A 57,671-nucleotide genomic window follows, 5' to 3' on the forward strand; every position below is an offset into this window, starting at 1 on the left:
ATTTCACAGCACCTATATTCACGACACCTACAAAAAATCGCGATCGCTGCTACTCCTTGACTCATTAATCGCATAAATGCCTGTAATCATTATGGAGCATAGCTTAGAGCTTTTCTTAGTGCCATTCAGCTCAGACCCAAAACATTTCGATCCGACAAGAACAAATTCAGATTGAATCCGGTGAGCGCTCAATTCTCCTGAATCTGGAAGTGATTCCATTCCATCCTGCGATCGCAAACGCTAACGCGCTCTATTTTCTGGTGATTTTTGAAGCGGTTTCGCCGACCCTCACTCCCCTTACTTCCACCACAGCTGAACGCCAGAGACCGGAAGACTTAGAGCGTGAAATTATCCAGCTACGTCAAGCACTAGCAGCCGCGACCCAAAGAGAACTTTCGGCTCAAGCGCATCTACAAGCGGTGATTCAGGGACAAAATCACCTCAACCAAAGCCTGCGAGTGGCGAACGAAGAAATCCTATCAAGCAACGAGGAGTTACAAAGCACCAATGAAGAACTCCAAACGGCTAAAGAAGAGATTCAAGCGACCAATGAAGAACTCTCCACAACTAACGACGAACTTCGCAGCCGCAATCTGCAACAAAACCGAGACAACAGCGACTTAAACAATTTTGTTGACAGCATCAGTGTGCCGATTCTCATGCTGACCAATGATTTGAGAATTCGCCGCTTTACACCCGCAGCACAGCGCCTCTTCAAATTCATTCCCACCGATGTCGGGCGACCTTTTAGCGACCTCCGTACCAATTTTGACGTTCCCAACTTAGAATCGATAATTTTGGAGGTGCTGGAAACGCTCAACACCAAAGAAGAGGAAGTGCAAACGCAAGCAGGCTATTGGTATGCTCTCCGCATTCGTCCTTATCGCACTACAGAAAACCAAATTGATGGGGTGACAATGGTTTTCCTTGATATTGATGCACTCAAAGGTCATGCCGCCCAGTTAGAGTTAGCTCGCAACTATGCAGAAGCGATCGTTGAAACGGTGCAAATCCCTCTAGTTGTGCTAAATACCGAGATGCGGGTGAATACCGCCAATCAATCTTTCTACGAAACATTTCAGGTTTCTCTTGCTGAAACCTCTCAATTATCTTTCTTTGAGTTAGGCAATAAACAGTGGAATCTCCCCCAACTGCGATCGCTTTTAGAAGAAATCCTGGTGAATGATGGTCAGCTTCATAATTTTGAGATCGAGCATGTGTTTGAGCGCATTGGACAAAAAACAATGCTGATCAATGCTTGCAAGCTGCGACAAGAAGACAACGCTGCGATGATTTTGCTGTCGATTGAAGACATTACCGAGCACCAGCAGCTTGAAGCTAAACGACAACTATTGATACAAGAGCAATCAGCTCGCCAGTTAGCGGAAACTGCCAACCGAGCCAAAGATGAATTCCTCTCGAACCTCTCCCATGAACTCCGTAATCCCTTAAACACGATGCTGGGCTGGTCAAAACTGCTCCGCACCCGCACCCTCAATGAAGAGAAAGTGACTCAGGCCTTAGAAGCGATCGAACGGAGTGCCAAGGCACAAAATCAACTGATTGAAGATATCCTGGATATCTCTCGGATTATGAACGGCAAGCTTCGGCTTAACATCCGTCCGCTCGACTTGCGCTTAAGTGTGCAAGCTGCAATTGACATTATTCAATTATCAGCAGAAGCAAAAAATATTCAAATCGTTTCATCGTTAAATTCTGTAACAATGGTCGGCGATGCTGATCGCTTACAGCAAGTTCTATGGAACTTGCTATCGAACGCCATTAAGTTCACCCCATTGAACGGACGGATTGAAATTACACTCGAATCTGTCCAAAGACAGGCTCAAATCCGAATCACCGATACAGGACAAGGTATTTCAGCGGATTTATTGCCGTACATTTTTGATCGATTTCGCCAAGGAGATTCCAGCACCACTAAAGCGAAAGCAGGTCTGGGGCTGGGGCTGTCCATCGTGCGGCATCTAGTTGAACTGCATGGTGGCACAATTGGGGCACAGAGTCCGGGTGAGGGACAAGGGGCGACGTTTACCGTCAAGTTGCCGTTGCGAGATCTGCCCCAATTGACATCGTCGAGCGATTTAGAACCGACTGCATTTGCAGCCTCTATGAATGATTTAAGTCAGGCTGTGCCCTCTTTGTCAGGCTTGCGTGTCTTAGCCGTCGATGATGAAATCGATACCTGTGAGCTATACAAGTCTGTGCTAGAAAATTATGGGGCACAAGTGCTGACCGTGGCATCCGCAAGACTTGCTCTATCCGCTCTCAATCAAGCTCCCAATCGGTACAACGTGCTGATTTGCGATATTGGAATGCCAGAAGAAGACGGCTACTGGCTGATCCAGCAAGTGCGATCGCTCAGTGCACAAGCCGGAGGGCAAATTCCAGCCGTCGCGTTGACTGCCTATGCGAGTGAGGCACAACGACAACTGGCGATCAAGGCTGGATTTCAAATGCACATTGCTAAACCCGTCGAGCCAGTTCAACTGGCATTGCTAGTTGCACACCTAGCAGGACGAGCTTAGAAAATTGCCAGCAAAGTTTGTTGTGTATACTTTACCCTAATTCTATTCTGGCTTTTTTCATAATTTTGCGTAATACCAATTCACGAAAATCTTGATACATATAGATTTCTCGTAGTAGACGCACGGCATTGCCCATTGGTGTCAACTTCAGCTAAAAATAGCTTTACTAGCGATATTTTGCCCTAGAGATCCCCCAACCCCCCTTTCCAAGCGGGGCTTATAATCCTCTTTTACCCCCTTTTTAAGGGGGTCGCCGCAGGCGGGGGGATCTTAACCGAACCGTATTGCCTCCTCACCCGCCAGAGAATAAATTCTCTAGCTAATAGCGAAAGTCTACTAAAGTAGACTAAAGATTTTTGGGGATATTTTAGTCATCTTCAGATGACTTTTGCTCTTAGCAAGGAACTTCAGTTCCTTGCTAAGAGCCGGGTATTTCCAAGTTTGTAGTTGGCTTTTACCTCACTAATTACAATAGATATGACGGAAGTTTTAGCAGTGCTCCACCAAGGGTTGAATTCAATAGAATACGCTGAGTTTGTTCAATCTTTGGCTTAGTAAAACTTAATAAAAACAAATTGAAATATCTAACAAATTCATGTAAAACGTGATATTAGGAGCCGGAAAATTTTCCCCTTTTTCACACAGTCTCCCTGGGGAAGTTAGTCATTTGGTGTGAGGTCATTTAAAAGATTTCCGGCGATTAGGGAGAAGGTATTTCACGAAACTTTTTGAAAACAGCTTAACTCTCAATTTCTCAGAATTGGGAACATTTATTGTCAGCAACTTATAAACAACATAGCCATGACCACAACTCTAGGAAGAAGCGAAAGCGGGAACCTGTGGGATCGGTTCTGTCAATGGATTACTAGCACCGATAATCGGCTTTATATCGGCTGGTTTGGGGTTTTAATGATTCCTACCCTGTTAACCGCTACCATCTGTTTCATCATTGCCTTTATTGCTGCTCCTCCCGTCGATATTGACGGGATTCGAGAGCCTGTTTCTGGTTCTTTGTTATACGGCAACAACATTATCACTGGTGCTGTTGTACCCACATCTAACGCCATTGGTTTGCATTTCTACCCAATTTGGGAAGCTGCTTCAATGGATGAATGGCTTTACAACGGCGGGCCTTATCAACTCATTGTTTTGCACTTTCTCATTGGTATCTTCTGCTGGCTGGGTCGTCAATGGGAGTTAAGCTACCGTCTGGGGATGCGTCCCTGGATTTGCGTTGCCTACTCGGCTCCTGTAGCTGCTGCAACTTCTGTTTTCTTGATTTATCCAATTGGTCAAGGTAGCTTTTCTGATGGGATGCCTCTGGGCATTAGCGGTACTTTTAACTTCATGTTCGTGTTTCAAGCCGAGCACAACATCCTTATGCACCCATTCCATCAACTGGGTGTAGCTGCGGTGTTCGGTGGTGCGCTGTTCTGTGCTATGCACGGTTCCTTGGTAACTTCCTCTCTAGTGAGGGAGACGACTGAAAGTGAATCTCAAAACTACGGGTACAAGTTTGGTCAAGAACAAGAAACCTATAGCATCGTAGCGGCTCATGGTTACTTTGGGCGGTTAATCTGGCAATATGCCAGCTTTAACAACTCGCGTTCCTTACACTTTTTCTTAGCTGCTTGGCCGGTAGTTGGTATCTGGCTCACGTCATTGGGTATCAGTACGATGGCGTTCAACCTCAACGGGTTCAACTTCAACAACTCAATACTTGACTCCGAAGGTCATGTAGTCAATACATGGGCAGATATCCTAAACCGCGCCAACCTGGGTATAGAAGTGATGCACGAGCGCAATGCTCACAACTTTCCGCTGGATTTGGCTGCGGGTGAGGCGATACCTGTAGCTTTGCAAGCACCAGCGATTCACGGTTAAGTCTCAAGTCTTAGCTAAATCAACTGATTTCTTCTTTCTTGTAGTTCAAACGTTGTAGGCTAATGCGCGTCTAAATTGCATAACTACTCTTTGTAGTTGTTAACTGTTGACAGTTAACGGTTAACAGTCAACCTTAATGTCGAGGTAATGTGCAATTTAAATGCATAACAGCTTATCACTTTTTAAGGAAACCTTTTTGAGAGGGACAGCTAGAAGTGAGTGGCTGATCAATTGACCAGATCGGCAACTGATCAGCCTGCTCTAGGGTCTGCCTTAGATAAGAGGTGTTGTTGAATGCAATGGCATTCCCAAAATACCCTTCGGCTCCAGAGTGTTCTTGAGAACCCACATTGCAAACGGTATAGCGTTCTTGCTGTCTAGCTTGATTAACGGGAGAGCCAACCACCCAATTCCACCGTGCAGGAAAAACCACGCGAGCGAGCGTTGTCACCCAGTCTCGATCGCCGTACAAATGATAAACGTGATTTGCATCATCAAATCCCGCTCTGCCCTCAAATGTGCCACCGATTGATACTACCGTTAAGCGAGCGTTAATCCATTCCCGCAGGTGAGCCGTTGTACCCAACGCAACTTGAGTTCCACCACTCGTACTGAGCAAAATTAAGTTAATCGGTTGATCAAAGGGAGCAATGGGATGCGCGGCATTCATGCGGTCTATAATTGTGCGAGCAATGCTTAAGTTATAAACCGGGCCGTAGCGATCGTCGGCTGAAATGGCAAACCGCCACAGATTACGCACTTGAATCAAAACATTTCCGAATAATCCGTCGCTTTCTTTAGCGGCTTGCCACAGCGGAGCTAAAAACTTTTGACTGCCGAGGTCTTGATTCACCACCGAGTAAGGAAACACATCTCGCACCGCGACACAGTTAGGATGCCGTGTAGCAAGCTGATCAATAAAATACCTTTCGCCCTGCGTAATCTCATCCGGTGAGAAATTTCCCACCCCTGGAAGAAAAACGATATAGCAATCAATCTTCGAGGTTGGAGCATTAATAGAAGCTTGACGCAAGACATCCGGTTTTTCTTGCTCGTTTTCCAATCCTAAACTCTCGGCAGTTTGATTCAGCCACCAGACGATGGTACTGACGGGCGCAAGCATTCCCCAAAGCACGAGAAATGCACCCATTAAGAGAATGAGTTTAACCGTTGTTCCACTCAATCGATGAATTGTGCGGCTGAACCACCTCTGCATCTTGGCATTTCTCCATCAGTTCTTTAGCTTGCAATTTCTTGAGTTTGATAAGAGCGATTTTGCTCAAAGTCAAGATGGCTTTGCAGTCACGCAAATAGCGCTGTGAACAATATTAGTTAGCCTATGAGGTTGACCAAAATTTAACGTCTAACATACATAGGTGGAGTATCTCATGGAAGAGTACAAAAGACTTTGATTAGTTCAACATAAGAGAATTTAAAGTCAATTGTAGAGTAGTAATTATGAAGCAAAATACTTCTAAGTAGCTAGGTGCAAATAAATTAAAGTTTGTAGTAAGGACTTTAGTCCTGATAATCCTTGTTTTGAGCGATGAATCTCACTTACGAACTAGGATTTTATTTTATGTCTAATTATACTTATCTTACAGTAGGCAACTAGTGATTTTTATTTGTAACTTAAAGCGGGTTTCATAAGAATAAACCACAATAGGATGGGCATTGCAATGCCCACTACAAGCAACTGAGAATGTATACAAACCATCACAAACTATAAGCACTCCATCGCTTTTGTTTTTAGCTCTGTACAAGAGTTATCTCTTGATTTTGCTAAGCTAAAAATGTTTTGTGTAAAGTTTTACTAATTGGCAAAGGTGCGTTAAGCTGCGTGAACGCACCCTAAGAGTTTAAAATTTACTAAAAAAAACACTATATTTTAGCTTTAGTCTAGATTTTTACCAATCAATTCAATAGTAAGATCTAAAACTTAAAATCCAAAATCAACATGGCAGACCTAACTCCTAATTCTAGTTTTAGTTTGACACTCCGCTTGCAGATTCCCAACCGTGTAGGGATGTTGGCGTCGGTAACGCAGGCGATCGCCACTACTGGTGGTAATCTTGGTCAAATTGATTTAATTGAGCAAACTCGTAACGAGTCTACCCGCGATCTTACTGTTGATGCTGCTAGTACCGAGCACGCTGAGACGATTGTGCAAGCAGTGAAAGCATTGCCAGATATTAAGTTACTAAGTGTCTACGATCGCACCTTTAATTTGCATCGCGGTGGCAAAATCAGCATTGCTAGTAGAATTCCCCTAAGAAGTGTTTCCGATTTAGCAATGGCTTACACACCGGGAGTCGGTCGGATTTGTACTGCGATCGCTCAAGACCCTGAAGAAGTTTACAACTTAACTATTAAGCAAAATACCGTAGCTATTGTTACCGATGGCAGCGCTGTTTTAGGATTGGGCAATCTTGGCCCTGCTGCGGCTTTACCAGTCATGGAAGGTAAAGCGATGTTATTCAAAGAATTTGCTGGGCTTGATGCTTTTCCCATTTGTCTCGCCACTCAAAATACAGATGAGATTGTCCAGACAGTCAAGAATCTCGCTCCAGTTTTTGGCGGTGTGAATTTAGAGGATATTGCTGCTCCTCGCTGCTTTGAAATTGAACAGAGATTGCGGCAAGAATTAGACATTCCCGTTTTTCACGATGACCAGCACGGTACGGCGATTGTCACCTTAGCAGCATTATTTAATGCTCTGAAATTGGTGCATAAGTCAATGGCAGAAATCCGCATTGTGATTAATGGTGCTGGGGCGGCTGGGGTGGCGATCGCTCGGTTACTCCGCAAGGCTGGAGCAGAAAAAATCTGGATGTGCGACTCTAAAGGGATTATCTCAACCAGTCGCACTGACCTAACAGAGGAAAAGCGCGAATTTGCGGTGAAAGCTCAGGGAACTCTGGCGGGTGCAATGCAAGGAGCAGATGTATTTATCGGCGTCAGTGTACCAGGCGTTTTGACATTAGAAATGGTGCAATCGATGGCGAAAGACCCAATTGTTTTTGCAATGGCAAATCCCATTCCCGAAATTCAGCCAGAATTAGTCAGCAAAATTGTAGCTGTCATGGCTACTGGTCGCAGCGATTACCCCAATCAAATCAATAACGTCCTAGCTTTTCCTGGGGTATTCCGTGGCGCTTTAGATTGTCGGGCACAGACGATTACCACCACAATGTATCTAGAAGCAGCAAGTGCGATCGCTTCCTTAGTCAAGCCTTCAGACTTGACTCGCGAACACATTATTCCTTCAGTCTTTGATGAGCGTGTCGTCACCGCTGTAGCTGCGGCTGTGCAACGCGCAGCACGTGAAGAAGGTATCGCTCGGAGTTGATACACCATTAGGGTTGTCTTTTGTCATTTGTCATTTGTCTTTTGTAAACCCAAATGACAAATGACTATTGACTACATCGGTGATACTCTAATTGAAACGTTCGACTTGGAAAGTAAATCCTGAGCTTCTCTAGATTTTGCGGGTCTTTATTTAGTGGGAACGGCTGCTGGAGTATGAGCCAGTGTCAGACAGCAAGGAATTAGACATGGCGATCGCAGCGTAAAATAACAGGTAAGATTTAAACTTAGTTGTTAATATTATGATAGAAAATACACAAACTTGGTATATTGTCAAGCGTCCTAATGGAAATTGCGAAATTCTCCCCAGCGACCAAATTGAGGACGATAATCCAGAGATTATAGAACAGTGGGGGCCTTTGGCTTCGCAAGAGGAAGCGATCGCCCGTCGCGTTGGATTAATTAGGGCTGGCAAGTGCCAACCCCAATAAATTCACAATGCTTAATTTGTAATATTTAATTGTTTACTGGCGTGGTGGTGTTCCTAACAGCAGTTTTTTTACGTAATATTTCCACTGCTTTAGCAAACTGAGGATCTGCTAATGTACCGATTTTGTCACGTTCATTAAGCCATAAGTCCTGTCGTTGGGCATCGGTTAAATCCACCTTGACATCTGGATCAACACCATGTTTGTTAATATCTTTACCACTAGGAGTGTGGTACTTAGCAATTGTTACCGCCAATCCTGAACCATCTTCCAGGGGACGTACTGATTGTACCAAGCCCTTACCAAAGGTTTGAGTTCCTACCACAGTGGCACGCTTATTATCTTGCAACGCTCCTGAGAGAATTTCGCTAGCACTGGCTGAACCTTTATCCACCAGCACCACCATTGGTCTATTCGTCAAAGCTCTGCCGTTGGCCTCTTCGCGCTCTTGTTCACCCTGACGGTCAATAGTAGAAACAATTGTACCTTTATCCAGCCACATTCGAGCAATTTCTACACTAGAGAATAGCAAACCACCTGGATTACCACGTAAATCTAGAATATATGCAGATACCTGTTTTGCTTCTAAATCTTTGATGGCGTCCTGCATTTCTTTGCCAGCATTAGCGCTAAACTGATTCAGGCGAATGTAGCCAATGTTGCCTGCTGGAGTTTGCTTTTGGGAGTAGCGTACCGGATGAATTTCAATCCGCGCCCGTTTAATGTCAAACTGTCTTGTTTGACCATTACGCTGAATCATCAAGCTAACTTGCGTTCCGGCTTCACCTCGAATCAGTGATACCGCTTGGTTAGTATCCATTCCCTTAGTACTTTTGCCATTGATGCTGAGGATGACATCCTTGGACAAAATCCCAGCTTTAAAAGCTGGCGTATCCTCAATTGGCGCAATTACAACCAACTGCTTTGTTTTTTCATCCTGAGAAATTGTGATACCAATCCCTGTCAGTTCTCCAGAGGTATCAACTTGCATATTCTTGAATTCTTGCGGATCCATAAACCGGGTATATGGGTCTTCTAGCTTTTTGAGCATTTCCCGGATGGACTTATAAGCTTCCTGCTGATTACTGTAGGACTTGCCCAAGTATTCTTTACGAACAGCCTGCCAATCTACCTGATTAAAAGTGCCGTCTACGTAATTTCGGTATATAATTTGCCATACATCATCCACCAACGCCTTAGGACTTTCTTTAAATAAAGCCTGACCTCGCGAGTGAATGCCAAGACTAGTAACAGCAATTGTGGAGAGTGTCACTGCCGTAGCACCCAAAACAAGCCTACTTTTTGTAATCACCATAATGACAGCTGTGTCAGAGGGAAAATTTATAGTCAGTATGCTCAATCTAACACAGGGTAAACTGTACAGACTAAGCATGTGTTCTTAATTTAAACAAATTGCTTGACAATCAGGCTACCTTAATAGTTGCCACTACAAAATTTATAGGGATTGGGCATGGGACTCTTGAAAAGAGACAAGGAGGAAGTGAAGAAGCTGGAGCAGCGAAAGACAAAGCAATTATTCTTTTTTCCTTATCCCCAATCACCAGTCCCCAGCCCCCAGTCCCCAATCCTTTTACGGTTCTACCCAGCGTTCATCTGCCTTAATTAGGTTGATTAATTCCTCTACACCTTTGTCTTCTGGGACTTTTTTAATTTCTTCTCTGCCACGATACAAAGAAATATAACCCGGTGTCTTACCCACGTAGCCGTAGTCAGCATCCGCCATTTCTCCTGGGCCGTTGACAATACAGCCCATAACCGCTATGTCTAACCCTGTCAAATGTTTAGTAGCTTCCCTGACTTTGTGTAGTACTTCTTCAAGGTTAAATAGAGTACGTCCACAAGAAGGACAGGCTACATACTCCACCATTGTCTTCCGCAATCCTAAAGCTTGCAGAATGCTGTAGCAAACGGGAATTTCTTTTTCCGGTGGTTCTGTGAGCGACACGCGAATTGTATCACCAATACCATCAGCAAGTAATGTGGCAATACCAGCTGTAGATTTAATTCGCCCATATTCACCATCACCTGCTTCGGTGACACCCAAATGCAGCGGATAATCCATCCCCAAGTCATCCATGCGTTTGGCTATTAGGCGGTAGGCGGCTACCATCACGGGTACTCGCGAGGCTTTCATAGAAATTACTAAGTTACGGAAGTCCAAAGATTCACAGATGCGAATGAATTCTATGGCAGATTCCACCATTCCCTCTGGCGTGTCACCGTAGGTAAATAGCATTCTTTCTGCGAGGGAACCGTGATTTACTCCAATTCGCATAGATTTACCTTGGTCACGTAAAGAAACTACCAGAGGTTCTAAGGTTTCACGGATTTTTTCGCCAATCTCGTCAAATTCGGCTTTAGTATACTCGGTTCTATTAATATTTGGTTTTTCAAACACATACAAACCCGGATTAATTCGCACTTTCTCTATGTGTTTGGCGACTTCCACAGCGATTTTCAGGCCATTGTGATGTACATCAGCCACAATTGGCACGTCTCGGTAAGTTTTAATTAATTTTTGTTTAATTTCTCCCAGCGCTTTTGCGTGAGCCATACTCGGCACTGTGACGCGGACAATTTCGCAGCCAATTTCGTGCAGACGACGAATACCAGCCACGGAACCATCAATATCAAGAGTGTCTTCATTGATCATCGACTGCACCACAACGGGGTAGCCACCTCCAATGGTGACATCTCCCACCTTTACAGGACGGGTTTTACGCCGCTTGATAGTTGTGTCAAAAGTGGATTGACTTGATGTGGTATTTGAAGTATTTACTGTGGGCAGAGTTTGCATAACCTGATTGAGTAAATTTGCTGTAGCTAAAATATCTGATTTGATAAATCTCTGTTTCCCAGATTGCCACAGGTAGGGCTTTTTTGGACGATTAATGTAGAAAAAAAAGGGAGAATGATACTAAATGAGAGACAACCAACAGATTGACAAGTTTTTCTGATCTCTCAAAGATATGTAACTTTAAAGTTGTTTTAACTGAGTGGCGTGGGTTGCGTTAGCTTACTTATGTTGGGAAACCCCCTTGGCGCAGCCTCTCGTAGAAAAGAGAAGCTTATCGTACTCTTACGGGGAAGCAAGCTACGCCTTAGTCTCGCAGAGAAGTTATGGCTTGACTACTGAGTTATAAATACTATTAGCAGTGCTGATAATTCTATGAGTTCGCCTTTCATACCTGTAATTCATTCAATTCCTAGCGGTGCAGCTTTGATTGCCACTGTACTTTACAAGTATCCAATTAACAAACCTCATAGCTGCAAGTTAATCAAGCGAGGGCTAAATGATACGTATTTGGTGGAAGCTGAGGAAAAAAAGTATATTCTGCGAGTTTATCGGCGTGGTTGGAGAAATAAGCAAGATATTGATTTTGAACTGGAATTACTAGCATTTCTGCATGAGCAAAAGCAGCCAGTTGCTTATCCTATTGCTAGAATTGACGGCGGTTTTACCACAGAAATCGCTGCACCGGAGGGTAAACGTTATGTGGCTATATTTTCCTATGCACCTGGACACGCAGTTAATGACAAGCTGGATACTAAACAAAGTTATATTTTGGGCAAGGTACTGGCAGAAATTCATCAAACACTAGATATTTTTAAAAGTAGTTTCAGTCGTCCCACATTAAATAACGAATACTTACTTGATTGGTCAATAGTATCAATTACACCTCTATACCAAAACCGAAAAAAGGAGATGGATTTACTTCAGCAACAAATCGACAGAATTAAAAACCAACTTACAGTAATAAACCTATCTTTTTCAGCACCAGAGTATGGAATTTGCATTGGTGATGTGCATTCAGGTAATACTCATTTTACAAATAACAACAAACCAACATTATTTGATTTTGATCAATGCGGTTATGGTTGGCGTGCTTTTGACATTGCAAAGTTTTTACACGTAGCACTAAGAATGAAGATAAATCTTACTATCAGAAACAGTTTTGTAGAAGGTTATCAAGCCATTCGTAAACTGAATCAGTCTGAACTGGCATCAATTCCTATATTTATTAAAGCTGCACATATTTGGGTAATGGGAATTAGTACAAATGCAGTTGGTGATGTTTTACCTTATGGATGGTTTAACGATGATTGGCTTGATGAACGGTTGGCGATGTTGGAAAGTTTAGATGATGCTAAATCTATATTAAAATAATACCAATCTACTATTATAAATATGTGCATATGCGAAGAGGATTAGAGGCGATCGCACTCATCACCAGCTAAATTAAACTTATCATTAAATTGTTTAACATTTATGCTAGAAAAAACATCGACATTCCAGAAAGCTATAGAAGCGGTGGAAGCATTAGATCCAGAAGCTCAGGTTATTCTTGTAGATATTATCCAAAAGTGTCTCAAACAACAGCGACGGGATGACTTATTAACAGAAATCGCCCAAGCAGAGCGTGATTATGTTCAGGGTAATGTCTGGCGAGGTTCAGTTGCAGATTTGATGGCGGAGTTGGACGAGTGAAAAATTTGGTTTGGAGTCCGACTTTTATTTAAATTTGTTACAAATCCTGAATCAGGAGAGGAAGAAATTTTGTTACTAACTTTAGATTTCCACGATGATGTTTACTAAATTCCCCATTATTTTTAATTAAGGCAAGCCTAATAATTAGAAAATTAAGTACAGATTTTATATGAACACCCAAATAACAACCCAACTATCCATTCCTCAACACTTTAACCCCGAAAAAGTGGGTGAAGTTTGGCGCGTACCTTACCAAGAACGAGCAGCGGAAGCTGAAGCATGGACGAAACAAAACGACATCCAACCGTCATCTTTTGACAAAACCCGCATTTGTTTACTTCTAATTGATGTGCAAAACACCTTCTGCATTCCTGGATTTGAATTATTTGTAGGAGGTAAATCTGGGACTGGGGCGGTAAATGATAATCGGCGATTATGTGAATTTATCTATCATAACTTGGGGAAAATTACAACTATTGTACCCACACTCGATACCCACACAGCAACGCAAATTTTCCATCCTATTTTTTGGGTTAACGCCGCTGGAGAACATCCCATTCCAGCAGCTACTAGTATTACTCCCATAGACATTGAAAAAGGTATATGGAAAGTTAATCCAGCAGTTGCTAATAGTATTACTAATGGAGATTATGAATTACTAGAAAAACATGCTTACCACTACGTTAAGCAACTAAGTAAAGATGGTAAATATCCTCTCATTGTTTGGCCTTATCATTCTATGTTGGGTGGTATTGGTCATGCTTTAGTTTCATCTGTGGAAGAAGCAATATTTTTCCACTGTATTGCTCGTCAAAGTCAGACGCAATTTGAAATCAAAGGAGAGAGTCCATTAACAGAAAACTATTCCATTTTACGTCCAGAGGTGTTGGAGGATTTTGAGCAACGTCCACTTGCTCAAAAGAACATAGGTCTGATTAAACAACTTTTAGAATTTGATGCCGTAATTATTGGCGGTCAAGCTAAAAGTCATTGCGTTGCTTGGACAATCGAGGATTTATTAACAGAAATTAAACAGATAGATGCTACCCTTGCTCAAAAAATCTATCTGTTAGAAGATTGCACTTCTCCTGTTGTCGTTCCCGGTGTTGTAGACTACACAGAACAGGCAGATGCGGCATTTAAAAGGTTTGCAGAGGCAGGAATGCACATAATAAAAGCTACCGAACCTATCTCATTATTTTTTTAACCCACAGGAATACAAAGATTTTCTTTGCGCTCCTTTGTGCTTACCCCTGCATTCCTACCCTACGGGAAGGCGAAACGCTTATGCGTTTTAAAACAAACCTCATTTCTTCAAATAACCCTTTGGATCTTCTGCTACCCAGCCCAGAGATGAGCTAGAACGTACTTCAAAATGGAGATGGGGCTGATTGGCAGTTGGTTTTCCAGTAGTTCCTACTGTTCCTACTAAATCTCCTTTTTTGACTTGCTGACCAACAGTAACTTTGATACTGTCAAGCTGGGCGTAGCGGCTTTGGAGTCCACCACTGTGATTAATGATGACCAATTTACCGTAAGTACCTTGGTCATTAGCAAAGGCTACAGTTCCAGGAGCGATCGCTTCTACAGAAGTACCCACTGTTGCTAACAAATCAATGCCGCTATGGAAGAAAACTTCACCTGTAGCAGGATTAATTTGCCAGCCATAAGGTAATACTACAGTTGTCACTTGTGCTAAGGGATAACCAGCTAGTGGGACACGGTTTTGCGTTCCTGTGTTAGTAGGCGAGGGAGACTTAGTTATAGAACCATTCGGCGACCAATTTATCCCTGGAACAAATACAATTCTGGGGTCTTTTTGGCAGCCATTCACCTCAAACAATGTATCAGCACGAACTTTGTACCTTGTTGCCACTTGTCGCCAAGTTTGACCACGAGGTACTTCAACAACAATGCCATTGTAGGGAGGAATCTGAAGTATGCTACCAACAGCAACAGCACCATTTTGCAAAGCTGGATTCATGCCGATAATAGTTGTAGGAACGAGATTATAGCGCTGAGCTATGCTCTCCAAAGTTTCGCCACGAGCAACTTTATGGCGTTGGAAGCGAGATAAGGCTGGAGTTGGGCAATCCCCTACAGCAGCGTCGGCGCTGTTCAAGCCTGGTAGTATGGATGCTAGCCCCAAAGCGCTGACTAAGCTACAGAGAAATAGTTGACGATAGGGTAAAGTCATGTATGTACGTCAAAAGGGCGTTAACTTTAGATTTTAGATGGGGAATTTAAGATCTGGGAGATTGGGGATTGAAGACTCTTGAGAGGGGGAAAAGGTTAAGAGTTAAAGGGTAAGGGATAAATTTCAGCCTTTCCCCTTTTCCCCTTCCCCCTTAACCACAAGGCATTGTCCTATCACCTCAAGCCTCTCCCCCAACCATAATTTGTGATCCCCAATGCTTCATCCAAAATCCTGTCAATTCTTATGTAAATTAACCTGTCCACTTGCCGTTTGCTTGACTACACTTAGAAATTAGCAACTGCATTGCTGTCCTTAAGCGTAATAGTTATGAATTTATCCTTAAAGCAACTAGCTATTTATCTATCTTTACTGACGATTGGCAGCGGTGCAGGTTTGTTTGGCAGCCGCTATCTGCTACCGCAAAATAACTTGTTTCGGCGGCTGAAAAATGTCACAATGGCTTCGCCTCCAGAGTATGTAGTTCCTAATCCAGTCAACGGCTCGATGGGAACTGCTGGAGGCGATAATGTAAATTTTATTGCTACGGCAGTGCAAAGAGTAGGGCCGGCAGTGGTGCGGATTAATGCCACCCGTAAAGTGGCAAATCCCATCTCTGACGCTTTAAAAAATCCCCTCTTGCGCCGATTCTTTGGAGAGGATGAGCAACCAATTCCCCAAGAACGAATTGAACGCGGTACAGGCTCAGGATTTATTTTGAGCGCAAATGGGGAATTACTGACCAACGCTCATGTGGTGGCAGACACAGATACAGTACAAGTCACCCTCAAAGATGGTCGCACTTTTGAGGGTAGAGTGGCAGGAGTCGATGCTGTAACAGATGTGGCAGTTGTGAAGATCAGAGCGAATGATTTGCCGACAGTGAGGCTAGGCAATTCGCAAAATTTGATACCAGGACAGTGGGCGATCGCAATTGGCAATCCCTTAGGTTTAGATAATACTGTTACCATTGGCATCATTAGCGCTACAGATCGCACTAGCGCTCAAGTTGGTGTTCCAGATAAGCGAGTTAGCTTTATCCAAACTGATGCTGCAATTAACCCTGGTAATTCTGGTGGGCCCTTATTAAACGCCCAAGGAGAAGTGATTGGCGTTAATACTGCTATCCGCGCTGATGCTCAAGGACTTGGTTTTGCTATCCCAATTGAAACCGCTGCCCGCATTGCTAGCGAACTTTTTACCAAAGGACGTGTAGAACATCCTTTTTTGGGTATTGAAATGGCAGACCTTTCTCCAACCAAAAAACAGCAAATTAATCAAGAAAATCAGCTCAACATTCAGCAGGATGCTGGAATTGCGATTAAAGGAGTTTTAGACGACTCTCCAGCCAAGCGAGGCGGACTGCTCCCAGGAGATATTATTCAAAAAGTTAACGGTAAAGCAGTCAAAACCTCAGCCCAAGTACAGAAGTTGGTCGAGTCTAGTTCAGTCGGAGATATCCTGGCGATCGAAGTCAACCGCAGTGGAAAAATTCAAACCTTCAAAGTGCAGTCAGGGGCTTATCCCAAAAAGTAATTAAGAGTTTATGCTTACAGTCAATAGTCCAATAAATCAAAGATTTTTGACTGTTAACTATTGATTGTTAGACAAATGCTCCAACTGCATCCTTTGTTCCATCTGGCGCAGGAAATACCCCGTCATCATCGCCGATGCTAGAAGCCCAGCTAGGTTCTCCCGATCTGTTGTAATTTGCACATTGAAATTTTCTGCGGGAAGCATTCCCACTAGCCCTTGGACATTTTGCGAAATAATTTGTTTAATTTCGGGGCTTACAGATTGAGCTACGCGGGCTAAAACATCAGGAGACTGATGCTGTAAATATTTGAGCAACTGATTGGGGTAGTCCTCAGAGTGGTCGTTCAGAAGTTGATTGGGGTGTTCCTCAGAGTTGTCATTCAGAAAGTCAGGATTAAACACCATTGGCAGTTTTTTTTAGCTTAGTTGCTAATTCTACTCTAAACCATAGTACAAGGGTAGCGCATTCACCACGGGTACTAAGTCTAGAAGAGGAGATGAGGAAGCAGGGGAAGCAGGGGGAGCAGGGGGAGCAGAGGAGAGATAGTTATTGACTTTTGACCGTTGACTCTTGACCTTCTCATCTTCCCCACTCTTTTTATTCTGCTTTTGCTTCTAGCTCTAGTTCTAGTTCTAGTTGCTGTTCTTTCTGGCTGGTGGAGAATATTTGCGGGAGTTGCTCGATTTGGAAATACTGATGAAATTTTGAGGTTACTTGAAGTGAGTAGGAGCGAGAATCGCTGTCTCGGCGTTTCCTCACAAAACCGAGTTCGACGAGTTCCGGGACGTGTTGATATACTCCTGAGCCGCGCAGGTTAATCAAGTCGCTTTGAAGTATGGGACTATTGAGGGCGATCGCTGCTAAAGTCCGCAATGCCCCTAAGCCCAATTCGACTGGGATCAGCGTTTGCACTAAGTCGTGAAAGTCAGACCGCAGTTGCAAACTGTAACCATTTGGGGTTTCTACTACTTCTAGGGCGCTATCTCGGCGGGCATAGTTGTCTATTAGTTCAATCATGCCTTCTTCAACTGTCGCGCGATCGCACGCGGCATACTCGGCGATTTCGCCGAGCGACAAGGGCTTACCCTTTAAATAGAGAATCGCTTCTATCTTCGTCGCTGTGGCAGTAATCATTTAGTCGTTAGTCATTTGCAATTGACACCTGACAAAAGACGAGTTTCAAGTGTGTGGGATTATATCCTATTTATCCAAAAATGTCAAATAAGTCAGAAACCTTTGCTTCTAAGGATAAATTCTGCGATCGCTAAATCTTGGGGAGTAGTCACTTTCAAATTTGTCTCCTCTCCCTGGACAATTTGGACTGCAATGCCACACCTTTCAAATAAAGCAGCATCGTCAGTTACTTCCCAACCCAAACGAACACCTTCGGCGTGGCACTGTTTTAATAATTTGACATCAAATCCTTGGGGAGTTTGTGCCGCCCAAAGTTGCCGTCGGTCTGGTGTACTCTGAATGATGCCATTGTCATCGACAACTTTAATCGTATCTTTGACCGGCACAGCAGCAATCAAACCGGGACATTGGCAAATGGCTTGAGCGCAAGAGTTGAATAAATCTGGCGTAACAAGACATCTAGCTCCATCGTGAATCAATACTTGTTTTGCATCTGCTGGTAGCGCCTGCAAGCCGTTATAAACTGATTCTTGGCGGGTGGAGCCTCCTTGAATCAGTTCCACTGGTTTAGTCAGCTTTAGGTCAGCGAGAATTACCTTGAAGTCTGGCCAGTCAGTTGGTTGAGAAATAATTCCTATCCAACTGATTTTACTTGCTGCAACTGCTGCTTTGAGAGTCCAAGCAATAATTGGCTGCGATCGCACTGTGAGCAGGAGTTTATTGCGGTTACTCCCCATTCTTTTTCCGATTCCAGCTGCGGGAATTAGTAAATACACAGAATTCCTCAATCTTTAAGCTATATATTTTCCCCTAAAATAAGGAGCGAGTAAGCATCAATAAATATTATGCGAGTAGTAGCTCTTGTCCCTGGCGGAATTGGCGACCAAATTCTCTTCTTTCCGACTTTAGATGACCTAAAGCGCTATTACCCCGACGCTCAGATAGATGTCGTTGTGGAACCCCGGTCAAAGGCTGCCTACCGGGTGAGCAAGTCAGTTAACGAGGTAGTAACCTTTGATTACAAAGACCGTAACAGTCTGGCAGATTGGAGCAACCTAGTGGGCGCGATTCGCGATCGCGAGTACGATGTTGCTATTGCTGTTGGACAAAGCTGGTTAGTTGGTCTTTTACTCTGGTTAACGGGAATTCCCACACGTATTGGCTATCAAGGCAAAGGATCGGTTTTTCTTACCAGCTCTGTACCGTTTAAAACATCTCAGTATACGGCGGCAACATACCATGATTTGCTGCAACCATTGGGTATCAAAACTCCTGTACCAGAGTTAACGGTAAGTGTACTGAAACCAGATATTGAATGGGCACAAAAAGAACAGAAACGTTTAGGGGTACAAGAAACAGGCTATATCTTGATTCATGTCGGTTCTAGCCAGTTATCTCAGGCTAAAGGTCTGGATAATGTTTATCCTGTTGAGAATTGGCAGCAGATTATTCAAGACTTACAACACAAGCAACCAGATCTGCCTGTGGTGGTAATTAAAGAACCTGATAACGAGCAGTTTGTGCGATCGCTTGTGCAGTACTCTCCAGATATTAAGGTGACTTCCCCAGATGATATCGGCAAGTTAACTGCCATAATTCCCGGAGCAAGTTTGATGTTATGTACTGATAGTGCGCCATTGCATCTGAGCGTAGCAACACAAACTTATACCATTGCCTTATTTGGTTCGACAGAGCCAGCGAAGGTATTGCCAAAAAGTGATAAATTCCTTGCCATTAAATCTCCTACGGGCAAAATAGCAGACATTGCACCCAATACAATTTTGGAGAAAATCTGGGGTGGCTAAACTAGCAGTTTTTCAAAAAGTTTCAAACAGCTTGTGACAGAGAAAAATTCATACCCCAAAAAAACCAGCGTAGTCAAGTAAGTGCATCAAAAAAGTAGGCATAGGGTTCGAGTACTAACTAGAGGATGCACTTTTAAGCTATTTTTAGCAATGTTTTGATAAGTTAGACTGTGGTATTCAAGGATAAATCCAAAAACCACTCGTACCCTTCTCTAAATCTCTGCTTACCATTGTTCTCAATGATGCTACCGTGAGCTACAATGACTCGTTCAAAGTCCCAAGCAAGTATCTTTGTTACGGATTGTTTTACCTTATCTTTTTCTCTTGTAGAAAATTTCTCTAACAATGATGGGCTAAGGGTTTTGTATCCTCCAATTACCCTAGCTGCTAATTGCGTAATCAGCGGAAAACTTTCATCAAAATGATAAGCTGTGTCTGTTAATACCAAGGTACGACTTTGTATATGAAAGAATACACATTCATTTAGTAAATCAGGCCCACTCAAACCAAAAGTTCTAAAACCATCAAAGAATAAATATTGAATTTCATTTAAAAAACTGTTTTTATTTTCTTTAATCACTTGATCAATGGGAAGTTCAGGTATTTTTGACTTCAGACCAGGTGCAGCCCAGAGCGTAGCCTTGGGGTAATAAGTTTTAAAGTTAGATGTGAATAGGTAATGATAGAGATTTGGAGCAATAATGTGGGTAACATCTCCAATTTGATTAAGTTGCTGGATAGTTGCCTCATCAATTTGGATGGGAGAGATAACGACTAGTTCACCATTTGTAAGGCGGATAACTGTCATTCTTGTGCCAACGCTAAGCCCAAAATACTTCAATGGTTGTTCAGCAACCCAAAGATTTTTATCAATTTCCCTGAGCATAATAAATTACAAATTATTGGTAAACCATACCTTTAATTATGTAAAATTATCGTGTCTGTTTTCATCTAGTTAACAGTTAACCCATTTTTGCTCTTACTCATTTTTATCAATAATTTTTAAAATATTTCAAATAAAGCATCATCTAATTCATAACCCAGCATTTGCGCCATAGATTTCAGCCGCGATAGACTGGGAATACCTTGCTGTTTGAGCCAATCACCTAAAATAAAGATTTTGTGCATCAAAAAGATTTCCAATGCTTCAGGATTGTATTGAATGCCTTCTTGGGAACTAAACTGGTGTGGTACAAGCATGGCGGCATAACGAGCGAATTCCCCAGCTTTCCAATCCAGTAAAAATGGCAACCAGGGATATTTGGCATCTAGGCGAACAAACCACAGCCGCACTTCTGGAATTTCTGAGAGTTCACGTGGATCGCCAGGTTCCAAATCGTATTTTATGTCAAAGCGTAGCTGCTGTTCATGGGATGCGGCTCCCTCTTGCAGCAGTTGGTCAATCACAGTTTGTGCAGGCGACAAATCTAGATTGTTAATGGAGTTATTATTGATTGCGATCGCAATTGTCATAGAGTCAGCAGCTACTTTCTTTATGCTTAATAGGATGATCGAGAATCCACAGTAGCAGCTTTCAGCGATTGATGCTACATTTTCTGCAACGCAAAATTAAGATAAATATTACTGAAAGTTCTGATTATACAAGTAAGTAGTTATGCTTTTGACCACGTATTTCAACTTACTAAGCACACGGTAAACGAAGTAATTTTTGAATCTGATCTTGCGTTCTAAAAGAAGTTTTACTAAATGATTAACACAAAATTTGCCAGCTTTAACAAGGGCAACGCCTGCATTCAGGTGGACATTAACAACAATTTTAAGCTAAAGTTGTAATGAGTTTGTTTTAGATTAGGGTGTAACAAGGCAACGCCAAGAAGCAAAAAGAATTATCGCCCCAACTTGTGACCTCCGCAGCATTATAAGCAGAAACGCAAGTACAGGTGAAAAGTTGGTGTTCAATATTCTTGCGTATATAAAATAAACATTCAAAATTGAAACACAAAAATTTTCCCAACAGTTAACAAACTGTAATATGCAAAAACAAGCAATTTCTACAAAACCAATTCGTTCCTTAGAAGATGCTCTTGAGCGGTGTCAAATACTAGGTATGCGCGTCAGCCGCCAGCGTCGTTTTATTCTAGAATTACTTTGGCAAGCAAATGAACATCTTTCTGCTAGAGAGATTTATGATCGCTTGAACCAACAAGGTAAAGAGATCGGTCACACCTCTGTATATCAAAATTTAGAAGCATTATCCAGTCAAGGCATCATTGAGTCTATTGAACGCTGCGACGGGCGTTTATACGGCAATATCAGTGACTCTCATAGTCATGTCCACTGCTTGGATACAAATCAAATTCTCGATGTGCATGTAGAACTGCCAGAAGATTTTATCCGCAAAATTGAAGAACAAACAGGAGTGCGGATTACTGATTACAGTATTAACTTTTACGGCTCTCGCAATGTACAAGAAAGTTAAGGACTGGGAACTGGGGAGAAAATAACTAAATTATTGTTGACTGTTGACTGTTGACTGTTGACTGTTGACTAATATCCATCACTATCATCAATGGGATTAGTGCTAAAAACCGTTTCATCGTCGGCATCATCATCATATAAATCTACTGGCAAAATCATTCCTTCTGAGCTTTCAATTATTCCGATATTAGGGGGCTTGTCCCATTTAAAATCTATTTTTGCCGTGGTTTTATAAATGTTTAAGAGGGACTGCTGCGATGACTGCGGCGGTAAACTACGCATATATTTTAGTTTTTGAAACTGCTCTTTGGAGAATAGAGCACCATTGGTGGTGGCAAATTCTTTGTCAGCTTCAGTGAGAATAGCATCAAATAAACAGGCATGGGTGAGATTGGCTGAATTAAGATTTACCCCCATGAGGTTTGCCTGTTGCAAATTTGCGCCTACGAGATTTGCTTGTTGGAGGTTTGCACCTGCAAGGTTTGCTCTTTCTAGGTTTGCACCCGCGAGATTTGCTTGTTTCAAGTTTGCTCCAGTCAAATTTGCCCCGATTAATTCCGCATTGGATAAGTTTGCCTGCTCAAGATTTACCTGAGTTAACATAACTTGCAACAAAGAGGCTCCCGATAGGTTGAGTCCAGCTAAAGACTTTGAGCGCATTCGGGTTGCGAAGGCATTCTTGTGTAAAACATCTGTCCTAGCAATCAACAGGCTCAACGCTTCTGGGTTGAATTCTGTCAAAATGGCTGGATTGCCGCAAGGCCAAAAGGGGACTTTTACTTCTCGGTAACAAGCACAAAGCAATAAAAATACATTTAGTCCCACCGCAGCATTTACCTGCTCGACATTAACAGGGTTTTGCAGTGCGTGAAAATAAGTCAAAGCTTTGTGCGCTATACCCTCATCTAACCAACGGCCTTGACAGTAGGCACGCCAGAAAAGCAAAAGACGTTGAAACAAAACTTCAAACAAAAATTGGTGGTTTTGACCTCGTCGCAACCCCTCTAAGGCGAGTTCTTCAACTTCCTCGCTGAGGATGCCGTAACCGAGTAAATTATAAAGGTGCTGAGCCACACTACTGGGAGAATCAAGAACGAAAGTGAACGTACCGTAAGCATCTTCTTGACGCTGAGTTAACATCTCTAACTCAGCAGCAAGAGCCTCAGCACAAAGATATTCTCCTAACTTGATATGTGAAAACTCAATTAAATAACTCTGCGCCTCCGCGCCTCTGCGTGAGGATTTGAAATCTTGAGTTTTAAAGTAAAACCTTGGTAAGGTATGAAATTTACCAGTTAAATTGATTTGATGGCGTTGCGAGTGTAGAATTTTAAGAGCGATCGCTCGCATCTGCTCTAGTAAATCTTGGGGATGACGACCAGCGAGTAAATTAGCGATCGCTTCTGGAGTCCTGTGGATATGATCTGACCCTGAGCGCAGTAGCATCGTCTTAATACCGCCAGTTAGTGGATAACCCAACAACCATCGACTCAAGCGATGGTTAATTTCCCATAGCAGCGCGGCGTTAGTTTTACCAGCTTGTAATAGTTCTTCATCTAATAGTCCATCACGGTGCAAAATGCCGAGCAAATGCAGCATCAGGGGTTGACGCAGAAGAGTAGATATTTCTGGGAACTTTGATGGACTAGCAAATAATCCTGCCTGTTTTAAAAAGGTAAAGAAGTTTTGAGCGATAGGCAAAGATTGTACTATTGCCCACTGCTGAAACCATTGTTTGAGTTCGTCTACCTCCAACGGCTGAATGGTAATTCGCTTCAATGGCAGTGACAGTCTAGGGAAGATTTCTTGCAATGTCGTTGACCGACTCGTCAACACAATCTTGTGTCGGCGCTGAGACTGTAAGTTTAGTAACTGCTCGATAAAAATCGCCTTTGCTCTTATGCCCTGACTAGAAGCAGGCAATTCATCCAGGCCATCCAGCAGCAACAGACACTTAGGACTGTCTTGCTCCAACCAAGTTGCAAGGTTTGTATCTAAATTAAAAGGAAAAGCAGAATTCAGAGTTTGAGCTAAATCACCGTATGTTACATCCCGCAGACTAATTAATACGGGCATCCATGTAGGATAAAGTTCCCGTGCCACCTGTGCCGCCCAAATTTGGCAAAAACTGGTTTTTCCATAATCAGGTTCCGACTCAATTACGGCAATAGTTTCTAAATCAGCTAGCTGTTGCTGTGCCCATGCCTTTAAATCGACTGGCTTAGTAATTTTTTTATCTTGCTCAGAATTATTTTCCTCCACTGGCAAACCTGTGGGCGGTACATAAATATCCTTAAGTGCAAAGGATTCTATGAGTAATGGATTACTAAGGCTTTGAAGCAAACTTGCTCGGTAATATTCCCGGTACAAGTCAATTTTTTCCCCCACTGTAGAGCCAGAAGATGCTCCTGGGATGATGGAGTTGGGAGAAGAAATTCCCAACTGGACAAATTTTTGCAGTTGTGCTAAAGAGGCGGCATTCTCGCTAACAACCACCAGTAAGTGACCAGCAAGTGAGTTGACTAAACGCTGGGTTATCAGTTTAGCTTCGGGTTCCTCCGCACCATTGGCGACCAACCAAGCAATAACAGCATTGTTCATTTGTTGCACCAGTAATGAGTCTGCAACTGAAGACAGTGCTTGTTCAGCTTGAGTATCAGTCAATTTACCTGGGCTAAGAGTTTTCAGCAATCCCAGCAATTGAGCATCTTGGAGGGGTTTTATAGGAAGAGGTGGAGAGTTAATGCTAAATCCTTGCCCCCTTGTCTTCCGTTCGCGTAGCGTCCCGTAGGGAAGTTCCGACGCTCGCCGGCGTCCGGCGAGCGGACTTCTCTCCTTATCCGACAATAAGGGGATTGCTCGGTTTAACCAGGGTTTTTGCAAACTTTTTTCCTGATCTAGAACTACTCGCAAAGCCTGGAGATAGGCAATTTGAAATGCTAACCATGTGCCTTCATTACGTTTTAAAGGTTTTTTTTGGCTGAGATTACGTAACAGGCTTTCTGTCAACTGGGCAATGACGCTGATATCTTCCCAAGCATCCAAGGGCAATTCTAAGACCTCTACCAGAGGACAAAGATCAAAAGGCATAAGACTTTTGACCTCCATATCCTGAACAATACGGTAGGCGATCCCTGCCAATTGTCCTGCTGAAAATCCTCTAATTTGACTAATTTCGATGTAGCGTTCTGCCAACCAATGCCGAATACTCAAGTTCATTTAATTACACGTGGAATGGCTGCCTATGGCAATTATGATCCATTTATTCAGGTTGCAAAAACAGGTAACAATGGGGAGGACTAAGTTTAGTATCAAAGCTGTTTTCTGACTAGCAAAAAACAGTTTTATTTGAGCAGACTATGAGCGATCGCCCTCTGAAATTATTGCTAATCGACCAAGACCCGATCTTCCGTCTAGGACTGCGGGCAGCTTTGGACACAATTCCTGACTTGCAAGTGATAGCCGAGGTAGAAACTGATACCTCTGCCTTGCAGATTCTAGCAGAAATCGCCAAACAAGACCCTAAGCAAGTAAATTTGGTAGTTTTAGAATTAGGTAATGGTCGTACCACCAGTCAGCAGCTAGGTTTGCAGTTCTGTCGGCAACTGAGAGCTTTATACCCCAACCTGCCAATTTTGCTTTTTAGTTCTGTTCAAGAACAAGGAATACTGTTGGCTGCGAAGGCTATTGGTGTGAATGGCTACTGTGCCAAAGGCATACCTTTTTCTGAGTTAGTTGTCGCTATGCGAGAAGTAGCATCTGGTGGTTCCTATTGGTTTGTAGATAGTGGAAGTGTAAATTCACAAAATTCAAAACTTAGAACTCAGAACTCATCTCTCCCCTTCGCTAAGATCCGAAATAATTTGCGTTTGTCAGGAATTGGTCACATTGATGCCACCCTAGCGGCAGTAACAGCACAATTACAAGTCCCTGGACTACCACTACTAGATAGAGCAATTCTGGCTGGACAACGACGAGAACTGCTGGCATCTCGTTGGTTGCTCAATAAGTTATTGTCATCACAACAAAAGCGACAAGAACAACAGGGGCAATTTATCCCAGATGCGTCGCCTTCGATTTCTCTAAGTAGTGCAATTGCTAGCTCAGAGCAAATACCATCTCTACTTAGCCCAAGAGCACTACAATCTGCTTTATTTTCATCTTGCGTTACCAAACTCCAGTTTCCTTTACAAAATGTTACAGTTGTGCCTTTGGAAATTGAGATTTTACGCGAAGATAAAAAACGAGAATTACTTTATCTGATTCTGCAAAAATTAGCTGAACAATTGGATGACTTGCGCGTTTCTCAAATTGAAATTAATCAATTATATGAGGTGAAAAGTACCTTATTAAGCGATTTATGGCAAGCCGCAATTACAGATTTTTTTGGAAAATTTTCGCGGGTGCGAGTAGGCAATGAGGATATAGAGATTGTAAAATACTTGTTGCAAAATACAGAGATTGTCCAAACGGATATTCTTAATAAAATCCCGTTAGTTGTTGAATTGTTTGCTTATCTACTATTTCAAACAGAACTACGCATTGATAATGCTTCTTATGCACCATTTAGCGCTGAAGCCAAATCCCAAGCCTTAATGATTTTAGAGAATTTGTTGATTCAGGTAGCGAATGGCGTATTGCAGCCACTACTGAATTCATTAGCAGATGTAGAAGCGATTAAGCAAAGTTTTTATTGTCGCCAATTGATATCAACACGGGAGATTGAACGTTTTAGAAATGAATTGTCATGGAAATATCGTTTAAACAGTTATATAAATGAGCCAAAAGCAATTTTTGAAAGCCGCTATGCTCTATTTGTCATTGCACCTCGTGGTATTGCCGAAACTTCAGTTTATGCTCCTCGAAATAAGGAGTTAGCACAACTTTCAGGTATTCCTTTAGTGGTGACACTGATTCTAGAATTTAGGGATGCGATCGCACCTCGTTTGCGATCGCTGGTAAGTTTTTTAGGCAGTGGTATTGTCTTTATTCTCACTCAAATAATAGGACGAGGTTTAGGTTTAATTGGTCGTGGTATTCTCCAAGGTATTGGCAGTGTTTCATTGACAGAAAAAAACCTCCGAAGAAATAGCGATCGACCTAAGTGAAGAAGGGAGTCGTGAAAAGTTAGATCCCAGACTTCTTTGAGAAGTCGGGATCTGGATACCTAACAACATTCTCATGAGAGTTAGAGAGTTTTAATATTTTATACTAGGTTAACGATGAAACAATTATGTCCTCAAAAATACTTATAACAAATGAAACGCATAATTAAGAACATCTTAACTTTCTTGTCAGTATACTATGCCTATATGGTTGAGTATCGAGCAGAACTGATTTTATGGGTTTTGGCTGGATCTTTGCCAATTATCTTCATGGGTATTTGGATACAAGCGGCACAAGGCGGAGAGTTCGGTTTAACACCTGTAGATTTTGCTCGTTACTTTCTTACAGTTTTCGTTGTTAGGCAAATTACAGTTGCTTGGGTAATTTGGGATTTTGAAAGGGAAGTAATAGAAGGTAAGCTTTCACCCAAATTGTTACAACCAATAGATCCTGTGTGGCATCACGTGGCGTCTCATCTTTCCGAAAGATTGGCCCGAATACCATTTGTGTTGTTACTAATTACGTTATTTTTTTTACTATATCCTCAAGCTTTTTGGCTACCAAGTTTGGGGAAGTTTTTACTGTTTATATTGGCGGTGGCGCTAGCTTTTGTTTTGCGGTTTCTTATTCAACACACCTTAGCCATATTCGCCTTTTGGACAGAACGAGCTAGCGCTTTAGAAAATTTTTGGTTTTTGTTTTATATATTTTTGTCTGGAATTATTGCGCCTTTGAATGTCTTTCCAGAATCGGTGCGGGCAATAGTGCTGTTTACGCCTTTTCCCTATTTGATTGATTTTCCTGCAAGTCTTTTGGTGGGACTACCCGTAGATGTAGCACGGGGATTTTGGTCAATGGTAGGTTGGATATTAGTATTTTTAGGTGCGAATCGCTTACTGTGGCGTGCAGGATTGAAACGGTATTCTGGGATGGGAGCGTGAAAAATTAAAAATTAAATCAGAAATTCAGTTTTAATTCTTCACTGCCCAATTTTCGGGCGCGAGGCTGATTAATCGCTTGGTACTAATGTCTGCTGCTTTTGCCATAGAGAAGTGATGACCACTTTAGTAGTTTATAGCTAAAGAGGTGATCGCTTGGGGAACGATGTGTGTCTACTACTTTCTTTACGAAACTAAAGCTATAAATTACTTGGTACTGTTTTAAACCTTTCTGCTGAACCCAAAGAATAATCTTCTAACCTAAAATCAGCAAAAGGCTTCTCTTCTAACCTATTTCGTAGTGCTTCATCCAGAATTACATCTGCTGACTTTTGTTTGACACCAATAATTATAATACTTCGCTGATAGGCAGTTAAATCCTGGCTGGCTTGACAATTACTCCGCTGAAATTGACCCAAATTTAATAAGCGATAGCCTTTGATACTTGGTGTATTACTAAATAGTTTTTTTGCTAAAAATTGTATTTGTCGGGAACGTTCTAAAGCTATACGTTGTTCAACTCCTACATCACCTTTACAAGAAGCTGTACCTACAGAGATAATTTCACTAGGCTTTTTCATGATTTTCTGTATTTCTTCTTGTTCTATATTCAAGTTTAAAAGTTCCAGGCTAATAATTTGATCATTATATTTAACTTGAAAAGTGCTGCCTAAAAGCCATCTATATTCTACTGATAAAACAACTATATTAAATTCGGCAACTCTTCCCTGACTATCCCTACCTTTTTCATAAGGGAAATAATCAATCTTACCTTTTATTGTTGGAGATTGACCATAATTGGGATCTGAGGTTAACTTAGTGTGCCACAGTGTCAAAGCCATTATACTAACTAATCCTAAAGTTACTAGAAGCGCTGTAAAAATTGAAGCTAATGGCACTTTATCCAGTTGATTATGTTGGGGCAGTGAAGTTTTGTTAGTACTTATCAAAGTCAAATTTTCAGTCTTAAGACTCTCTTCTATATTCACAATTTCAACATTTATTTCTATTAATTGTTCTTCAATTTCTTCTAGGCGCTGCAAAATCTCTTCGGCATTGGCAGGACGGTTTCCTATCTCCAGCGTCATTAGCCAATCTATTAAATTCAAAAGCAAAGGTGAGATGTTTATAGCGTGATTTTGCCAGTGCAACAAATTGTAGTGAATATCATACATATCCAAGGGATGGTATCCCGTAAGTAAGAACACAAAGGTGCGTCCCAAAGCAAAGAAATCTGATTGTGGCACAGCTTGACCGCTCATTTGTTCTGGGGCGCTGTACCCAGATGACATAATTGCTGTCATACCTTTGCAGTTGCTAAGTTGAGTTGGGCAGGATTTAGCCATTTCTCTGGCAGTACCAAAGTCTATTAATACGAGTTCCCCCAAACTTTCTTTGGTAAGAGGACGAATTATGATATTGGATGGCTTAATATCTCGATGCAAATACTGCTGGCTATGGACTGAATCTAAAATTTTTAGTAACTGTTTTAACCAGGCTATAGCTTGTTTTTGGGAAATAGACTGCTGTTGCTTGAGCCACTGTTCTAAGTTAAGCCCGTCAATTTTTTCCATTGCAATGCAGTGCAACACCAAACCATTTCGGGTTTGATACTGGAAGTAACTATCCATGTTAGGAATGCCGGGATGATTCATTTTTCCTAGCACAGTTACCTCTTGTTGAAATAGTTCTACTGCTTCAGCCTTGCCTGATAGTTCCTCCTTGAGTACCTTGAGGATTTTAGGCGTATCTTGTTCGTATGCCTGATAAACTTTACTAAAACCTGTTTTGTCACTTAACAGGCGCATTACCCGATAGCGCCCTAATAATTCCAGCTGGGAACCACAACTTAAACAAAAGCGGTTTTGATCATTATCTTGGTGATTTGGTTTAGGGCAAACGGGATTGATACAAAGGCTCATGACTGGCTTATCCGTACTTGAAGGAGAGCGTAGACATATAGCGTCGTTAGACATCGCTCATCTTCATTCTTCTGTTCCCGTTCAGTAATCCCGTCCAAATAATAATGAGATTTTTCTCAACTTTGTTCTACTAAGAAAGCCGCTACAGTCCGGTTAAATGCTTCTGGTTGCGTCAAAAATGGCCAATGATTACCAGGAACTTGGCAGAGGCGTAAATTTTTTAGATAGGTTTTATAGGGTTGGAGTTGCCAAGATTGGCGGTTTAGACCGTGTTCTGGCTGCACGAAGAGAGCAGGAGTGTTAAGGGGAATTGTAAAACCAGGCACTTGCATGACTTCCTCAAAAATTCCATCGCGGGCAGCAAAAGTAAACTTGCTACCCCAACTACCATCGGGTTTTCGTTCTATTCCTGCAAGTAAAACTTGCTGCTGTAAAGGACTCCATCCTTGATATTGCTTTAACTGCTGCGCTTGTTGTTTTGCTTCCTCTTGACTGGCAAAAGGGCCCATGCTTTTAAGAAAAGGCAAGAAGCGATACAACATCGGAAAAGTTACCTTCAGAAAGCTAGGCATCTTCCAAATGAAAATCGGATCGACCAGAATCATACTCCGCAAACGTTCTGGATTTTTCCTTGCCCAGATAGCAGCTAATTTACCTGTCCATGAGTGACTGACAATATGAGCAAAAGACCATCCCAAATGATCCATTAGGGCTTCGAGATCTGCGATCGCACTCTCAAAACTATAATCTTTTATTGGCTTACTACTTTCACCATGACCGCGCATATCCGGCGCAACTATGTGGTAATCTGCCGCCAGGTAATCTCCCAAACTAGACCACACTAGGGCATGGTCAGCTAAACCATGCAACAGTAGTAAAGGTTCTTGACCTTGATTCCACTCTAAATAAGAAAATTGGATATCAGGTTTTGATAAAGTTTGACGTACAGGCATCATTGCAAGTCCACTCGTAGATATATAGCTTTGCGCTTATGGTACTGCGAAAAAACTCTCTTGCTGAATACGAGTCAACAGTCAACAGTCAACAGTCAACAGTTAACAGTAAACAGTCAACAGTCAACAGTCAACAGTCAACAGTTAACAGTCAATAGTAATTTAGTTATTTTCTCCCCAATCCTCAGTCAACAGTAATTTAGTTATTTTCTTCCCCAATCCCCATTGCCCCTTATCCCCAGAGGGGGCCCCGAGTTCCCCAATTCCCAGTTCATTCGTTACTTATCACCAATTTCATAGTTTGACGATTGTACTAATTGACACGAAATAATAAGGCTAATGAATGCCAAGATCAAAAAAAAGGACATCCCAAGGATATTGAAATTAATATGCCAGAAACACATCAATCAATTGCTCAGTATTACCACGAACGTACTAAATATGATCCTGAGACTCTTGCCTCTAAAAACCAGAGGTTAGACTGGGCTAAGCAGCCAGTACCTTTTAAAGAGTACAAAATTGGCTCTACTTTTGACCTCAAACCTTATATTCAAGAAAAACCAAAGGCATTTACTAATAACCAAGATGCTCAATGGTGGCAAAGATTATCACAATTGCTGTTTCGTAGTTATGGACTAACAGCAAGAATGCCTTCTATGGGAAGTGCGGTGTATTTACGAGCTGCTCCGAGTGCAGGCGGGTTATACCCTGCCGAGGTGTATGTAGTTTCCCGTGGAACACCGTTATTACCACCTGGGCTGTATAATTACCAGTGTCGGACTCATTCCCTGATGCATTATTGGGAAAGTGATGTATGGCAAACTCTACAGGCAGCCTGTTTCTGGCATCCTGCATTAGAAAATACTCAATTAGCAATTATTGTGACTGCGGTTTTCTATCGTTCAGCTTGGCGCTATGAAGATAGGGCATACCGTCGGATTTTTCTAGATACAGGACATCTGTTGGGTAATATCGAGTTAGCTGGCGCGATTACTGACTATCGGCCCCATTTAATCGGCGGCTTTGTCGATGAATCAGTAAATGATCTGCTTTATGTAGATCCGCAACAGGAAGGAGCGATCGCTGTTCTACCTCTGGCAGACTTGTTAGATATCAAACAAAATCTACCACTGGGATGTACTGCTTTACCTTCTGCCACCCAAACTAATTATCCGTCAATCCCTGATGGTGAATTACTGACATACTTTCATCAGCATACCCAGATCGAATCCGGAATAACGGGTAAGCTCAATTTACCAACGGTCAAACAAGAAAAATCTTTAGAGGATAAATATAATTTTCCTTTCTGTCTCAAAATTCCCACCGTCACCACACCCATGTATTGGGGAGAAAAGCTGTCAGAACTGGAAATTAACATGTACAAGCGACGTTCTACCCGCGCTTACAATGGTGATGATTTAACCTTTGATGAACTGAAGTCTTTACTTGATTTTACCTACCAGCCACAAAATTATATTGACCAAAGTTTAGATACTTCTCCAGATTACTTTGACCTCAATTTAATAGAGACATTTATTGCTGTCTGCGGGGTGAAAGGACTGGAGGCGGGATGCTATTACTACGCTCCTAAAGCGCAAGAATTGCGACAAATTCGGTTTAAAAACTTCCGACGGGAATTGCATTTTCTCTGCTTGGGGCAAGAATTAGGACGAGATGCAGCAGCAGTACTATTCCATACATCTGACCTGAAATCCGCGATCGCTCAGTACGGCGATCGCGTTTACCGTTATTTACATATGGATGCTGGTCATTTAGGGCAACGGCTAAATTTAGCTGCAACGCGCCTAAATCTTGGCGTCAGTGGTATCGGTGGCTTCTTTGATGACCAAGTAAATGAAGTTTTGGGTATTCCTACTGATGAGGCTGTTATTTACATTACGACATTGGGACGACCAAGATAAAACTAACCACAGAAAAAAATTTGGGCGGTGGCTGCCCTAGATACCAAAAGGGCGGTGAGACAGCGCTCATACGTGTCAACTTAAGCCCTAGCGAATGGAAAACTAATACCAATTCAATTAATGATTGCAACAAATCCTTTGGTAGAGACGTTGCATTGCAACGTCTCTACATGTTCTGTCTTTTGCACCCCCAACCCATATTAATTATCCTGTCGCACACCACCCACAACTGGCCTAACTTCAGAAAATGGATCTGTGCCCCCACTCCAGTTAAAGTCACTAATGCGGATGCTGAAACCGCCTAATTCCAGCACCGGATTGTATCGTAAAGTAATGCCATAGGTGCGGCGGCTATATTCTAAAAAGTAGTCAGTACTGCTCTCTCTACCTGTATCTAAGTTAACTGATGTCTGAAACCCTAAGCGAAATGGCCCATAAATTTGCTGCGAGATGCCAGCGCTTAGCACTTGGTTATCAACAGAGCGATCAAACAAAAAGGGCGATAATCCATTGTTGAAACCTTGGGAATAACTGATATTAAAGGCAGTATAGTCTAAGTACGGTCGAGAGAAATGACCAATTTGCCCTACCAAGCCAATTGTACCAATGAGGGTACTTTGGTTATCGCCATTGGTATAATAACTACTTGTGCCCGTGACACCCGCAACTGCTTGCAAGTAAGGAACAACGGGAGTGGCTGTGTATCGTAATCCCTCCGTAGCAGTTGGTGCTAATGGTTTTCCCTGCCACAGTAGCAGGCCACTATTGAGACTAACACTGGCTTGTACACGACCTAGGGAAATGCGATCATTTTCCCGGTCTGGTTCTAGCAAGTCGAGGCGATCGGTGTTGGCTTCAATGTACTGAGCGCCTCCTTGGTAACTGAGGTTGATACCGCTGTTACCTAAAGGAATTATTGGAGAGGCGATCACGCCGCCAAGACTACTCTGGACTGTTTGAAAACCTAAAGTGCCATTGTAGAGGCGATCGCGGTAACTATATTCTAAATTTAATATATGGGGATTGGGAGCGCCTAATGTCTGGCGCAATCGCAAACTTGCCCGTAAGTTCTCGTCCACCTTATTCAAGTCAAAACTAGTTAATTCCCCAGAACCCTGAAGTATAGCTGTTGGACTCAAAACAGCATTCAGTTTTGTTTTCGCACCCAAAAGCGCGGCTAAGTCACCAGTCCCTTCTTGTACAAGTTTTTGCACAAAAAATTGAGGCGTAATAGTCAAGCTTGCTTGATCTGTATTGATTAGTGAAAAACCACGCTCAAGAAACAAACCACCCCGCTTATCTCCATCAAAGCCAGGAGAAACGATTGCGGGGGTAACTTCCCGTTCCCGACGGTCGAGGGTCTGCTGATCTACTGGGATAGGTACGGTAAGATTTTGGTCAAATACTAAACGTTGCCGCTGCGTGGTGATCCGGTCTACTAAAGGCGCTTCTCTTGTTGCAGTAACTTTATCTGCGCGGATCTCTAGCTCTGGAGGTGAAAAGGGGTCATTGGTGATCCGCACATCCCTAGCTTGCCAGCCTCGCGGGTAGAAATCAATTTGTTGAGCTTCAAACCGCAGCCGATTTACTACACCCCCGGCTTTTGGTGGTGGGACGTTCCTAGCGTCTGGCTGACCACCTAACACAAAATCAATTCCTCCAGGACTGCTCACACCTGAAAGGGGTTGATTGGCTCTAATGCGATCGCTCGGCGGACGCCTTGGAACTCCACCCGCAGTTATATCTGTGCCAGAGAAAGCAAAATCTGTTTGCGCTGTGGGTACGTAAATCTCGCCCGCGCCATTATACAGCTCCCCACTATCTTGAATAAAGTTATAGGTAAAGCGTTGTCCCCGCAGCACTTGATCGCCCCTTGTCAAGGCTACATTGCCTTCGCCCACGGCAATTAAGTTGTCCAAATTGACTTGCAGGCGATCGGCATCCACAACTGCCCCATCAAATCGCACCACCACATTACCCTCGGCTGTAATAATTCGTCGTTGCTCGTCATACTCCTGCCGATCTGATGTTACTTCTACAACTCTTTGTACTGGTATGTTAGTAGGTGCTGATGTACCAGGTGGTTGATTTTGTAGCTGATTGGTATTGTCATCCGGCTTTACAGGAGTTGGCGTTTGCGTTTGTGGTATTTGCGAATTGAATTCTATGGTAATGGGCTTTGAAGGCTGGTTGGTCGGGTTGCGAGACTTGAATTCTACAGTATTTTTGACTACTTGAGAACTCGGTGTATTATCGACAGCAGTTCCAGAGAGAGTGATTTTTCTGGCAGACTGTTGTCTAGCAACATCATGCTGTTTGGATTGAGTTAATTTTTCAACTAAGACTTGCGCTTCTGGCTGATATGACTTCTTGCTGTTGGTGATGATTGGCGCAATTGGCGGCGCATCTGGGCTACTGTCTTCATGAGAATCAGAAGCTTTAACCTCCTGCATAGGATAACCAACTGTCAGTGGTTTTCCCAAAAGTGCAGCACTCTCAGAGGTACTGAGCGGGGAAAATTCTGGCGGAAAAGTTTCTGGGGTATTGGGTGCAGATAGGATTTCGGCAACTACCGAGTCATCTTGAGTTGCATTGATGGGAGTTGGCAGCCGATAACTTCCCGTGTTGCTCGCAGGTGCTAAATGAGGCAAATCCTTTTGCTGCTTAGATTTGTCTTTGTTTCCCTGCGTCCCAGCCTCAGCTTCTCCAACTGAGGGAAACTTTGCCTTACTAGCAGATGATATGGGATTTGCAGGTTGTAAAGGTTCGAGGAGGAGAGGCGGATCGGGCGGCAGAACTGGATGAAGCATACTTGAACATAATCGAGCTAACAAACAGCCAAGTGGCCACCGGAAGGATAAATATACAGACTTTGCCTTCCAACTTTCGCCTTCTGCCTACCTGCAACAAGCTATCCGAAGGAGGATACTGCATTGTGCAAAGAAGTTGGAGCGGCAAAAGCTGCTCCAAACTTTGGAGGATTCCTGAGCCACTGTATTGCTCTTGCCTTTGAGAGTTTTAGACGCCCAAATAATAATAAGTGACGTCTAGTTTTGGGCTAATCCCTTCTCACACTCCCAAAGAGAACTTGTGGAGTAGGAATAGCAAGTAAGTGTGGCGTCTAGGAGCTTCCGCCTTCAGTCGGCAGTCGCGGATTATTTGTCGTTTTTTTACTCTGCATCCCGGCGGCCTGGGTTACGAGCTGGATCGTTCGACAAAAATCCGAAGACGAAAATAGCCACAAACAAGGCAACAACAATATAAACAGCGATTTTTAAAGTCACCATAGAAATATCCCCAAGGGTGTCAAAAAGAAGCTTTCTCTCAATTTCTGCAATGCAGAAAAGATAGCTCCTTTATATTACCCAAATCTTGTCCCTTTTTTGGAGGACTCCGATGAGAGGAGAACCCTTCACTTCGCTCAAGAGTAAGCTTGGGTAACTATCTTGCAGTAACCCATAGGGTTTTAGTGTGTGCTTGGCTTTTGTTTGGGCGCTGTGCGTGGGTTGTCTAACTTGTAGATGCCTTTAACAAAGAAGTTGTGGACTAGTGACTCTTGTGACGTTAAATGACGATAGAGGTTTCCCAGTCTAGACATAAAGCAGCTTGTGTTTCAGACATCGCTGCTAGAACATAACACATTTAATATTCTGTGCCCAATTTTCATATAGTAGGGTGGGCATTACAATGCCCACCCTACAAGCAAAGAAGTATTTACTGTCGTCTACTCTCTTGAAAACCTTTGTAAGTCTACGATTTCTCAGCCTGGAGTTTTGCCATATCTTTACTAATTCGGCTTTTGATAACTTTCGCAGGTAAACCTACAGCTACAGAGAAGGGAGGAATATCTTTATTAACAACTGCTCCAGCACCAATAACACTACCCTTGCCGATAGTAACGCCATCTAATACTGTTACTCCGTGCCCTAGCCAACAGTCATCCTCAATCACAATTCCTTTGCGAGTAACACCTTGGTATTTAATAGGCTCTATTGGATCTGCAAAATTGTGATTATTGGCATATATTCCTGAGTGGGCAGCAATCATACAGTGCTTACCAATTTTAATGTCTCCTGGCCCCTCAATACAAACGTCTGGCCCGATGAAGGTGTCATCATCAATGTGTATACAAGTGTCTTCCAAACACCCTATATCAACATTCCGCTCGATCGCTACTCCATTTCCCAGAATAACTTTATTATTTTGGTGTCCTTTTCCATCTACCCTTACACCTTTGAAAATATATACACCATTGCCGATTTCAATACAAGAAGTTCCCATAAACTCTACGCCATTTTGAATATAAACAGGGCTACCTACCTGAGCAAAAATACTACGATATCCCAAATTGCGTAACTTTGCTCCTAGAGCAATACTAGGAATCTCTCCTAACAAAGTGGTGACTAAAACTTCTTGCAGGCGTTGCCATTTTGAGGAATTGTTCTTGTGGTTCATGGCTACATACTCTCAATAAATTTCTGCTGGCAGTATTGAACAATTTTTCTATCAATAGCTTTTCTGCTAATACTATTTGTCTTAGTATTTTTAACCTATAACTTTGGTTAGCAGTTACAAAAAATCCCAATATATTTAGATGGTTTTCTAAACATTTAGAAAACCAATAAGTCAAGGTTTGACTAGATGAGAAATTCTCTACTTCAATGTTGTTTAATTTCTCAATTAGTATGCATAATTGCCTAGAAGTGCCAGAAACTCTCGTACCAGTATTTTTATAGCAAGGTACGCAACAATATTGTTTCTTAATGACCAGACAAAATTAACAAAGCAATATTAGTAGATTGCAAGGACAAACCTTGGACTATTAAATTTTCAAATGGGAAAATTTTTGATTGAGACAAGCTATTGTTTCGCTTTTCCGTAAAATTTGAAAAGCTTATTATACAACTACCTATAAAATTATTCGCCTTGATAGTACTTTCTATTAGGTTGTTTTAGTCTTTTAAAACAACTCAGTTCAACAAGCTATTTTTCAACAACAGTACATCTATCTAGACTATTTCAAAGACCAAAGAAAATTACTGTCTAGCATCACAATGTAACTATTGTTGGATTTTTATAGGTGTTTTTGCCGAAATAAAAACTAAATTAAGGTGGATTATCTCCCACTTCAGCCATCACATTAAAGTTAACCATCGGTGCAAACAAGTAAGCGCTTCCCCGACTGCTATGACGGCTTTCTTGCAACGAATTTCTAGAGTATGCTGCTCCAATCATGTTGCACACTGATGATTTACAAACTAACCAAATCACGCTTGTAATTACATGAATGGCTTTTAATAACAAGTTGTTTTTAACGATAACACATTTTATTTTTAATGGAGCAATCTTAAAAATTTAAGTTGATTTCAATATTGCTTATGTATAAAAAACAATAGTTAAATAAATTTTTAACTCTGGCGATCGCAATCATAAAATAATTTTATATTTACAAATAAAAACATTGAAATATTCTATCTTCTAACTTAATTATTGTCTAATCAGATACAGATACTATTGGTTTAACTTTATTAATTGATGTAGAAACGCGAAAACTCAGATAAATTTGTATAAAACCAGTAATTGTGAGCCAATCAAGGCGATCGCTGACCAAGTTACAACCTGATACAGTCAGTACTTACGTATAGTTTACTAAAATCTCATGCCATAAGTCGATGAAAAAAATAAAAGTGAAAGCTATTTAGATAGAGCGGTTTCATAGCTTGTTTTGTCTATATTTTTAGTGCTGTTTATGCAAGCAATTCACTGATTCCACGTTACACTCAAAATGATATTTACGATACTTTTCACATCTTTATTATCAAAAAGCCAAAAAGGTAAAAGTTTTCGCTTTCTTATTATGCATATTTGACAATTTGTAAATCACCCGATCGGATGAGCCAAGCGGGTGATGTGTGCTTGGCACTGCCCATTATAGATTTTATTTAGAGGAAACTTAGACACATCTTAACTTCCAAGAGAAGTCTACAAAATAAAAAATACTCAAATCTAGGTATCGGTTTCAACTCACAAACTTGGTTTAAATTATGGTTTTAATTAAAGAAATTGTACAAGAAGCTCTAACTACAGGCTATCTAAGCGTTGTAGCCGAAGACCAGATGCGAGTGCTTATTCAAACTAATTATGATTCAGAAGACCTAGATGCCTGGATCATCTTGCAGCGAGCCGTTGTTACAGGTGATGTTAAACAAGAGTCGCGTCGAAAAAAACCTTCTCTCTCTTCTAAAGGTAAAAACGCTTCATCAAATCTCAGACTTGCTTATCAAATAGCAGCAGAGATTGCTGGTGCAGCAGCTATGGCTCTGACTATGCCAAAAAATAGCAAAGATCAACCTTCATTAGGTGCATAAAAGATTACATAAATAAGCTATTTTACTGAAGTAAGATTGAGCTTTGAATACTAGCCGTTTCACAATACAATGTATTTTTCTTAGTGTATTGAGTCTTAGTGGTTAAAAAGTTAATTTTTTAACCATTAAGGCACTCAGGTGAAAATCCCAAAATTCGAGAAATTTTTTGGGTTTTTTAGCTGTATTGAAAAAGCTAGTCCCATAAGCTTCTTCTCTAATACCTTTATTTAATCAAATATAATTTTCTTAAAAAATAATTAAAAATTTAACTTTTGACTGAAGTAGCAATCGACTGCTATCAACTTCAAATAAAATTCTATTGAGCTTTTGAGCTAGGTATCTCTCCACTAGCAATTGCCAATATAAATCTCAAATAAATATAAAGATTTATTTGAGTGTTAAATGTTACCAAATTATTAAATTTAAATATAAAAAGCATATAGCTGAGGGTAACGCATAGAACTATAAACACCCTTGGTGTAAACTATAGCAACGAGGAGAAGAATAATTCTCAATGCTTAACAAAGTCATAATATCCTCACAAACACAGTATAAAGAATTGGCAACATTGGGTAAAGACAGTAAACAATAACCTTAGCTAAACTTGGAGTTTTGCCAACCTATGCAGCCAATTCGTACATTTAACGTATCCCCTTCACTTCCGCCGCGACTCGAACCGCTGCGGCGGCTGGCATATAACTTGCACTGGGATTGGAACGTTGAAACTAAAGATTTATTTCGCCGCTTAGACCCCGATCTATGGGAGTCTAGCCGTCATAACCCAGTGTTAATGCTGGGTACTATCTCTCAAGCAAGGCTTTTGGAAGTTGTCGAAGATGAAGGCTTCCTCGCGCAAATGGATCGAGCTGACCGTCAGTTAGAAGATTATTTGCAAGAGCGCACCTGGTATCAGAAACAACGAGGACAGACGCCAAAAGAATGCTACGCATATTTTTCGGCTGAATTTGGACTTGTAGATTGTTTGCCCGTTTATTCTGGAGGTTTGGGCGTTCTGGCAGGGGATCACCTCAAATCAGCCAGTGATTTGGGGCTACCGTTAGTTGGTGTAGGTTTACTGTACCAGCAAGGCTACTTTGCTCAGTATTTAAATGCCGATGGTTGGCAACAGGAACGTTATCCAATTAACGATTTCTATAATATGCCCCTACATCTGGAGCGCAATCCCGATGGTTCAGAATTGCGGATTGCAGTAGATTATCCAGGACGTAAGGTATATGCCAGAGTTTGGCGCGTACAGGTGGGAACTGTGCCGCTATATCTGATGGATACTAACATTGAACCCAACAAAGCTTACGACCACGACATCACAGATCAACTGTATGGTGGCGACATTGACATGCGTATCCATCAGGAAATCATGCTGGGGATCGGTGGTGTGCAAATGCTCAAAGCTTTGGGGCTGAAAGTCACCGCCTACCACATGAATGAAGGTCACGCGGCCTTCTCCGCTCTGGAGCGTATCCGCCTCCTGATCCAAGAAGAGGGGTTGAGTTATGCTCAAGCTAAACAAGTGGTGGCTTCCAGTAATATCTTTACCACCCACACGCCAGTACCAGCTGGAATTGACTTGTTTGCTCCCGATAAGATGCTGTACTACCTGGGGTACTATGCAGACATCTTTGACTTACCCAAAGAGCAATTTTTAGGGTTGGGGCGTGAGAATACAGGTGATTTATCTGGGCCTTTCAGTATGGCGGTACTGGCTCTGAAAATGGCGACATTTTCTAACGGTGTAGCGCAGCTACATGGTGTAGTGTCGCGGCAAATGTTTCAGGGCTTATGGCAGAAAGTGCCAGTAGAGGAAGTGCCAATTGCCGCAATTACCAACGGTGTACATGCTCGTAGTTGTGTCGCCAAATCAACTCAAGAGTTGTATGATCGCTATTTAGGGCCAAATTGGTCATCAGCACCACCAGATAGCCCATTGTGGGATCGAATGGAAGCTATTCCTGATGAAGAGTTGTGGCGGAATCACGAACGCTGCCGACTAGACATGATTTTGTACGTGCGGGAGCATTTGGTCAAGCATTTGCGCGATCGCGGTGCTTCTGCCTCAGAAATCGTTCAAGCACAAGAAGTTTTAGATCCTTACGTTTTAACTATTGGTTTTGCCCGTCGCTTTGCCACTTACAAACGTGCTACCCTGTGGATGCGCGATTTGGAACGCATCAAGCGGCTTTTACTAGGCAACAAAGACCGAAAAGTACAATTTGTGATCGCCGGTAAGGCACACCCCAAGGATATTCCAGGGAAAGAACTTATCCGCGACATCAATCACTTCATCCACGAACAACACTTAGAAAAACAAGTGGTGTTTGTTCCCAATTACGATATTCACATCTCCCGGTTGATGGTAGCAGGTTGTGATATCTGGTTAAACACACCACGTCGTCCACGGGAAGCCTCTGGTACCAGTGGGATGAAAGCAGCAATGAACGGATTGCCGAATTTAAGTGTACTAGATGGTTGGTGGGATGAAGCTGATTACGTCCGCACGGGTTGGGCGATTGGTCACGGAGAGAATTACGACGATCCCAATTACCAGGATGAAGTAGAAGCAAATGCTCTCTACGAATTGCTGGAAAAGGAAGTTGTACCGCTATTTTATGAGCATCGGGATAGTGATGGCTTACCTCGTCCGTGGGTAGCTAAAATGAAGGATGCAATTCGGTTGAATTGTCCCTTCTTTAATACAGCGCGGATGGTAGGAGAATATGCTGGGCGGGCTTATTTCCCAGCCAGCGATCGCTATCATACCTTGACCGTTGATAACTATGCCCCGGCTAAAGAACTAGCTGCTTGGAAAGCAAAATTGGGCGAACACTGGTTCAACATCAAAATCAAAGATATTGACGTATCAGCAGCTTCGGAGATTGAAGTTAATCAAACTGTTGGCGTCAAAGCTAAGGTTGACTTGGCAACTTTAACGAATAATGATGTGCAGGTGGAACTATATCAGGGTGCGATCGATGCCAATGGTGACATTGTTAATGCCCTACCCGTGGTCATGGATTATCAAGGAGAGGATACACAAGGATTAAGCATTTACACGGCTGATATCATTTATACCACCTCTGGTTTGCAAGGCTTGTCTTTGCGTGTATTGCCGAAAAATCAACACTTAGCTAATCCTTATGAACCAAGGTTAATTGCTTGGGCAGAGTAAGAGGGCTAAGTGCTGAGTTGTTATTTAACTCTCAGTACTCATTACTCGGAACTCAGCACTGATTTGGGGATGACAATGTAACCAGTGGTGCGATCACCTAATACTAAGTTACGTTGCTCTCCCCAATACCACCAGTGTGCTGCTACATAAGCGCAGATCAGACTATCTAGTTTGTCTTCAACAGCTTTGAAAGCAGCACCATTAGTAGGAATTTCAGGAAGAATCAAACTGCTAAGGCATAAAAAAGGTTCGAGGGTGGGTAGGATATTAAAAATGTAATTGTAGAGTTTGATTAATTCTAAGCGACGCTCACCTAGGCGTCCTTTTTTATATTTGAGGATGCGTTCTAAGCCGAATAAATTAACTATAGCGGGATGAGGAAATACTTCTATTTGATATCTGCCAAGTTTTTGCACTTCGATAATTGGTGCATGTATAAAACCACGAGATTCTAATTCTAAGCCAAAGTTAACAGTGCGTTCTGCAAAGGCTAAATTCTGATTAGCTGGGTAACATCCCGCGTGATATTTGCCAAAGTGCTTGTGGCTGAGTTTGTCTGGGAGGCGGCTCCCGGTAGCGTTGGGGATAAGGGTAGGTGCATCTACAGCAATAATGGCTGGTTCCTCTGGTTGTACGCATGTATCGAGCCATCTGAGGATATCTGCAATAGCTTCTTTACGATCTAGATCTAGTAGTTGCAGTTGTTTATCTGTCCATTCTAAGCAGCATAGTCCACTTGGCTGGGATTTCCACCCTAAGTCAATGCCAATAAATTTCATTACTGTAAACCTAAATGTGCGCTAATTATCGCACTTTTTTTGGAGGTAAAAAAATTACCCTTTTACCTAACGCTACTCCTTTTTGAATCAATTAGCGGAATTCTGTCGCTGGATAATCATTGCAGAGATGATTGCTAAATTACACTAATCCTAGTCTTCCTCAGTTTCTATACGGATATTGCGATCGCAGCAAATCTAAATTCCTAATTACTTAGCAGTATTACCGCTACTGTAATTAAACTCAATAGACATCTCAAGATGTAGAGACGTAGCACTGTTACGTCTCGACAACGATTTTGGGTAATACATAATTAATTTCTGGAGATTTCTAATGGCGGATTTGTGGAGTGTAAACCTGCCAGTTTCCTGCCTCCCAAACTAAACAGCGAGTTGCCCTAGAAAATGTCAAAATTAAATGAGTTTTGCGTAGGCGCTTCCTCTTGCAAAGAAGCAAGTTACGTGGAGAGAAGTCTGAACGGAGTTTCCTCCAATTAGAACTTCGGGAGTATCTCGTACAGAGGTGACTTGTCGCCAGACATCGCCACTTTACATAGCGCGGATTTAAGATAACTAAAGTTGAAATTTATGGGCAAGCAGCGTGTTCTTTCTGGAGTTCAACCAACGGGCAATTATCATTTAGGTAACTATTTGGGAGCTATTCGCAACTGGGTAGAAGGCCAGAGCGAATACGAAAATTATCTTTTCGTAGCTGATTTACACGCGATTACAGTCCCACAAGTGCCATACGACTCAACACGCTTGGCATCCGATACCTACACCCTCGTTGCGCTTTATCTAGCTTGTGGTCTTGATTTAGATCATTCCACCATTTTTGTGCAATCCCACGTTTCCGCCCACAGTGAACTCACCTGGTTGCTCAACTGTATTACCCCTCTAAACTGGCTTGAAGACATGATCCAGTTTAAGGAAAAGGCTGTCAAACAGGGAGAAAATGTAAATGTCGGTTTGTTAGACTACCCTGTGCTGATGGCCGCTGATATTTTGCTTTACCAAGCCGATAAAGTACCAGTAGGTGAAGACCAAAAGCAACACTTGGAATTGACACGGGATATTGCAGCTCGGTTTAATCATCAATTTGGCAAACCAGATCAGCCAGTGTTGAAGTTACCAGATCCTTTGATCCGTAAGGAAGGGGCAAGGGTGATGAGTTTGGCGGATGGTACGCGCAAAATGTCAAAGTCCGATCCTTCTGACTTAAGCCGGATTAATTTACTTGATCCACCAGACCAAATTCAATACAAAATTAAACGATGTAAAACTGATCCAATTCGTGGTCTAACTTTTGATGACCCAGAGCGCCCAGAGTGTAATAACTTGTTAACACTGTATATGTTGCTTTCTGGTAAAGCCAAGGAAGAGGTAGCAGCCCAATGCCAGGATATGGGCTGGGGACAATTCAAGCCATTGTTGACAGACACGCTCATTGAATCCCTGAAACCAATACAAGAAAAATATCAAGCAATAACAGAGGACAAAGGCTATCTAGAGTCTGTGTTGCGTGATGGACGGCAAAAAGCCCAGGCGATTGCTAACCAAACTCTGGCACAAGTGAAAGCTGCTTTAGGTTATTCTGTGCCTCTGTGAGGTTTCACTTTCTGGTGCTATATGTTATGGGTGTATCCAGAGTCAGAAATACTCAATGTTATGCTTGATACGCAAAAACCAACTTATTTGACTGCCTTCCAAACAGCTGCGAAAGAAGGCAAATTCCTGATTACTGCCGAGGTTGCACCGCCAAAAGGTGGTAATCCAGAGCACATGATATCAATGGCGGCGACCCTTAAGGGGAGGGTTCATGCCGTCAATATTACCGATGGTAGCCGCGCAGTGCTACGGATGTCTTCATTGATAGCTTCGGCAATTTTATTACAAAACGGGATCGAGCCGATTTGTCAGATTGCCTGCCGCGATCGCAACCGCATTGGTCTGCAAGCTGACCTAATGGGCGCTCATGCTTTAGGTGTCTATAACATCCTAGCCTTGACTGGCGACCCAGTAAAAGCAGGCGATCACCCGGATGCCAAAGCCGTCTTCGACTTAGAAGCTGTACGATTACTACAACTGATTCGGAAGATGAATCAGGGTATTGATTGCAACGAAAAACCTCTAACTGATGGAGCACTGGAATTATTTGCTGGTGCAGCAGTAGATCCGCAATGTGCCAGTTGGTCAGGTTTACAAAGTCGATTTGAACGCAAAATCGAAGCCGGAGCGCAGTTTTTCCAAAGTCAATTGATCACAGATTTCGAGCGACTAGAAAAGTTCATGGATAAAATTGCAGCTGGTTATAAAAAACCGATTTTGGCTGGAATTTTTCTGTTGAAATCTGCAAAAAATGCCCAGTTTATTAATAGGTGCGTTCCGGGTGTAAATATACCAGAGCACATTATTGATAGATTGGCACAGGCAAAAGATCCGCTGGAAGAAGGCATGCAAATTGCCGCCGAGCAAGTACAAATAGCACGACAATTGTGTCAAGGTGTCCACATGATGGCGGTGAAGCGAGAAGATTTGATTGCGCCAATTTTAGATTTAGCTGGAGTTGCGCCAGTTAATCAAATGGTATCAATCTAAATTAGGTGAACTATGCCTACGATGGTCTACGCCAACTCATTTTTGATCTGATTGGGGAGAGGGCGATCGCCCCTCTCCCACCTTTCAAAAGCTAAACTAGAAAACAACCCTTACTCCTGCAAAGGTAATCTTATGACCTCTGCAATCAATCCACCCACCGATCTCACTCCTTTCCCAGATCATACGCAGCTACCGGAATCAGACGGTACATTCGTGAAAAACTTCCAGGAACATCCGCAAAGCATTCTACTAACAGACTCGATTAAACCAATATTGCAAAAACGTCACCCCGATGGGCAATACTGTATTGGTCAAGATAGTGGTATCTACTGGCGCATGACTGACCCACCAGAAAAAGGCGCAGAAGCACCGGATTGGTTTTATGTTGGGAATGTACCGCCTTTGCTGGATGGACAAACACGAAGGTCTTATGTACTGTGGCGAGAGTTTATTGCACCGCTGATTGCTTTAGAATTTGTCTCTGGGGATGGTATTGAAGAAAGAGACAAAACTCCTTGGAAGGGGAAATTTTGGATTTATGAGCAAGTGATTCATCCGGCTTTTTATGGCATTTATGAAGTGAGTAAAGCCAGCGTGGAAGTCTATGAATTAATTGGTGGACAATATCAGTTATTAGCAGCAAATGAACGCGGGCATTATCCCATACATCCTTTAGGTGTTGAATTAGGTATATGGCAGGGAGAATATCAGAATATGGAATTACCCTGGCTGCGCTGGTGGGATTTGCAAGGTAATTTGTTGTTGACTGGAGAGGAAAGAGCAGAACAAGAACGCCAACGAGCTGATCGCCTAACTGCACAATTGCGATCGCTCGGTGTTGAACCAGAAGCCTAGATTGGCTGATTGGTATGAGAAAAACCCCTGTTGATTTGTACCGTATGGGAAATGCGACTTCTTCGAGAGGAGTTATTGAACGTGAATTTTTCTCTTAAAGCAATTCGGTTTATTGTTGAGGCGCTAGAATATAGGATTGAAGCTTATCAAAAGCAATTAAAGACAGAGTATTTAAATGAAGATGAAGTCTCAGACATTACCAATGACATGATGTTTTTGGAATCTTTGTCACAAGAGTTAAAGAAGACATTCCCAACAATTGCGCCACCCGTTTTTTAATGCGCTTAATGGGCGAAAGAGCGATCACTCGGCGTTGAACCAGAAGCATAATCCGCGAACACATCTTTATGCCGTGGAAAAGCGTTATGATCTCAAGCTAGATAGAGATAATCTGGATAATCGTAACTCGGTGCATGGGTTTAGTTGACTTTTCAGTGATAATTAGTTCATCGGCTTTGAGCCAGAGGGCGGCAGCAACATGAAGTGCATCCATAGCGGCTAAACCGTAGATACAGGCAATTTGATAAGCATCTTGTGTAATTTACTCCGAGTCTGTTGCCCAATAGCTAACAGCGCTGAAGAAGGGTTCGTAAAAGTCTGTTTCGTCTTGCTGTTGGTGATAAATTGCTTTGGGTAGTACTTCTAACTTGACAAATTGGCTCGATACAAATTCCCGATTTTCGTCATTGAGAATGCTGTTGGCTCGAATGCTGATTGAGTGAATACCCCCAAAAGCAGTGAGCAGAACCCCAGAGTCGATGTAAGTCTTCTTACGATTCACGGTATCCGCCCCGACGTTCAGCAAGCTCTTGTTCAATTTCTGCTTCGTTAAGTAATTTTATTCCAGAGGCGATCGCTTGCTGACGAATTTCCCACAGTTTCTTAGCTAAAGGCATTTGTGGAATATATTGGTAATGATTGCTGTTGCGTCTGATTCAGATTTCAGCGCTTCACCAATTTGCTGAATGTAACGTAATGCTTCTTGTTCAGAAAGTATTGGTTGGCGGCGATCAGCCAAACTCACCCCATCAACATACTCCATTACTAGACACCAATGCTCTCCTTCCTTAAAAGGTTCAGCAACCTGCACAATATGCTGATGCTTACACCTAGTAAGTTTTACCGCCTCCTGCCAAAACATCGTCTCCAGTCGTCCGCGTTCTGATTGGCTAAGGGACTTGAGCAAGTCATCATTTAAGGTCTTAACAACTTGGCGATCATTGTTACTCTTTCTTACCAAATAGGTGATGCCAAACCGTCCCCTTCCTAACTCTCTTTCAACAGTGTATTTTCCACCTTGCAATTTATCTCCAGTTCCCCAAGCCACATCTGCAACTCCCGAAATACTTACACCAATTTTCACACAATAAAGTCTGGGGAGCCTGAGCCTAGCTTTGACGCGCAGTGGCTTGTCGTCAAACATCGCCCTTATCTTCTCACTGTATTGCTAAACTAAAAAACAACCCTTATCCAGTGCAAAGGTGGCCTTATGACCTCTGCAACCAATCCACCCACCGATCTCACTCCTTTTCCTGACCATACGCAGCTACCAGATTCCAATGGCACGTTTGTGAAAAACTGGCAAGAGCATCCCCAAAGTATCTTACTGACTGACTCGATTACACCCGTTCTCAAACAATTACATCTCGATGGTCAATATTGTATTGGTCAGGACTTAGGCATTTACTGGCGCTTGACCGATCCCCCGGAAAAAGGAGCAGAAGCACCAGATTGGTTTTTTGTACCGAATGTACCACCCTTGCTAAATGGACAAACGCGGAGGTCTTATGTATATTGGCGAGAGTATATTGCCCCGTTGATTGTCTTAGAATTCGTTTCTGGTGATGGGAATGAGGAAAGAGACAAAACCCCGTGGAAGGGTAAATTTTGGATTTATGAGCAGGTGATTCGTCCTGCTTTCTACGGGATTTATGAAGTCAAAAAAGCTAGCGTAGAAGTATACGAATTCATTGGTGGACAATATCAGTTGTTACCAGCAAATGAGCACGGACATTATCTGATCGCACCTATGGGAGTTGAGTTAGGCATTTGGCCAGGAGTTTATCAAAATGTGGAATTACCCTGGTTGCGCTGGTGGGATTTGCAAGGTAATTTATTGTTGACTGGCGATGAAAGAGCCGAACAGGAACATCAACGGGCAGAACAAGAACATCAACGAGCAGAACAAGAACATCAAAGGGCAAAACAAGAACGCCAAAGAGCTGATCGCTTAACAGCGCAATTGCGATCGCTCGGCGTTGAACCAGAAGCCTAGGTCTTTGGCTTAAATGTGAGGTGCATAGACGCGGAGCGTGTCGTCAGACATCATTTTACATCTGATGAACCGCTACAAAATGCTTCATTATTTAACTTCTAAAGCTTGATATGCGATCGCCTATTAAACTAAATTAAAATCTCAAAAAGAGGTGGCTAAAAAACAAGCATACGAAGGAATGAAATATAAAAATTATGGCTCAAATCTTAGTTGATAATTTAGACCCCATTATTCTAAAAAAGTTAGAAACTCTAGCTAAACAACACGGTAGATCTTTGCAAGAAGAATTGAAACATATTTTACGACAAGCAGCTGAAACAGCGACGCACTATCACACTGGCGGCAATATGGAAAAAGCTAGAGAAGCAGTAACACGCGCTCAGGTAAGGTATACAGGAAAAACTTTCAGTGATAGTACTGAACTCATCCGCGAGGATAGAGAACAGTAAGTCAGTATGTTGTAGATGCAAGTATTGCTATAAAGTTGTTTGTGCTTGAAATCCACTTTGATGCAGCTCGGCGTTTACTAGCAAGTGGTCATACTTTTTTAGTACCGAATTTTTTCTTCCCAGAGGTGATAAACGTCTTGTGGAAACGAACGCGCCGCGGTGAAGACACGGCTGAAAATGCAAAGCAAACTTTAGCTGATTTAAATGCGGTTCCAGTAGAGGTGTATTTATCTCAGCCCTTGATGCCACTTGCCTTAGATATTGCGCTTCAGACAGATCGGGCGGTGTATGACAGCTTGTACTTAGCCCTTGCCATTACGCAAAAATGCCAGATGGTAACAGCAGACGAAAAGTTTTACAATGCGCTGAAAACCAGTACTTACGCCACTAATCTTCTATGGGTAGAGAATATTTAAAGAACTAGAGAGCGATCGCCCTTCCTGCCAAAAACACTGCGTTGCATAGCGGTGAGGCAGTACGGTGGACGGGTTCCCCGGCATAAAGGAACGGCGCTTGCGTAGCGTATCCGCAGGATTCACCCCTAGGGCTTGTCATTAGACATCGCTGGGTGTTGAACCGGAAGCATAATCTCTATAGATGTATATTTGTAATATTTTTGCGAGTGCTGCTAAAATTCACTCGTCTTATGCAGCAATTTAAAGTTACTCAAAATAATTAGCAGTAGTAACACGCATGATGGTACTAGGACTCCATATTTCAGAGTCACTGCTGTACACTAGCACATTCCGTCCCTTCTTCTCCATAAAACCGAAAAGCCGAGGCTATGATGATCATTACCTCTTTTTAGCAATTACTTTAATTGAAAGTTAAATTACTAAATCAATATGACCAATAGCTATGATACGGTACGGGCACTGCGCGAGGCGTTGAAGTTTTCTCCTGATAATGTACCTCTCAGGCAACATCTGGCAGATACGCTTCTCAGTCTTGGACAATTGGAGGATGCGGAGAAAGAGTACCGGCAAGCAATGCTGTTGGCGCGGGACGAACCACAGTTGAAACTGGGTTTAGCAAGGGCTTTTTACCAACAAGGAAAGCACAATCAGTCTTTGGTGATTGTGGAGGAACTGCTCAAACACTCTAAATGTCCAGCACTGGCTTACTTACTCCATGCTCGTTTGTTGCTAAATTCAGGAGCAGTACAGCAAGCGGTGAGTCAGTATCGCAGTGCGATCGCTCTTGATGCATCTATTGCTGATCCAGATTTTGCGGAACTCTTGGGTATTGGAGAGGACAGCCATACTAAAGATGTAGTGGAGGGCAAAGTCCGCGCGGCTAATTTTGATAACCTCGCTCTTGATGATGAAAAGCTGGAACGTCCGCAGATTTCTTTCCAAGATGTCGGAGGGATGGAGACGGTTAAAGATGAAATTCGCCTCAAGATTATTTATCCGCTGACGCAACAAGAACTTTACAAAGCTTATGGTAAAGCGATCGGCGGCGGTATTTTGATGTATGGCCCTCCCGGTTGTGGCAAAACTTATCTAGCCCGTGCAACTGCTGGCGAGATTAACTCGAACTTTATCTCTGTTGGCATTAATGATGTCCTAGATATGTGGTTAGGCAATAGTGAGCGGAATTTGCACGCCATTTTTGAAGAAGCGCGAGAAAATCAGCCTTGTGTAGTATTTTTCGATGAGGTCGATGCTCTAGCTGCCAACCGTACCGATTTGCGTCAAAGTTCTAGCCGCATGGTGATTAACCAGTTTCTCTCAGAACTGGATGGAGTCAAGAGTTCTAATGAAGGGGTGTTGATTTTGGCGGCTACTAATGCGCCTTGGCATTTAGATGCAGCATTTCGGCGTCCAGGACGCTTTGATCGCATTCTCTTTATCCCACCACCAGATGCTTCTGCTAGGGCAGCTATTTTACAGTTGCTCTGTCGTGGTAAACCTGTAGATAAAATTGATTATGAGCAAGTTAGCAAAAAGACAGAGCATTTTTCCGGGGCTGACTTAAAAGCTGTGATCGATTTAGCAGTGGAAAAAAAACTGCAAGAAGCGATGAAAATCGGCTTTCCTAAGCCGCTGGTGACGAGGGATTTAATTTCGGCAGCAGCGAACGTTAAATCTTCTACTAAAGAGTGGTTCGCCACAGCTCGCAACTATGCGCTGTATGCGAATGAGGGCGGTTTATACGATGATATTTTGAAATATTTAAAAATGTAATGGGTGTTGTACACTTTGAGCGGGCAAAGCTGTTATTAGAGCAATCCCGCTATCAGATGGCGGAGGAGGAACTGCGACAAGCTGTAGCCGAGTCTCCAAATGATGCGGGAATTCATGCGGTTTTGGGGTTGTGTTTGAGTTGTCAGCAGCGATATCAGGAGGCAACACTAGAAGTAGAAGTTGCGATCGCAATCGCTCCCGATTCGCCATTTCCTCACTATATATTGGGATATATTCTCTGCGAACGTCAGCAACTTGCAGCTGCCCAAAAAGCAATTCAAGAAGCAATTCAGCTCAACCCCTATCAAGCTTCTCACTTCGCTTTGCTGGCACGATGTCATTATCAGCAAAAGCAGTGGCAAGCAAGTCTGAAAGCAGCAACTAAAGGGTTATCATTAGACCCGGAAGATGTAGAGTGTTTGAATTACCGGGCCTTGTCACTGTCGCAATTAGGACGGGGAAAAGAAGCGATCGCCGCAGTTAAAGGAGCGATCGCCACTTCTCCCCAAGATGCTGCTTCTTACGCTAGTAGTGGTTGGATTTTGCTGTCCCACGGTGGTAGTGGTAGTCAACAGAAAGCTTTGGAATATTTTCGTGAAGCATTACACCTCAACCCCAATTTAGAATGGGCACGTCAAGGAGTTGTCGAAGCACTAAAAGCAAAAAACCCCATTTATCGGTTGATGCTGCGCTATTTCTTGTGGGGTAGTCGGCTAAATCATCGCACGCGTTGGGTATTCACTATTGGCTTATTTTTTTCCATGCGGATGTTGCTTGCCAGTTTTACCAATGCTGGTTTGACACCTTTGGTAGCGGTGGTGGCGATCGCTTATTTGCTGTTCGTCATCTTTAGCTGGATCGCTGATCCGTTATTTACCCTAATGTTGCGGTTTGATAGATTAGGACGCTTGGCACTTTCACCAGAGGAAATCCAACAATCTAATTGGTGGGGTGCTTGTTTTTTAAGTGCGATCGCATCCTGTATTTTATGGTTTTGCACCAAGAATCTCAGTGCCTTAATTAGTGCAAGCGTATGCGGCTTGTTAATGATTCCAATAGCGGCGACGTTTAACTGTGAGCAAGGTTGGACGAGAAGGGCAATGGCAATTTACACAATTATTTTGGCAACTTTAGGTATTAGCACGGTAATCGTATCAATTGCCAGCCTAGCCTTTTACCAAATTGATTGGTTGTGGTTTCTGCCGATGATCATATTTTTTCCTGGCGTACTTCTTTCTACTTGGGTTGCAACTCTACTTACAGGAATTATGCCGAAACGTTAAAATATGACGACTATCATTCAACTACCGAACCAGAGAGTGGAGTAAAAGGCGACACCGCCTCATATCGATACTCATCGTTAACAGATCCTTTGAAAAAGTCGGCATTTGTTCGTGTAAAAGTCCGCTTCATCCCAAGCGCCTCGACAAGGCGAATGGACGCGATGTTACGTGTGTCTATATCCACTGTAACAAAACTTACTCTATATTCCTCAAAAAGGTGTTCAAGCACACGTGAACATCCCTCTTTTGCATAGCCCTGTCGCCAAAACAGTGGGAAAATCGTATAAGCAATTGCTGCTGTACAGTTAGCATGTACTGTTGCTTGTAATGTCCCAATATACACCCCGGACTCTCGAAAACGGATTACCCAGTTTAACCAACCCTCTTGTCCGTCTGGTGAAAGCCTTGAGGATAAAGCAAGGTATCGACTTTCCACAGTCTGTAACGATATGGGCGGTGACTGTGGAATAAACTGGTAAAGTCTTTTATCTAGAAGTTGCTCGTAGATAACCGAGGCATGAGCTGGGACAAGCGGCTCAAGTAACAGCCGTGAAGTTTCTATAATTCGTTCGGGTGCGATTAATTTAATCATTAGACATCTGGTAAAAATCAATGTAGAGACGTAACAGTGCTACGTCTCTACTAAGCAGCCTAAGTTAAAAAGTTATGAAGGCTCTCCTCATTCTGATAAACTATGCATCATAGTCATCCAAAAGGCATAGTTGCTTATGCTTATTTGAGTGCCGACGTAAGGTTGTTCAACTAGTTAGCATACCTGTTTATAGCTAGCACATAGTGACTATATAATGATCAAAATTTTTGCTTCTGTTTACGCAAATATAAGGAGAGGTGGGGATGAATGCAAGCCTAATAATGTCTAACATCCTAAGCCCACCAGTTCTTTTCTTCTTTCTCGGAATGTCAGCTGTTATTTTAAAGTCGGATCTGGAGATTCCTCAACCTTTGCCTAAACTCTTCTCTCTTTATCTTCTACTTGCTATTGGATTCAAGGGAGGTGCTGAACTTGTCAAAAGTGGAGTTAGTCAAGAAGTTGTATTGACGCTATTTGCAGCCATCATGATGGCTACACTTGTGCCAATATACACATTCTTCATTTTGAGAATCAGACTTGATTTATACAATGCAGCAGCGATCGCCGCAACCTATGGTTCCATCAGTGCAGTCACCTTTATCACTGCTGGATCATTTCTCAGTGAACTTGGCATTAGTTTTAGTGGCTACATGGTAGCAGCTCTAGCCCTAATGGAATCCCCAGCCATCATTGTAGGATTGGTTTTAGTAAAAATATTTGATATCGATAAAGATGGTGACTTTTCTTGGCCAGAAGTTCTCAAAGAAGCTTTCCTTAATAGTTCTGTTTTTCTCTTGGTTGGCAGCCTGATTATCGGTGTGCTATCAGGCGAGAAAGGCTGGAAGTTGGAAGCACCTTTTACCCAAGAAATATTTTACGGAGTCCTAACCTTCTTTTTGCTAGATATGGGACTGGTAGCTGCTGGAAAAATCAAAGATCTTGGTAAAACAGGTTCGTTTTTGATCTCTTTTTCTATTTTGATTCCGATTTTAAATGCAACAATCGGGATACTTTTAGCAAAACTAATCGGGATGCCGCAGGGAAATGCGCTGTTATTTTCAGTTTTGTGTGCTAGTGCCTCTTACATAGCGGTTCCAGCTGCTATGAGGTTAACACTTCCTGAAGCTAATCCTAGTTTGTACGTAACTAGCGCTTTAGCGCTCACGTTTCCCTTCAATATCATTATTGGTATACCTTTATACTTGTACGGCATAAATTTGCTGTGGAGATGAGATTATGCACTCAGTAAAAAGAATAGAAATTATCGCCAATGCCGTTGAACTAGCAAAAATATTAGACGGCTTAGATAAAGCAGGTGTGCATGGACATACCATAATTCGGAATGTTGCAGGCAGAAGTCCGCATGGAGAAACTACAGAGCTTGATAATGTTTATATAATAGCTTTTTGCCTACCAGATCAAGCCAAACCTGTTTTGGAAATCATCAGACCTATCCTTAACAAGTTTGGAGGTACATGTTATCTTTCTGATGCGATAGAGATTAGATCTGTGCGGTGTGTTGCGTCTCTTTGATGATGTATCGCTGAAGCGATAGTTCACCTTGCAGGAAAATATTTATGAGTCGAATTAATGGATTTATTGGTAGGCGCGAACTTTTAAAGTTAGTAGGTTTTAGTGGAGTTGCAATGGCTATGCCCGCCGAAGGCATCGCAGCTACTACCATAAGTAGTGTGCCTTGGTATACTCAACCTGCTCTCGCTGCGGTTGCACAAGATACTGAGCCTGTTAGTCCTGATGCAGCACTCAAAAGATTGCTGGATGGAAATCAGCGGTTTGTGCAGCAAAAGCGTGAGTATCCCCATCAAACCCAAGCACGTTTGCAAGAAGTTGCCCAAGTGCAGCATCCATTTGCAACTATACTTAGTTGTGCTGATTCGCGGGTATCTGCGGAAATTTTATTTGACCAAGGAATTGGTGATTTGTTCGACATTCGCATAGCTGGGAATATCGTGATACCAGAAGCACTTGGTAGCATTGAATATGCCGCAGTATTATTAAACACTCCCCTAATTATGGTGCTAGGTCATGAAAGATGTGGTGCAGTCACAGCATCAGTAAAAGGTGAGTCACTCCCTGGTGAAATTGGCACTTTTGTCAAGGCTATTAAACCAGCAATGGCTAAGGTAAAAGACAAACCGGGTGATCCGGTTGAAAATGCAGTAGTAGCAAATGTTCAATATCAAGTTGAAAGATTGCAGGAAAATTCAGCGCTTTTAGGTCAACTAATGCAGGCAGGTACACTGAAAATTGTCGGGGGACGTTACGATCTTGATACTGGGGAAGTAACTATCGTTTAAAGAAAGGAGTTTTGAGTTCCTAGCTCTTAACTCCTAATCTTATCATCCATTACTATTTATATCGTTAACTTCCTTCAAGCGCGAAGTCACAAATCGAGCCATCCACTTTTCTAAATAAACTCGATTCGTATTTTGCTCAGATGGATTTTTGGTATCCATAGGATGAGGCATTAGTCCTAAAATCGTCGCTGTTGTCACACAAAACATCGATTTTTGGAAACTCATACAAATTTTTACCCGCAAATCATCTTCACCCCGAAGACTGCGACGGTAAATTTCGTGCAAATATTCTGGAAGATAGTGACGCATATCCTGCATCAGCAATGTGGGAGGAATACCCGCACTGCCAATAGGCAAAGGATCGGCATACAATGCACCATACTGAAATCGGCTTTGATCTGGAGAAATTTGATATGCTTGGGCATTGTATGAAACTGTGCCGTGGAAGGGAGTTCCCCGAAAGAAAATCGCTTCTACATAAGGTATTGCTGTATCTGCTAAAAAGGTTAAACCAACACTTTTGGGAATGATTTCATAATCTTTATCCTTAACTTTGACAGCATAGGTAATTGGCTTTGATGCACTTGCTACCAACCCTGCTTTAATGTGGTCTACAACGTCGGGAATTGACTTTATTTTTCCTTGGTCGTAATAGTCTGATAAAGTAAGGAAAATATCAGCCATAACTCGCCAGAACTGACCTAACCCAGTATAGTAAGCAGAGACACGTAACTGTTCTGTTAGGAAGTCTGGAAACAATTGGTTAATGCCCAGAATTAAGGGATTATTTTTAAACTTAGCGTCGATAACAGCTTGCGCTCTCTGTTGAAATTCTGGTGTATCTAAATATGTATCTAGTCCACCGCCACCGTGCCACAGCATTGATTTCAGGCAATACTCAGCATACTCGAAATTAATGCGGTCATGCCACCAGTGGCGGAGTAGTTTTTTGAAAGAAAATTCTCCATTAAAATATTTAAAAAATGGAAAAAATACTAAAAATTGATGTTCAGCTATATAAATAAGATTTTTTGAATAGGCATCTAAAACTATGCCATAGCTTTTAAGAATACCAACTACTTCCAGTACATTTTCTGGACTATCAGGAACTAATGCTTCCCCTTTTTGTAACCGCTCAATATACTCAGCTAGGGGATTATTAGCAGGTTTTTTTTTAATATTTACCATTGCCAGTTCTCCAAAAATAATAGGGATTGGGGTATCGTTAAATCAGTGAACAGTAAACAGTAAACACTTATCACGGCGTTTGGTCAGGGGTAGATAAACGCCAGATAGCGCCTGCCACTAATTGACTTTCAGTTATTAGTTTTCAGTTAGAGGTGATCGCCGATATAGTGGTTTTCTTTAAACACAATTATCTTGACTGAGAACTGTTTACTGTTTACTGATTACTGTTAAAAGTCCCTAGTCTCCAGCCCTGATTGCTTTATCCAAGGACACTGTTGCCACTACGTTTTGTGTACTTACCATTGCTGTAATTGTTGGTTCAGTCCAGCGTGATAACCAAGCTGGTTGGATACCGAAAATTACAATTAGTACAGCTAAAACTAGAGCTGGGGCGCGATCGCTCCAATACACTCGTGGTAAGTTGGTAACTTGTGCAGACAAGCGCCCAAAAAAGGCGCGATTGAGAAGAAGTAAGAAATAAACCGCAGTTAAACCAGTACCAATCATGCACAGTAGAGTTTGCACTGGAAAAACGGGGAAACTACCTCGAAAAACAATGAATTCCGAAATAAATCCTACCATTCCTGGTATCCCAGCACTGGCCATGACTCCCACAATCATTAAGCTACCAATTACTGGCAATCCTCTTTCTGGGTTCAGTAGCCCCCGGACGACTTCTAAATCTCGGCTGCCAGCTTTTTTATACACAACCCCCACCAACAAAAACAGCATTGCAGAAATCAAGCCGTGGCTAATCATTTGCATGACAGTGCCCAATACACTTAAAGGTGTACCAGATGCCGCGGCTAAAAGCACGTAGCCCATATGTCCAATGGAACTATATGCCACCATTTTTTTCATGTCGGTTTGAGCGATCGCACAGGATGCACCGTATAGTACACTTACCACCGC

At 42.4% G+C, this 57,671-nt stretch carries 50 protein-coding genes and 1 pseudogene (1 of these 51 running past the window's edge); 27 read left to right on the plus strand and 24 right to left on the minus strand.

All coding sequences use genetic code 11. The annotated features are described in order from the left end of the window. Window positions 1–209 precede the first annotated feature (209 nt). Together FNW02_RS25950 and psbA are read left to right on the plus strand one after the other, a co-directional pair. On the plus strand, window positions 210–2,543 hold the full coding sequence (locus FNW02_RS25950; protein ID WP_348535447.1) for an ATP-binding protein: 2,334 nt from the start codon (window positions 210–212) through the stop codon (window positions 2,541–2,543). An 801-nt stretch (window positions 2,544–3,344) separates the two neighbouring features. Continuing rightward, window positions 3,345–4,427 (plus strand): photosystem II q(b) protein, encoded by a 1,083-nt coding sequence (gene psbA / locus FNW02_RS25955; RefSeq protein WP_191760368.1) that lies wholly within the window; start codon window positions 3,345–3,347, stop codon window positions 4,425–4,427. A gap of 175 nt (window positions 4,428–4,602) precedes the next feature. Here the strand turns inward: psbA and FNW02_RS25960 are convergent, their stop codons facing one another. Next, window positions 4,603–5,643 carry a hypothetical protein gene (locus FNW02_RS25960; protein ID WP_191760369.1) on the minus strand — a complete coding sequence of 347 codons (1,041 nt, stop codon included), beginning with the start codon at window positions 5,641–5,643 and terminating at the stop codon, window positions 4,603–4,605. 741 nt (window positions 5,644–6,384) lie between these two features. Between FNW02_RS25960 and FNW02_RS25965 the strand changes: the two genes are divergently transcribed. Next, window positions 6,385–7,776 (plus strand): malic enzyme-like NAD(P)-binding protein, encoded by a 1,392-nt coding sequence (locus tag FNW02_RS25965; RefSeq protein ID WP_191760370.1) that lies wholly within the window; start codon window positions 6,385–6,387, stop codon window positions 7,774–7,776. Window positions 7,777–8,035: 259 nt separating this feature from the next. After that, complete coding sequence (locus FNW02_RS25970) at window positions 8,036–8,224, plus strand: DDE transposase family protein (RefSeq protein ID WP_191760371.1); 189 nt, start codon at window positions 8,036–8,038, stop codon at window positions 8,222–8,224. 25 nt (window positions 8,225–8,249) lie between these two features. On the opposite strand, the gene ctpC is transcribed toward FNW02_RS25970, so the two are convergent. Both ctpC and ispG read right to left on the minus strand, forming a co-directional pair. Beyond that, window positions 8,250–9,536, minus strand: a complete 1,287-nt coding sequence (ctpC, locus tag FNW02_RS25975; RefSeq protein WP_191760372.1) for a carboxyl-terminal processing protease CtpC — start codon at window positions 9,534–9,536, stop codon at window positions 8,250–8,252. A 276-nt stretch (window positions 9,537–9,812) separates the two neighbouring features. Continuing rightward, window positions 9,813–11,039, minus strand: a complete 1,227-nt coding sequence (gene ispG / locus FNW02_RS25980; protein WP_191760373.1) for a (E)-4-hydroxy-3-methylbut-2-enyl-diphosphate synthase — start codon at window positions 11,037–11,039, stop codon at window positions 9,813–9,815. Between the two features lie 372 nt (window positions 11,040–11,411). On the opposite strand from ispG, the gene FNW02_RS25985 reads away from it, so the two are divergent. The 3 genes from FNW02_RS25985 to FNW02_RS25995 all read left to right on the plus strand — a co-directional run bounded on the left by FNW02_RS25985 (window position 11,412) and on the right by FNW02_RS25995 (window position 13,938). Next, complete coding sequence (locus FNW02_RS25985; RefSeq protein ID WP_191760374.1) at window positions 11,412–12,410, plus strand: homoserine kinase; 999 nt, start codon at window positions 11,412–11,414, stop codon at window positions 12,408–12,410. A gap of 102 nt (window positions 12,411–12,512) precedes the next feature. Next, entirely contained in the window at window positions 12,513–12,731 is a 219-nt protein-coding gene (locus tag FNW02_RS25990; protein WP_191760375.1) for a hypothetical protein, read from the plus strand. Window positions 12,732–12,900: 169 nt separating this feature from the next. Continuing rightward, a complete protein-coding gene (locus tag FNW02_RS25995) occupies window positions 12,901–13,938 on the plus strand; it encodes a cysteine hydrolase family protein (protein ID WP_191760376.1) in 1,038 nt (345 codons plus the stop codon). Window positions 13,939–14,037: 99 nt separating this feature from the next. Here FNW02_RS25995 and FNW02_RS26000 read toward each other — a convergent pair whose 3' ends face one another. Further along, window positions 14,038–14,928: a peptidoglycan DD-metalloendopeptidase family protein gene (locus FNW02_RS26000; RefSeq protein ID WP_191760377.1), complete on the minus strand. Its 891-nt coding sequence runs from the start codon at window positions 14,926–14,928 to the stop codon at window positions 14,038–14,040. A gap of 327 nt (window positions 14,929–15,255) precedes the next feature. Here FNW02_RS26000 and FNW02_RS26005 point away from each other — a divergent pair, with 327 nt between their 5' ends. Beyond that, complete coding sequence (locus tag FNW02_RS26005; RefSeq protein WP_191760378.1) at window positions 15,256–16,461, plus strand: HhoA/HhoB/HtrA family serine endopeptidase; 1,206 nt, start codon at window positions 15,256–15,258, stop codon at window positions 16,459–16,461. A 57-nt stretch (window positions 16,462–16,518) separates the two neighbouring features. Here FNW02_RS26005 and FNW02_RS26010 read toward each other — a convergent pair whose 3' ends face one another. The 3 genes from FNW02_RS26010 to ispD form a co-directional block, all read right to left on the minus strand. Beyond that, window positions 16,519–16,866, minus strand: coding sequence for a DUF760 domain-containing protein (locus FNW02_RS26010; protein WP_191760379.1), 348 nt, complete (start codon window positions 16,864–16,866; stop codon window positions 16,519–16,521). Window positions 16,867–17,059: 193 nt separating this feature from the next. Continuing rightward, complete coding sequence (scpB, locus tag FNW02_RS26015) at window positions 17,060–17,596, minus strand: SMC-Scp complex subunit ScpB (protein WP_191760380.1); 537 nt, start codon at window positions 17,594–17,596, stop codon at window positions 17,060–17,062. Window positions 17,597–17,688: 92 nt separating this feature from the next. After that, entirely contained in the window at window positions 17,689–18,372 is a 684-nt protein-coding gene (gene ispD, locus FNW02_RS26020) for a 2-C-methyl-D-erythritol 4-phosphate cytidylyltransferase (RefSeq protein WP_191760381.1), read from the minus strand. A 69-nt stretch (window positions 18,373–18,441) separates the two neighbouring features. Between ispD and FNW02_RS26025 the strand changes: the two genes are divergently transcribed. After that, window positions 18,442–19,401, plus strand: a complete 960-nt coding sequence (locus FNW02_RS26025; protein ID WP_191760382.1) for a glycosyltransferase family 9 protein — start codon at window positions 18,442–18,444, stop codon at window positions 19,399–19,401. 163 nt (window positions 19,402–19,564) lie between these two features. Here FNW02_RS26025 and FNW02_RS26030 read toward each other — a convergent pair whose 3' ends face one another. Both FNW02_RS26030 and FNW02_RS26035 read right to left on the minus strand, forming a co-directional pair. Next, window positions 19,565–20,287 carry a DUF4336 domain-containing protein gene (locus FNW02_RS26030; RefSeq protein ID WP_191760383.1) on the minus strand — a complete coding sequence of 241 codons (723 nt, stop codon included), beginning with the start codon at window positions 20,285–20,287 and terminating at the stop codon, window positions 19,565–19,567. Window positions 20,288–20,403: 116 nt separating this feature from the next. Next, window positions 20,404–20,874 carry a CRR6 family NdhI maturation factor gene (locus FNW02_RS26035; protein ID WP_191760384.1) on the minus strand — a complete coding sequence of 157 codons (471 nt, stop codon included), beginning with the start codon at window positions 20,872–20,874 and terminating at the stop codon, window positions 20,404–20,406. A 520-nt stretch (window positions 20,875–21,394) separates the two neighbouring features. Here FNW02_RS26035 and FNW02_RS26040 point away from each other — a divergent pair. Continuing rightward, window positions 21,395–21,841, plus strand: coding sequence for a Fur family transcriptional regulator (locus FNW02_RS26040; protein ID WP_191760385.1), 447 nt, complete (start codon window positions 21,395–21,397; stop codon window positions 21,839–21,841). A gap of 68 nt (window positions 21,842–21,909) precedes the next feature. On the opposite strand, the gene FNW02_RS26045 is transcribed toward FNW02_RS26040, so the two are convergent. After that, window positions 21,910–25,059 carry a pentapeptide repeat-containing protein gene (locus FNW02_RS26045; RefSeq protein WP_191760386.1) on the minus strand — a complete coding sequence of 1,050 codons (3,150 nt, stop codon included), beginning with the start codon at window positions 25,057–25,059 and terminating at the stop codon, window positions 21,910–21,912. Between the two features lie 140 nt (window positions 25,060–25,199). Between FNW02_RS26045 and FNW02_RS26050 the strand changes: the two genes are divergently transcribed. Both FNW02_RS26050 and FNW02_RS26055 read left to right on the plus strand, forming a co-directional pair. Continuing rightward, window positions 25,200–26,948, plus strand: a complete 1,749-nt coding sequence (locus tag FNW02_RS26050; RefSeq protein ID WP_191760387.1) for a DUF3685 domain-containing protein — start codon at window positions 25,200–25,202, stop codon at window positions 26,946–26,948. Window positions 26,949–27,098: 150 nt separating this feature from the next. Next, window positions 27,099–27,887 (plus strand): ABC transporter permease, encoded by a 789-nt coding sequence (locus tag FNW02_RS26055; protein ID WP_191760388.1) that lies wholly within the window; start codon window positions 27,099–27,101, stop codon window positions 27,885–27,887. A 197-nt stretch (window positions 27,888–28,084) separates the two neighbouring features. Here FNW02_RS26055 and FNW02_RS26060 read toward each other — a convergent pair whose 3' ends face one another. Next, entirely contained in the window at window positions 28,085–29,806 is a 1,722-nt protein-coding gene (locus FNW02_RS26060) for a serine/threonine protein kinase (protein ID WP_191760426.1), read from the minus strand. 116 nt (window positions 29,807–29,922) lie between these two features. Further along, the gene (locus FNW02_RS26065; protein ID WP_191760427.1) at window positions 29,923–30,759 is read right to left on the minus strand and encodes an alpha/beta fold hydrolase; all 837 of its coding nucleotides are present in this window, start codon (window positions 30,757–30,759) and stop codon (window positions 29,923–29,925) included. Window positions 30,760–31,148: 389 nt separating this feature from the next. On the opposite strand from FNW02_RS26065, the gene FNW02_RS26075 reads away from it, so the two are divergent. After that, complete coding sequence (locus tag FNW02_RS26075; protein ID WP_191760428.1) at window positions 31,149–32,681, plus strand: SagB/ThcOx family dehydrogenase; 1,533 nt, start codon at window positions 31,149–31,151, stop codon at window positions 32,679–32,681. Between the two features lie 200 nt (window positions 32,682–32,881). On the opposite strand, the gene FNW02_RS26080 is transcribed toward FNW02_RS26075, so the two are convergent. The 4 genes from FNW02_RS26080 to FNW02_RS39650 all read right to left on the minus strand — a co-directional run bounded on the left by FNW02_RS26080 (window position 32,882) and on the right by FNW02_RS39650 (window position 37,916). Continuing rightward, window positions 32,882–35,491 (minus strand): DUF3769 domain-containing protein, encoded by a 2,610-nt coding sequence (locus tag FNW02_RS26080; protein WP_191760389.1) that lies wholly within the window; start codon window positions 35,489–35,491, stop codon window positions 32,882–32,884. Window positions 35,492–35,851: 360 nt separating this feature from the next. Further along, window positions 35,852–35,968: a photosystem II reaction center protein I gene (locus FNW02_RS26085; RefSeq protein ID WP_191760390.1), complete on the minus strand. Its 117-nt coding sequence runs from the start codon at window positions 35,966–35,968 to the stop codon at window positions 35,852–35,854. Window positions 35,969–36,431: 463 nt separating this feature from the next. Beyond that, window positions 36,432–37,136 (minus strand): acyltransferase, encoded by a 705-nt coding sequence (locus FNW02_RS39835; protein ID WP_191760391.1) that lies wholly within the window; start codon window positions 37,134–37,136, stop codon window positions 36,432–36,434. 651 nt (window positions 37,137–37,787) lie between these two features. Next, a complete protein-coding gene (locus FNW02_RS39650) occupies window positions 37,788–37,916 on the minus strand; it encodes a hypothetical protein (RefSeq protein ID WP_255515472.1) in 129 nt (42 codons plus the stop codon). Between the two features lie 809 nt (window positions 37,917–38,725). Here FNW02_RS39650 and FNW02_RS26095 point away from each other — a divergent pair. Both FNW02_RS26095 and glgP read left to right on the plus strand, forming a co-directional pair. Beyond that, the gene (locus tag FNW02_RS26095) at window positions 38,726–39,049 is read left to right on the plus strand and encodes a hypothetical protein (protein WP_191760392.1); all 324 of its coding nucleotides are present in this window, start codon (window positions 38,726–38,728) and stop codon (window positions 39,047–39,049) included. A gap of 622 nt (window positions 39,050–39,671) precedes the next feature. Further along, a complete protein-coding gene (glgP, locus tag FNW02_RS26100; protein ID WP_191760393.1) occupies window positions 39,672–42,236 on the plus strand; it encodes an alpha-glucan family phosphorylase in 2,565 nt (854 codons plus the stop codon). A gap of 41 nt (window positions 42,237–42,277) precedes the next feature. On the opposite strand, the gene FNW02_RS26105 is transcribed toward glgP, so the two are convergent. After that, on the minus strand, window positions 42,278–43,015 hold the full coding sequence (locus tag FNW02_RS26105) for a DUF429 domain-containing protein (protein WP_191760394.1): 738 nt from the start codon (window positions 43,013–43,015) through the stop codon (window positions 42,278–42,280). 585 nt (window positions 43,016–43,600) lie between these two features. Between FNW02_RS26105 and trpS the strand changes: the two genes are divergently transcribed. The 4 genes from trpS (at window position 43,601) to FNW02_RS26125 (ending at window position 46,744) form a co-directional block, all read left to right on the plus strand. Further along, window positions 43,601–44,620, plus strand: coding sequence for a tryptophan--tRNA ligase (gene trpS / locus FNW02_RS26110; RefSeq protein WP_191760395.1), 1,020 nt, complete (start codon window positions 43,601–43,603; stop codon window positions 44,618–44,620). Between the two features lie 60 nt (window positions 44,621–44,680). Continuing rightward, the gene (locus FNW02_RS26115) at window positions 44,681–45,610 is read left to right on the plus strand and encodes a methylenetetrahydrofolate reductase (protein WP_191760396.1); all 930 of its coding nucleotides are present in this window, start codon (window positions 44,681–44,683) and stop codon (window positions 45,608–45,610) included. Between the two features lie 132 nt (window positions 45,611–45,742). Further along, a complete protein-coding gene (locus FNW02_RS26120; RefSeq protein ID WP_191760397.1) occupies window positions 45,743–46,465 on the plus strand; it encodes a Uma2 family endonuclease in 723 nt (240 codons plus the stop codon). A gap of 81 nt (window positions 46,466–46,546) precedes the next feature. Further along, window positions 46,547–46,744, plus strand: coding sequence for a hypothetical protein (locus FNW02_RS26125; RefSeq protein WP_191760398.1), 198 nt, complete (start codon window positions 46,547–46,549; stop codon window positions 46,742–46,744). Between the two features lie 262 nt (window positions 46,745–47,006). On the opposite strand, the gene FNW02_RS39960 is transcribed toward FNW02_RS26125, so the two are convergent. Genes FNW02_RS39960 through FNW02_RS26135 form a run of 3 tightly spaced genes read right to left on the minus strand, consistent with a single transcriptional unit; the run spans window position 47,007 to window position 47,888 of the window. Further along, on the minus strand, window positions 47,007–47,246 hold the full coding sequence (locus tag FNW02_RS39960) for a hypothetical protein (RefSeq protein ID WP_191760399.1): 240 nt from the start codon (window positions 47,244–47,246) through the stop codon (window positions 47,007–47,009). Continuing rightward, entirely contained in the window at window positions 47,236–47,361 is a 126-nt protein-coding gene (locus tag FNW02_RS39655) for a hypothetical protein (protein WP_263627822.1), read from the minus strand. The genes FNW02_RS39960 and FNW02_RS39655 overlap by 11 nt, the downstream gene beginning before the upstream one ends. Continuing rightward, window positions 47,352–47,888 (minus strand): serine/threonine protein kinase, encoded by a 537-nt coding sequence (locus FNW02_RS26135; protein ID WP_225225902.1) that lies wholly within the window; start codon window positions 47,886–47,888, stop codon window positions 47,352–47,354. Before FNW02_RS26135 ends, FNW02_RS39655 begins: the two co-directional genes overlap by 10 nt. A gap of 66 nt (window positions 47,889–47,954) precedes the next feature. On the opposite strand from FNW02_RS26135, the gene FNW02_RS26140 reads away from it, so the two are divergent. The 3 genes and pseudogenes from FNW02_RS26140 to FNW02_RS26150 all read left to right on the plus strand — a co-directional run. Beyond that, window positions 47,955–48,740 (plus strand): Uma2 family endonuclease, encoded by a 786-nt coding sequence (locus tag FNW02_RS26140; protein WP_191760400.1) that lies wholly within the window; start codon window positions 47,955–47,957, stop codon window positions 48,738–48,740. A 194-nt stretch (window positions 48,741–48,934) separates the two neighbouring features. Beyond that, entirely contained in the window at window positions 48,935–49,189 is a 255-nt protein-coding gene (locus tag FNW02_RS26145) for a FitA-like ribbon-helix-helix domain-containing protein (RefSeq protein ID WP_191760401.1), read from the plus strand. 17 nt (window positions 49,190–49,206) lie between these two features. Continuing rightward, window positions 49,207–49,605, plus strand: a pseudogene (locus FNW02_RS26150) (type II toxin-antitoxin system VapC family toxin); the annotation flags it as partial. Between the two features lie 4 nt (window positions 49,606–49,609). Here FNW02_RS26150 and FNW02_RS39660 read toward each other — a convergent pair. Further along, window positions 49,610–49,744, minus strand: a complete 135-nt coding sequence (locus FNW02_RS39660) for a hypothetical protein (protein ID WP_263627823.1) — start codon at window positions 49,742–49,744, stop codon at window positions 49,610–49,612. Window positions 49,745–50,034: 290 nt separating this feature from the next. Here FNW02_RS39660 and FNW02_RS26155 point away from each other — a divergent pair, with 290 nt between their 5' ends. Continuing rightward, window positions 50,035–51,378, plus strand: a complete 1,344-nt coding sequence (locus tag FNW02_RS26155) for an ATP-binding protein (protein WP_191760402.1) — start codon at window positions 50,035–50,037, stop codon at window positions 51,376–51,378. After that, a complete protein-coding gene (locus tag FNW02_RS26160; RefSeq protein WP_191760403.1) occupies window positions 51,378–52,661 on the plus strand; it encodes a tetratricopeptide repeat protein in 1,284 nt (427 codons plus the stop codon). The genes FNW02_RS26155 and FNW02_RS26160 overlap by 1 nt, the downstream gene beginning before the upstream one ends. A gap of 13 nt (window positions 52,662–52,674) precedes the next feature. On the opposite strand, the gene FNW02_RS26165 is transcribed toward FNW02_RS26160, so the two are convergent. Continuing rightward, the gene (locus FNW02_RS26165; RefSeq protein WP_191760404.1) at window positions 52,675–53,253 is read right to left on the minus strand and encodes a GNAT family N-acetyltransferase; all 579 of its coding nucleotides are present in this window, start codon (window positions 53,251–53,253) and stop codon (window positions 52,675–52,677) included. Between the two features lie 263 nt (window positions 53,254–53,516). Between FNW02_RS26165 and FNW02_RS26170 the strand changes: the two genes are divergently transcribed. Genes FNW02_RS26170 through FNW02_RS26180 form a run of 3 tightly spaced genes read left to right on the plus strand, consistent with a single transcriptional unit; the run spans window position 53,517 to window position 55,571 of the window. Next, a complete protein-coding gene (locus FNW02_RS26170) occupies window positions 53,517–54,485 on the plus strand; it encodes a sodium-dependent bicarbonate transport family permease (protein WP_191760405.1) in 969 nt (322 codons plus the stop codon). A gap of 4 nt (window positions 54,486–54,489) precedes the next feature. Then, window positions 54,490–54,786 carry a P-II family nitrogen regulator gene (locus tag FNW02_RS26175; RefSeq protein WP_191760406.1) on the plus strand — a complete coding sequence of 99 codons (297 nt, stop codon included), beginning with the start codon at window positions 54,490–54,492 and terminating at the stop codon, window positions 54,784–54,786. Between the two features lie 44 nt (window positions 54,787–54,830). Continuing rightward, on the plus strand, window positions 54,831–55,571 hold the full coding sequence (locus tag FNW02_RS26180; RefSeq protein ID WP_191760407.1) for a carbonic anhydrase: 741 nt from the start codon (window positions 54,831–54,833) through the stop codon (window positions 55,569–55,571). A gap of 42 nt (window positions 55,572–55,613) precedes the next feature. On the opposite strand, the gene FNW02_RS26185 is transcribed toward FNW02_RS26180, so the two are convergent. Both FNW02_RS26185 and FNW02_RS26190 read right to left on the minus strand, forming a co-directional pair. Continuing rightward, the gene (locus tag FNW02_RS26185) at window positions 55,614–56,759 is read right to left on the minus strand and encodes a CO2 hydration protein (protein WP_191760408.1); all 1,146 of its coding nucleotides are present in this window, start codon (window positions 56,757–56,759) and stop codon (window positions 55,614–55,616) included. Between the two features lie 237 nt (window positions 56,760–56,996). Then, window positions 56,997–57,671 carry the 3' portion of an NADH-quinone oxidoreductase subunit M gene (locus FNW02_RS26190; protein WP_191760409.1) on the minus strand. 831 nt of this gene lie beyond the right edge of the window, so 675 of the gene's 1,506 nt are visible here — the last part of the coding sequence; the start codon falls outside the window, past its right edge — the gene reads right to left on this strand; it ends in the stop codon at window positions 56,997–56,999.

This window comes from Komarekiella delphini-convector SJRDD-AB1 (genome assembly GCF_014831675.1).
Classification (GTDB): domain Bacteria; phylum Cyanobacteriota; class Cyanobacteriia; order Cyanobacteriales; family Nostocaceae; genus Komarekiella.

Bases quoted from the DNA above. Each gene is read 5' to 3' on its own strand.
- FNW02_RS26075 (WP_191760428.1), top strand. From the start codon at position 31,149: ATGCCAGAAACACATCAATCAATTGCTCAGTATTACCACGAACGTACT.
- FNW02_RS39660 (WP_263627823.1), bottom strand. From the start codon at position 49,744: ATGACAAGCCCTAGGGGTGAATCCTGCGGATACGCTACGCAAGCGCCG.
- FNW02_RS25970 (WP_191760371.1), top strand. From the start codon at position 8,036: ATGATAGAAAATACACAAACTTGGTATATTGTCAAGCGTCCTAATGGA.
- FNW02_RS26160 (WP_191760403.1), top strand. From the start codon at position 51,378: ATGGGTGTTGTACACTTTGAGCGGGCAAAGCTGTTATTAGAGCAATCC.
- FNW02_RS26175 (WP_191760406.1), top strand. From the start codon at position 54,490: ATGCACTCAGTAAAAAGAATAGAAATTATCGCCAATGCCGTTGAACTA.
- FNW02_RS26010 (WP_191760379.1), bottom strand. From the start codon at position 16,866: ATGGTGTTTAATCCTGACTTTCTGAATGACAACTCTGAGGAACACCCC.
- FNW02_RS26030 (WP_191760383.1), bottom strand. From the start codon at position 20,287: ATGCTCAGGGAAATTGATAAAAATCTTTGGGTTGCTGAACAACCATTG.
- FNW02_RS26135 (WP_225225902.1), bottom strand. From the start codon at position 47,888: ATGTTTGACGACAAGCCACTGCGCGTCAAAGCTAGGCTCAGGCTCCCC.
- FNW02_RS26055 (WP_191760388.1), top strand. From the start codon at position 27,099: ATGAAACGCATAATTAAGAACATCTTAACTTTCTTGTCAGTATACTAT.
- FNW02_RS26065 (WP_191760427.1), bottom strand. From the start codon at position 30,759: ATGCCTGTACGTCAAACTTTATCAAAACCTGATATCCAATTTTCTTAT.
- FNW02_RS26155 (WP_191760402.1), top strand. From the start codon at position 50,035: ATGACCAATAGCTATGATACGGTACGGGCACTGCGCGAGGCGTTGAAG.
- FNW02_RS26035 (WP_191760384.1), bottom strand. From the start codon at position 20,874: ATGACAATTGCGATCGCAATCAATAATAACTCCATTAACAATCTAGAT.
- FNW02_RS25990 (WP_191760375.1), top strand. From the start codon at position 12,513: ATGCTAGAAAAAACATCGACATTCCAGAAAGCTATAGAAGCGGTGGAA.
- FNW02_RS26005 (WP_191760378.1), top strand. From the start codon at position 15,256: ATGAATTTATCCTTAAAGCAACTAGCTATTTATCTATCTTTACTGACG.
- FNW02_RS26120 (WP_191760397.1), top strand. From the start codon at position 45,743: ATGACCTCTGCAATCAATCCACCCACCGATCTCACTCCTTTCCCAGAT.
- glgP (WP_191760393.1), top strand. From the start codon at position 39,672: ATGCAGCCAATTCGTACATTTAACGTATCCCCTTCACTTCCGCCGCGA.
- FNW02_RS25985 (WP_191760374.1), top strand. From the start codon at position 11,412: ATGAGTTCGCCTTTCATACCTGTAATTCATTCAATTCCTAGCGGTGCA.
- FNW02_RS26180 (WP_191760407.1), top strand. From the start codon at position 54,831: ATGAGTCGAATTAATGGATTTATTGGTAGGCGCGAACTTTTAAAGTTA.
- FNW02_RS25960 (WP_191760369.1), bottom strand. From the start codon at position 5,643: ATGCAGAGGTGGTTCAGCCGCACAATTCATCGATTGAGTGGAACAACG.
- FNW02_RS26080 (WP_191760389.1), bottom strand. From the start codon at position 35,491: ATGCTTCATCCAGTTCTGCCGCCCGATCCGCCTCTCCTCCTCGAACCT.
- FNW02_RS26140 (WP_191760400.1), top strand. From the start codon at position 47,955: ATGACCTCTGCAACCAATCCACCCACCGATCTCACTCCTTTTCCTGAC.
- psbA (WP_191760368.1), top strand. From the start codon at position 3,345: ATGACCACAACTCTAGGAAGAAGCGAAAGCGGGAACCTGTGGGATCGG.
- scpB (WP_191760380.1), bottom strand. From the start codon at position 17,596: ATGATTACTGCCACAGCGACGAAGATAGAAGCGATTCTCTATTTAAAG.
- FNW02_RS26105 (WP_191760394.1), bottom strand. From the start codon at position 43,015: ATGAAATTTATTGGCATTGACTTAGGGTGGAAATCCCAGCCAAGTGGA.
- FNW02_RS39650 (WP_255515472.1), bottom strand. From the start codon at position 37,916: ATGATTGGAGCAGCATACTCTAGAAATTCGTTGCAAGAAAGCCGTCAT.
- FNW02_RS26165 (WP_191760404.1), bottom strand. From the start codon at position 53,253: ATGATTAAATTAATCGCACCCGAACGAATTATAGAAACTTCACGGCTG.
- FNW02_RS25995 (WP_191760376.1), top strand. From the start codon at position 12,901: ATGAACACCCAAATAACAACCCAACTATCCATTCCTCAACACTTTAAC.
- FNW02_RS26115 (WP_191760396.1), top strand. From the start codon at position 44,681: ATGCTTGATACGCAAAAACCAACTTATTTGACTGCCTTCCAAACAGCT.
- FNW02_RS26040 (WP_191760385.1), top strand. From the start codon at position 21,395: ATGCAAAAACAAGCAATTTCTACAAAACCAATTCGTTCCTTAGAAGAT.
- FNW02_RS26060 (WP_191760426.1), bottom strand. From the start codon at position 29,806: ATGAGCCTTTGTATCAATCCCGTTTGCCCTAAACCAAATCACCAAGAT.
- FNW02_RS26050 (WP_191760387.1), top strand. From the start codon at position 25,200: ATGAGCGATCGCCCTCTGAAATTATTGCTAATCGACCAAGACCCGATC.
- ispG (WP_191760373.1), bottom strand. From the start codon at position 11,039: ATGCAAACTCTGCCCACAGTAAATACTTCAAATACCACATCAAGTCAA.
- FNW02_RS39835 (WP_191760391.1), bottom strand. From the start codon at position 37,136: ATGAACCACAAGAACAATTCCTCAAAATGGCAACGCCTGCAAGAAGTT.
- FNW02_RS26095 (WP_191760392.1), top strand. From the start codon at position 38,726: ATGGTTTTAATTAAAGAAATTGTACAAGAAGCTCTAACTACAGGCTAT.
- FNW02_RS26185 (WP_191760408.1), bottom strand. From the start codon at position 56,759: ATGGTAAATATTAAAAAAAAACCTGCTAATAATCCCCTAGCTGAGTAT.
- FNW02_RS25965 (WP_191760370.1), top strand. From the start codon at position 6,385: ATGGCAGACCTAACTCCTAATTCTAGTTTTAGTTTGACACTCCGCTTG.
- trpS (WP_191760395.1), top strand. From the start codon at position 43,601: ATGGGCAAGCAGCGTGTTCTTTCTGGAGTTCAACCAACGGGCAATTAT.
- FNW02_RS26170 (WP_191760405.1), top strand. From the start codon at position 53,517: ATGAATGCAAGCCTAATAATGTCTAACATCCTAAGCCCACCAGTTCTT.
- FNW02_RS26000 (WP_191760377.1), bottom strand. From the start codon at position 14,928: ATGACTTTACCCTATCGTCAACTATTTCTCTGTAGCTTAGTCAGCGCT.
- FNW02_RS26045 (WP_191760386.1), bottom strand. From the start codon at position 25,059: ATGAACTTGAGTATTCGGCATTGGTTGGCAGAACGCTACATCGAAATT.
- FNW02_RS26145 (WP_191760401.1), top strand. From the start codon at position 48,935: ATGGCTCAAATCTTAGTTGATAATTTAGACCCCATTATTCTAAAAAAG.
- FNW02_RS26025 (WP_191760382.1), top strand. From the start codon at position 18,442: ATGCGAGTAGTAGCTCTTGTCCCTGGCGGAATTGGCGACCAAATTCTC.
- FNW02_RS39655 (WP_263627822.1), bottom strand. From the start codon at position 47,361: ATGCCTTTAGCTAAGAAACTGTGGGAAATTCGTCAGCAAGCGATCGCC.
- ctpC (WP_191760372.1), bottom strand. From the start codon at position 9,536: ATGGTGATTACAAAAAGTAGGCTTGTTTTGGGTGCTACGGCAGTGACA.
- FNW02_RS26085 (WP_191760390.1), bottom strand. From the start codon at position 35,968: ATGGTGACTTTAAAAATCGCTGTTTATATTGTTGTTGCCTTGTTTGTG.